The 54914-nt window shown below is 69.5% G+C and carries 61 protein-coding genes and 1 tRNA gene (2 of these 62 only partly in view); 34 read left to right on the forward strand and 28 right to left on the reverse strand.

The features are described from left to right. A protein-coding gene (locus tag IE207_RS16315; protein ID WP_190184926.1) for a VOC family protein crosses the window boundary here: on the reverse strand, positions 1-866 show its 5' portion. It extends 286 nt beyond the left edge of the window; 866 of the gene's 1152 nt are visible here — the first part of the coding sequence; its start codon is at positions 864-866; its stop codon lies beyond the left edge, outside the window. A 135-nt stretch (positions 867-1001) separates the two neighbouring features. Between IE207_RS16315 and IE207_RS16320 the strand changes: the two genes are divergently transcribed. From IE207_RS16320 to IE207_RS16330, 3 genes are read left to right on the forward strand one after another with little or no spacing between them, the layout of a single operon-like run. Next, positions 1002-1637 carry a TetR/AcrR family transcriptional regulator gene (locus IE207_RS16320; RefSeq protein ID WP_190184927.1) on the forward strand — a complete coding sequence of 212 codons (636 nt, stop codon included), beginning with the start codon at positions 1002-1004 and terminating at the stop codon, positions 1635-1637. Between the two features lie 29 nt (positions 1638-1666). Continuing rightward, positions 1667-1918 carry a hypothetical protein gene (locus IE207_RS16325; protein WP_190184928.1) on the forward strand — a complete coding sequence of 84 codons (252 nt, stop codon included), beginning with the start codon at positions 1667-1669 and terminating at the stop codon, positions 1916-1918. Positions 1919-1942: 24 nt separating this feature from the next. Beyond that, complete coding sequence (locus tag IE207_RS16330; RefSeq protein WP_190185122.1) at positions 1943-2419, forward strand: tyrosine-type recombinase/integrase; 477 nt, start codon at positions 1943-1945, stop codon at positions 2417-2419. Positions 2420-2942: 523 nt separating this feature from the next. Here the strand turns inward: IE207_RS16330 and IE207_RS16335 are convergent. Beyond that, a complete protein-coding gene (locus IE207_RS16335; RefSeq protein WP_190184929.1) occupies positions 2943-3695 on the reverse strand; it encodes a DUF5677 domain-containing protein in 753 nt (250 codons plus the stop codon). Positions 3696-4291: 596 nt separating this feature from the next. Between IE207_RS16335 and IE207_RS16340 the strand changes: the two genes are divergently transcribed. From IE207_RS16340 to IE207_RS16370, 7 genes are all read left to right on the forward strand, one after another. Further along, entirely contained in the window at positions 4292-5215 is a 924-nt protein-coding gene (locus IE207_RS16340) for a hypothetical protein (protein ID WP_190184930.1), read from the forward strand. 48 nt (positions 5216-5263) lie between these two features. Then, positions 5264-6262: a single-stranded DNA-binding protein gene (locus IE207_RS16345; protein ID WP_190184931.1), complete on the forward strand. Its 999-nt coding sequence runs from the start codon at positions 5264-5266 to the stop codon at positions 6260-6262. Positions 6263-6522: 260 nt separating this feature from the next. Then, positions 6523-7197 (forward strand): hypothetical protein, encoded by a 675-nt coding sequence (locus IE207_RS16350; RefSeq protein ID WP_190184932.1) that lies wholly within the window; start codon positions 6523-6525, stop codon positions 7195-7197. A 70-nt stretch (positions 7198-7267) separates the two neighbouring features. Then, entirely contained in the window at positions 7268-9898 is a 2631-nt protein-coding gene (locus IE207_RS16355) for a translation initiation factor IF-2 N-terminal domain-containing protein (protein ID WP_190184933.1), read from the forward strand. 135 nt (positions 9899-10033) lie between these two features. Further along, positions 10034-10765, forward strand: a complete 732-nt coding sequence (locus IE207_RS16360) for a replication-relaxation family protein (RefSeq protein ID WP_190184934.1) — start codon at positions 10034-10036, stop codon at positions 10763-10765. Next, on the forward strand, positions 10762-12258 hold the full coding sequence (locus IE207_RS16365; RefSeq protein WP_190184935.1) for a type IV secretory system conjugative DNA transfer family protein: 1497 nt from the start codon (positions 10762-10764) through the stop codon (positions 12256-12258). The genes IE207_RS16360 and IE207_RS16365 overlap by 4 nt, the downstream gene beginning before the upstream one ends. A gap of 57 nt (positions 12259-12315) precedes the next feature. After that, positions 12316-12621 (forward strand): hypothetical protein, encoded by a 306-nt coding sequence (locus IE207_RS16370; protein WP_190184936.1) that lies wholly within the window; start codon positions 12316-12318, stop codon positions 12619-12621. Positions 12622-13148: 527 nt separating this feature from the next. Here the strand turns inward: IE207_RS16370 and IE207_RS16375 are convergent. Continuing rightward, positions 13149-13385, reverse strand: coding sequence for a DUF7848 domain-containing protein (locus IE207_RS16375; protein ID WP_190184937.1), 237 nt, complete (start codon positions 13383-13385; stop codon positions 13149-13151). A 235-nt stretch (positions 13386-13620) separates the two neighbouring features. Beyond that, positions 13621-13827 carry a hypothetical protein gene (locus IE207_RS16380; protein WP_190184938.1) on the reverse strand — a complete coding sequence of 69 codons (207 nt, stop codon included), beginning with the start codon at positions 13825-13827 and terminating at the stop codon, positions 13621-13623. A gap of 182 nt (positions 13828-14009) precedes the next feature. Between IE207_RS16380 and IE207_RS16385 the strand changes: the two genes are divergently transcribed. From IE207_RS16385 to IE207_RS16415, 7 genes are all read left to right on the forward strand, one after another. Next, positions 14010-14210 carry a hypothetical protein gene (locus tag IE207_RS16385; RefSeq protein ID WP_190184939.1) on the forward strand — a complete coding sequence of 67 codons (201 nt, stop codon included), beginning with the start codon at positions 14010-14012 and terminating at the stop codon, positions 14208-14210. Between the two features lie 3 nt (positions 14211-14213). Next, positions 14214-14750, forward strand: coding sequence for a DUF6879 family protein (locus IE207_RS16390; RefSeq protein ID WP_190184940.1), 537 nt, complete (start codon positions 14214-14216; stop codon positions 14748-14750). Then, positions 14747-15586, forward strand: a complete 840-nt coding sequence (locus IE207_RS16395) for a helix-turn-helix domain-containing protein (protein ID WP_190184941.1) — start codon at positions 14747-14749, stop codon at positions 15584-15586. Before IE207_RS16390 ends, IE207_RS16395 begins: the two co-directional genes overlap by 4 nt. Before the next feature lie 105 nt (positions 15587-15691). Beyond that, positions 15692-16444, forward strand: coding sequence for a ParA family protein (locus IE207_RS16400; RefSeq protein ID WP_190184942.1), 753 nt, complete (start codon positions 15692-15694; stop codon positions 16442-16444). After that, entirely contained in the window at positions 16441-16746 is a 306-nt protein-coding gene (locus IE207_RS16405; protein WP_190184943.1) for a hypothetical protein, read from the forward strand. Before IE207_RS16400 ends, IE207_RS16405 begins: the two co-directional genes overlap by 4 nt. A gap of 1200 nt (positions 16747-17946) precedes the next feature. Next, positions 17947-18144: a helix-turn-helix domain-containing protein gene (locus tag IE207_RS16410; RefSeq protein WP_190184944.1), complete on the forward strand. Its 198-nt coding sequence runs from the start codon at positions 17947-17949 to the stop codon at positions 18142-18144. Positions 18145-18198: 54 nt separating this feature from the next. Next, positions 18199-19401 carry a tyrosine-type recombinase/integrase gene (locus IE207_RS16415; protein ID WP_190184945.1) on the forward strand — a complete coding sequence of 401 codons (1203 nt, stop codon included), beginning with the start codon at positions 18199-18201 and terminating at the stop codon, positions 19399-19401. 120 nt (positions 19402-19521) lie between these two features. On the opposite strand, the gene IE207_RS16420 is transcribed toward IE207_RS16415, so the two are convergent. Beyond that, positions 19522-19595, reverse strand: a tRNA-Pro gene (locus tag IE207_RS16420). A gap of 122 nt (positions 19596-19717) precedes the next feature. Here IE207_RS16420 and IE207_RS16425 point away from each other — a divergent pair. Further along, positions 19718-20299 carry a DUF309 domain-containing protein gene (locus tag IE207_RS16425; protein WP_190184946.1) on the forward strand — a complete coding sequence of 194 codons (582 nt, stop codon included), beginning with the start codon at positions 19718-19720 and terminating at the stop codon, positions 20297-20299. 21 nt (positions 20300-20320) lie between these two features. On the opposite strand, the gene IE207_RS16430 is transcribed toward IE207_RS16425, so the two are convergent. Genes IE207_RS16430 through IE207_RS16445 form a run of 4 tightly spaced genes read right to left on the reverse strand, consistent with a single transcriptional unit; the run spans position 20321 to position 23653 of the window. Further along, entirely contained in the window at positions 20321-20710 is a 390-nt protein-coding gene (locus IE207_RS16430) for a VOC family protein (protein ID WP_190184947.1), read from the reverse strand. A gap of 5 nt (positions 20711-20715) precedes the next feature. Then, on the reverse strand, positions 20716-21399 hold the full coding sequence (locus IE207_RS16435) for a LutC/YkgG family protein (RefSeq protein WP_190184948.1): 684 nt from the start codon (positions 21397-21399) through the stop codon (positions 20716-20718). Continuing rightward, on the reverse strand, positions 21396-22880 hold the full coding sequence (locus IE207_RS16440) for a lactate utilization protein B (protein ID WP_190184949.1): 1485 nt from the start codon (positions 22878-22880) through the stop codon (positions 21396-21398). Before IE207_RS16440 ends, IE207_RS16435 begins: the two co-directional genes overlap by 4 nt. After that, entirely contained in the window at positions 22877-23653 is a 777-nt protein-coding gene (locus IE207_RS16445) for a (Fe-S)-binding protein (protein WP_190184950.1), read from the reverse strand. Before IE207_RS16445 ends, IE207_RS16440 begins: the two co-directional genes overlap by 4 nt. A gap of 18 nt (positions 23654-23671) precedes the next feature. Between IE207_RS16445 and cobF the strand changes: the two genes are divergently transcribed. Further along, on the forward strand, positions 23672-24424 hold the full coding sequence (gene cobF, locus IE207_RS16450) for a precorrin-6A synthase (deacetylating) (RefSeq protein ID WP_190184951.1): 753 nt from the start codon (positions 23672-23674) through the stop codon (positions 24422-24424). A 3-nt stretch (positions 24425-24427) separates the two neighbouring features. Here the strand turns inward: cobF and IE207_RS16455 are convergent, their stop codons facing one another. From IE207_RS16455 to IE207_RS16470, 4 genes are all read right to left on the reverse strand, one after another. After that, entirely contained in the window at positions 24428-25609 is a 1182-nt protein-coding gene (locus IE207_RS16455; RefSeq protein WP_190184952.1) for an aminotransferase class V-fold PLP-dependent enzyme, read from the reverse strand. A gap of 145 nt (positions 25610-25754) precedes the next feature. Beyond that, on the reverse strand, positions 25755-27434 hold the full coding sequence (locus IE207_RS16460) for a glycoside hydrolase family 71 protein (RefSeq protein ID WP_190184953.1): 1680 nt from the start codon (positions 27432-27434) through the stop codon (positions 25755-25757). A gap of 229 nt (positions 27435-27663) precedes the next feature. Beyond that, a complete protein-coding gene (locus IE207_RS16465) occupies positions 27664-29886 on the reverse strand; it encodes an NADP-dependent isocitrate dehydrogenase (RefSeq protein ID WP_190184954.1) in 2223 nt (740 codons plus the stop codon). A 188-nt stretch (positions 29887-30074) separates the two neighbouring features. Next, positions 30075-30431 carry a DUF805 domain-containing protein gene (locus IE207_RS16470; RefSeq protein ID WP_190184955.1) on the reverse strand — a complete coding sequence of 119 codons (357 nt, stop codon included), beginning with the start codon at positions 30429-30431 and terminating at the stop codon, positions 30075-30077. Between the two features lie 252 nt (positions 30432-30683). Here IE207_RS16470 and IE207_RS16475 point away from each other — a divergent pair, with 252 nt between their 5' ends. Then, positions 30684-31748, forward strand: coding sequence for an NAD-dependent epimerase/dehydratase family protein (locus tag IE207_RS16475; RefSeq protein WP_190184956.1), 1065 nt, complete (start codon positions 30684-30686; stop codon positions 31746-31748). Positions 31749-32075: 327 nt separating this feature from the next. On the opposite strand, the gene IE207_RS16480 is transcribed toward IE207_RS16475, so the two are convergent. Beyond that, positions 32076-33185 (reverse strand): sensor histidine kinase, encoded by a 1110-nt coding sequence (locus tag IE207_RS16480; protein ID WP_190184957.1) that lies wholly within the window; start codon positions 33183-33185, stop codon positions 32076-32078. Continuing rightward, positions 33182-33952: a response regulator transcription factor gene (locus IE207_RS16485; RefSeq protein ID WP_190184958.1), complete on the reverse strand. Its 771-nt coding sequence runs from the start codon at positions 33950-33952 to the stop codon at positions 33182-33184. The genes IE207_RS16480 and IE207_RS16485 overlap by 4 nt, the downstream gene beginning before the upstream one ends. Before the next feature lie 130 nt (positions 33953-34082). On the opposite strand from IE207_RS16485, the gene IE207_RS16490 reads away from it, so the two are divergent. The 4 genes from IE207_RS16490 (at position 34083) to IE207_RS16505 (ending at position 37137) form a co-directional block, all read left to right on the forward strand. Continuing rightward, on the forward strand, positions 34083-34775 hold the full coding sequence (locus IE207_RS16490; RefSeq protein WP_190185123.1) for a glycosyltransferase family 2 protein: 693 nt from the start codon (positions 34083-34085) through the stop codon (positions 34773-34775). Then, positions 34772-35389 (forward strand): TIGR04282 family arsenosugar biosynthesis glycosyltransferase, encoded by a 618-nt coding sequence (locus IE207_RS16495; RefSeq protein WP_190184959.1) that lies wholly within the window; start codon positions 34772-34774, stop codon positions 35387-35389. Before IE207_RS16490 ends, IE207_RS16495 begins: the two co-directional genes overlap by 4 nt. After that, positions 35386-36066, forward strand: a complete 681-nt coding sequence (locus IE207_RS16500) for a class I SAM-dependent methyltransferase (RefSeq protein ID WP_190184960.1) — start codon at positions 35386-35388, stop codon at positions 36064-36066. The genes IE207_RS16495 and IE207_RS16500 overlap by 4 nt, the downstream gene beginning before the upstream one ends. A gap of 183 nt (positions 36067-36249) precedes the next feature. Continuing rightward, complete coding sequence (locus IE207_RS16505; RefSeq protein WP_190184961.1) at positions 36250-37137, forward strand: ribosome-inactivating family protein; 888 nt, start codon at positions 36250-36252, stop codon at positions 37135-37137. A gap of 18 nt (positions 37138-37155) precedes the next feature. On the opposite strand, the gene IE207_RS16510 is transcribed toward IE207_RS16505, so the two are convergent. The 3 genes from IE207_RS16510 to IE207_RS16520 are packed head-to-tail and all read right to left on the reverse strand — an operon-like array spanning position 37156 to position 39232. Continuing rightward, on the reverse strand, positions 37156-37641 hold the full coding sequence (locus tag IE207_RS16510; protein ID WP_190184962.1) for a GNAT family N-acetyltransferase: 486 nt from the start codon (positions 37639-37641) through the stop codon (positions 37156-37158). A gap of 17 nt (positions 37642-37658) precedes the next feature. Next, positions 37659-38066 (reverse strand): hypothetical protein, encoded by a 408-nt coding sequence (locus IE207_RS16515; RefSeq protein WP_190184963.1) that lies wholly within the window; start codon positions 38064-38066, stop codon positions 37659-37661. Further along, a complete protein-coding gene (locus IE207_RS16520; RefSeq protein WP_190184964.1) occupies positions 38063-39232 on the reverse strand; it encodes a molybdopterin-dependent oxidoreductase in 1170 nt (389 codons plus the stop codon). The genes IE207_RS16515 and IE207_RS16520 overlap by 4 nt, the downstream gene beginning before the upstream one ends. Positions 39233-39345: 113 nt before the next feature. On the opposite strand from IE207_RS16520, the gene IE207_RS16525 reads away from it, so the two are divergent. Then, positions 39346-40773 carry a glycosyltransferase 87 family protein gene (locus tag IE207_RS16525; RefSeq protein WP_190184965.1) on the forward strand — a complete coding sequence of 476 codons (1428 nt, stop codon included), beginning with the start codon at positions 39346-39348 and terminating at the stop codon, positions 40771-40773. On the opposite strand, the gene IE207_RS16530 is transcribed toward IE207_RS16525, so the two are convergent. Further along, the gene (locus tag IE207_RS16530; RefSeq protein ID WP_190184966.1) at positions 40746-41591 is read right to left on the reverse strand and encodes a chitosanase; all 846 of its coding nucleotides are present in this window, start codon (positions 41589-41591) and stop codon (positions 40746-40748) included. The genes IE207_RS16525 and IE207_RS16530 overlap by 28 nt on opposite strands. Before the next feature lie 289 nt (positions 41592-41880). On the opposite strand from IE207_RS16530, the gene sigK reads away from it, so the two are divergent. Both sigK and IE207_RS16540 read left to right on the forward strand, forming a co-directional pair. Then, on the forward strand, positions 41881-42405 hold the full coding sequence (gene sigK, locus IE207_RS16535; protein ID WP_229873786.1) for an ECF RNA polymerase sigma factor SigK: 525 nt from the start codon (positions 41881-41883) through the stop codon (positions 42403-42405). Next, a complete protein-coding gene (locus IE207_RS16540; protein WP_190184968.1) occupies positions 42402-43133 on the forward strand; it encodes an anti-sigma factor in 732 nt (243 codons plus the stop codon). The genes sigK and IE207_RS16540 overlap by 4 nt, the downstream gene beginning before the upstream one ends. A 42-nt stretch (positions 43134-43175) precedes the next feature. On the opposite strand, the gene corA is transcribed toward IE207_RS16540, so the two are convergent. The 3 genes from corA to IE207_RS16555 all read right to left on the reverse strand — a co-directional run bounded on the left by corA (position 43176) and on the right by IE207_RS16555 (position 45776). Next, a complete protein-coding gene (corA, locus tag IE207_RS16545) occupies positions 43176-44258 on the reverse strand; it encodes a magnesium/cobalt transporter CorA (protein ID WP_190184969.1) in 1083 nt (360 codons plus the stop codon). A gap of 178 nt (positions 44259-44436) precedes the next feature. Further along, entirely contained in the window at positions 44437-44829 is a 393-nt protein-coding gene (locus IE207_RS16550) for a TOBE domain-containing protein (protein ID WP_190184970.1), read from the reverse strand. Positions 44830-44846: 17 nt separating this feature from the next. Continuing rightward, positions 44847-45776: a LysR family transcriptional regulator ArgP gene (locus IE207_RS16555; protein ID WP_190184971.1), complete on the reverse strand. Its 930-nt coding sequence runs from the start codon at positions 45774-45776 to the stop codon at positions 44847-44849. 69 nt (positions 45777-45845) lie between these two features. Here IE207_RS16555 and IE207_RS16560 point away from each other — a divergent pair, with 69 nt between their 5' ends. The 5 genes from IE207_RS16560 to IE207_RS16580 all read left to right on the forward strand — a co-directional run bounded on the left by IE207_RS16560 (position 45846) and on the right by IE207_RS16580 (position 49509). Then, on the forward strand, positions 45846-46469 hold the full coding sequence (locus IE207_RS16560; RefSeq protein ID WP_190184972.1) for a LysE/ArgO family amino acid transporter: 624 nt from the start codon (positions 45846-45848) through the stop codon (positions 46467-46469). Positions 46470-46525: 56 nt separating this feature from the next. Beyond that, positions 46526-47632 (forward strand): NUDIX hydrolase, encoded by a 1107-nt coding sequence (locus IE207_RS16565; RefSeq protein WP_190184973.1) that lies wholly within the window; start codon positions 46526-46528, stop codon positions 47630-47632. A gap of 79 nt (positions 47633-47711) precedes the next feature. Continuing rightward, complete coding sequence (locus tag IE207_RS16570) at positions 47712-48383, forward strand: DUF6445 family protein (RefSeq protein ID WP_190184974.1); 672 nt, start codon at positions 47712-47714, stop codon at positions 48381-48383. A gap of 76 nt (positions 48384-48459) precedes the next feature. Further along, positions 48460-48825, forward strand: coding sequence for a DUF6153 family protein (locus tag IE207_RS16575; RefSeq protein ID WP_229873773.1), 366 nt, complete (start codon positions 48460-48462; stop codon positions 48823-48825). A gap of 87 nt (positions 48826-48912) precedes the next feature. Continuing rightward, positions 48913-49509, forward strand: a complete 597-nt coding sequence (locus IE207_RS16580; protein WP_190184976.1) for a DUF305 domain-containing protein — start codon at positions 48913-48915, stop codon at positions 49507-49509. Positions 49510-49578: 69 nt separating this feature from the next. On the opposite strand, the gene IE207_RS16585 is transcribed toward IE207_RS16580, so the two are convergent. After that, a complete protein-coding gene (locus IE207_RS16585; protein ID WP_190184977.1) occupies positions 49579-50316 on the reverse strand; it encodes a restriction endonuclease in 738 nt (245 codons plus the stop codon). 512 nt (positions 50317-50828) lie between these two features. Here IE207_RS16585 and IE207_RS16590 point away from each other — a divergent pair. Next, positions 50829-51590 carry a DUF1206 domain-containing protein gene (locus IE207_RS16590; protein ID WP_190185124.1) on the forward strand — a complete coding sequence of 254 codons (762 nt, stop codon included), beginning with the start codon at positions 50829-50831 and terminating at the stop codon, positions 51588-51590. An 86-nt stretch (positions 51591-51676) separates the two neighbouring features. Here the strand turns inward: IE207_RS16590 and IE207_RS16595 are convergent, their stop codons facing one another. Genes IE207_RS16595 through IE207_RS16605 form a run of 3 tightly spaced genes read right to left on the reverse strand, consistent with a single transcriptional unit; the run spans position 51677 to position 53594 of the window. Beyond that, the gene (locus tag IE207_RS16595) at positions 51677-52405 is read right to left on the reverse strand and encodes a DUF3618 domain-containing protein (RefSeq protein ID WP_190184978.1); all 729 of its coding nucleotides are present in this window, start codon (positions 52403-52405) and stop codon (positions 51677-51679) included. Further along, positions 52381-52845, reverse strand: coding sequence for a phage holin family protein (locus tag IE207_RS16600; RefSeq protein ID WP_229873774.1), 465 nt, complete (start codon positions 52843-52845; stop codon positions 52381-52383). The genes IE207_RS16595 and IE207_RS16600 overlap by 25 nt, the downstream gene beginning before the upstream one ends. Before the next feature lie 2 nt (positions 52846-52847). Beyond that, complete coding sequence (locus tag IE207_RS16605; RefSeq protein ID WP_190184979.1) at positions 52848-53594, reverse strand: hypothetical protein; 747 nt, start codon at positions 53592-53594, stop codon at positions 52848-52850. Between the two features lie 182 nt (positions 53595-53776). Here IE207_RS16605 and IE207_RS16610 point away from each other — a divergent pair, with 182 nt between their 5' ends. Beyond that, on the forward strand, positions 53777-53998 hold the full coding sequence (locus IE207_RS16610) for a hypothetical protein (RefSeq protein WP_190184980.1): 222 nt from the start codon (positions 53777-53779) through the stop codon (positions 53996-53998). Positions 53999-54121: 123 nt separating this feature from the next. Here IE207_RS16610 and IE207_RS16615 read toward each other — a convergent pair whose 3' ends face one another. Together IE207_RS16615 and IE207_RS16620 are read right to left on the reverse strand one after the other, a co-directional pair. Then, complete coding sequence (locus tag IE207_RS16615; protein WP_190184981.1) at positions 54122-54286, reverse strand: hydrophobic protein; 165 nt, start codon at positions 54284-54286, stop codon at positions 54122-54124. A gap of 112 nt (positions 54287-54398) precedes the next feature. Then, a protein-coding gene (locus tag IE207_RS16620; RefSeq protein ID WP_190184982.1) for a PP2C family protein-serine/threonine phosphatase crosses the window boundary here: on the reverse strand, positions 54399-54914 show its 3' end. It continues 660 nt past the right edge of the window; only the last 516 of its 1176 coding nucleotides appear in the window; its start codon lies beyond the right edge, outside the window; it ends in the stop codon at positions 54399-54401.

Here is a 54914-nt window from a genome sequence, read left to right on the forward strand (position 1 = left end):
ATGCCCCAGCTGCGCTGGTAGCCGCGCTCGGCCAGGTACTCGCCGCCTGCGGCGATCGCGTCGAGGTCGGTCACCTGGTAGGCGGAGTGGACGTAGCCGTTGCCCGGGCCCAGGTGCATGGCCAGCGTGTGGTGGTCAACGGCCCGGCTGCCCTGGTCACAGCGGATGAACGCCATCGTCGGGCCACGGCCGCGCTGGCCGTCCAGGAACAGGAAGTCGGACACGATCATCCCGAGGGTGTCCAGGTACCAGTCGAGGGCGCGCCCGAACACCCGTGTCTCCAGGACCACATGGCCCAGACGCTGGATGCGGGAGGGTTCACGCGGCGGGCGCTGGGTGACGTTCGTGCGGCGGTGATCGGTGCCGAAGTTGAGCAGCAACGGCTGCTGCTCGGGCAGCGCCGGCAGTTCCTGCCCGCAGTGCACGACCCGGACCGGGAAGCCGGAGGGGTCGAGCAAGTCGACCACCTTGCCGCCGCCGGGCACGTCCGCGTCCCGTACGGACGTGCCCGTGGCGCGGGCCAGACGGTCCAGGTCGGCCCGCTCGGCGGCGCGGAACGCCGGGCCGATGAAACGGGAGGTCCGGCCGCGCCGGATCACCATGCACGGCGAGCCGGCGAAGGTGCCCCGCAGCCACAGCTCGCCCTCGCTCCGGGCGGCGACACCGAAGCCGAAGTCCCGGGCGAAGACCTCGGCCCGGTCCGGGTCGGGCTTCTCGAACTCCAGCCAGGCCAGGTCGGCCACCTTGATCACCGGGTTGCGGGACCGCCCGGGATGTTCGCCGCGCAGGGCGCCGTGCGCGCTGTGGAGGTCCTGATGGGCCGTCCTGACGTCCGGGACGCCGACTGCGTTGGGGGTTTCGGACATGGTGCCCTCCAAGCAACATTGCCTTGATGAGGAAATCATCAAGTGTGACGGTTCTGTCGTCAAGGTGTTCATGGCAGGAAATGATGAATTCATCAGGATTGCGATGGTCATCGCCTCGGCGGTTAGAATCAGGGCATGCCGACGTCAGCCCCGCCCAGCAACCGATTCGAGCGGCGACGCGCCGAAACCCGCGGAGCTCTCGTCCGCGCGGCCCGCCAGATACTCGCCGAGACCGGGGACACCAGCGTCAGCATCCAGGTGATCGCCGAGCGCGCCGACGTCGGCTTCGGCTCGTTCTACAACCACTTCGACTCGAAGACGGAGCTGTTCGAGGCCGCGGTGCAGGACGCGCTGGAGGAGTTCGGCCAGACCTTCGACGAGCGCCTGGCCGGGATCGACGACCCCGCGGAGCTCGTCGCGACGGGCTTCCGGCTCAGCGCCCGCATGGCCGAGTCGCACCCGGAGCTGATGCAGGTGCTGCGCCGCCGGGGCCTGGGCCACATCCACTCGGACAACGGTCTGTCCCGACGGGCCCGCCGGGACGTCGAGGTCGGCATGGCCGCCGGCCGCTTCACCGCCGTCGACCCGGCGGTGGCCCTGTCCGCACTGGGCGGAACCCTGCTGTCCCTGGTGGAGCTGAGATTCTCCCGGCCCGACGTGGACGGCGACGACGCCGCGGTGAACCTCGCCGAGATGGTCCTGCGCATGCTGGGCGTCCCGCCGGACGACGCCCACGAGGTCGCCCGCCGCCCCCTCCCCGACCTCGTCTGACCGACCCCGGCGTCCACTCCCCCTACGCGGTGGACGACGAGCTCGGACGGAAGGTGACCGAGCGGCCGGTGAAGCGGGCGTCGATCCCGCTCTCCGCGGTGGTGACCGGCGTAGGTGCAGCCGTCTACGTGCGCTGCGCGCTCTCGGCCATCGACAACAACCACCCCGTCGTCACCGCACCGAAGACCCGGTCGAGCCGCGGCTGGGGCGCGATCTCGCCGCGCGTCACCACCGCTCTCCGGAACCAGGAAGACAACTGCGCGCACCGGAAGTGGTCCTGACGACCCGATCGCCGGACTCGTGTTCTGCCGCCCGACGGGCGGCCGCTCGGACCGCACCAGGTCCTCGACCGGCTCCACCAGCTGTCCGAGGAAGCGGGCGTGCCCAGGATCACCGTCCACGACCTGCGCCAGCTGGCGGCCACGATCACCATCACCGCCGGCGTACCGCTCACCGTGGTCTCCAAGACGCTGCGGCACTCCACCCTGTCGACCACCGCGAACATCTACAGCCACCTCACCCGGCAGGCAGCCCGCGAAGCCGTCGACACCATCGACGGCACCCTCACCGGAGCCGAGAAGGCCGGGCTCGGGACGAGCCGCCCGGCATGGCTGCGACCACCACGCGACCACATCCGCCGGCTCGGTGAAGTTGTCCGCCGGCTCCGCTCCCCCGCAGCGTCGGCCTCCTGCGCCACGGCCTCCCGGCCGCAGACTGGACGTGCGACCACATTGCGACCACCACGGCCCCGGACATACCAAAGGCCGCCCTCTCATGGATGAGAGAACGGCCTCCGACCTGCATAAAGCATGGTCGGGACGACAGGATTTGAACCTGCGACCCCTTGACCCCCAGTGGCTGACGCCCAGTCCTGCTCGTCCGTCCAGTCCACAGGACGCAACAAATGTCCAGGTCAGAGCGCTGCCTCCCGGGGCGCGAGCCAGGGTGTGTGACAAATCGGTGACACGTCGAGGGCTTCCGTTCAGGCATGCCCCCTGAGTCACCTGAGCTTCCAGGAAGCCAGCGTGGGCGCCGAGCCGCTTGCTTGATCGTCCGCGGCGTTGCGCCTGTCTCAACGATCTACACGCCCGCTGAGGATGTATGCCCCGGATGACCAAACGAGCCACCCGGGGCAGCGCGGCCCCAGTCGTACTGCGTCCCCGCATAGCGAGGGCACCAGGACCTATCCCGCACGCTCCATTCTGGTGCGGCCGATCGCGAGCTTAGTGTCGATCACGCCCTGGGACCATCGATCTTGCTCGCGGACCCAGGGCGGCTCTGGTGCTGGCCGGCGAGCCTTCCGACTCAGGGTGTGCGGAGGTCTTCCGCTCCCTGCCACTGCGGCAGGGTGGTCATGAACCCGTACTCCTCGGCGATCTTCTCAAGCTCCGCCGTCCATGGCTTGTCCGTCAGGACCTCGTTGAAGGCGAGCATCGCCGCGTGGAAGATCCAAAGGCAGTACGGCTGGCAGGCCACGATCTCGTCATGCATCGGCGCCTGGCTCACGTGGAAGGCTTCGTCGTCGTCCTTGAAGAACATCTGGGCACCCGTAAGGGTTGGGTGCGCGAAGCGTGACTCCACTTGGTAGAACGTCCGCTCTCTGGCGAGGCCGTAGCCCTGCATGAGGCGCTCAATCTTGGCAAGGCGCTCGTTGGGATCCGGCGAGACGGACTCCTTGACGGCCTTCACCGTTTCCGCCAAGACCGCATACCCCTCCTGATACCGATCCTTCGTGCCATCCGCGCGCAGCGTGTTGGCGAGCTGGATCTGGTCGTTCCTCAGCTTCCGGTTGTAGATGTCACCTATGCGGTCGCCCTGGTCGACGCACCACCGCAGCGTGATGGTGTGCTCAAGTGCACTACGCCGGTTCGGCGAAGCAGCGCCGCACGCACCGGCTTGGTGGAGGGTAAGGACCGCGCGGATCTGGTGCGCCACCGTGAAGAAGAGGCCCCAGCCGATCACGCTGGCACGGTTGGTCGGATCGATGTGGGTGTACAAGTCACCCGTGATCAAGTCTTCCAGACGGATCAAGCCGTCACGGGGATCCGGTTCAGTCACCGGACCATCATCGAGGGACTGCTTCCGTCTGTCACTGCACTTTTGGTAGCGAAGCGACGTTGCTGCGCAGCAGCCGCCAAGCTGTACGTCACTCCTCCTGGAGCACACAGCTGGCGAGAGCTCGGCGATGGATAGGAGCGGAGCCGCTACACCCTGGCCTCGCTTCGGATGGAGGAGTAAGAGATGCAGCCTTCTGAGAGTTGCGAGATGGTGATTATAGGTATTCGACCGCTGCACGAGATCGCATTGCGGTCTCCTACTCAAGATCTTGTCGAGGTTGATAGTAGACCGCCAAGCGCTTTCTCAGTCTGCGCCTCTGGAGCCACGACATGTCTTTACCGCTGACCAACTCTCCATGCCAATGAGCCAACTTACCATCGCGGAGCTTGTAGTCGAATAGCTCTACAGGCATAGGAGGCAGGGGCGCAACTTCATCCGGCTTGCTCCTTTTCCATCTACCCCATCCCACCTCTTTTTCCATACGGTATATTTATGCGCCCTTTTTAGAAAAATGTCAAGGACGGCATGTGCGGCTGCGACAACGCCGGGGACCAAGCCACCAAAGTGCAGGATAGGCTAACTGATTGGAGCCTTCGATGGGGAAGTGGTGGATTTATGCCGCTCTCTTTTTGGGGGCCGCCACCTGTTTCTTCCTAGAGTACGTCGTGAAGGTGCATGGCGGTCCCTTCCTTCACGAGCTCCTGCGTGTTGTCGGTGACGCCCTTATCGTTGCCTTCATCCTGGGTATCGCAGGCGATTTTTACCTTAAGTACAAATTTGGCGAAGAGGTGATGAAGAAGGCTGTGAGGGACGTCATGGCCGAGATGCTTGGGTTCTTGAGAGGAGGGCAGCCGGTAGAACTGAGAAAGGCGGTGTCCCGATTTGCTGGCCAAAGCATTTACGTACGCTCGACCCGCATTCGGGTCAATTTCTCTTGGGCTCACAAGGACCGCGTGATGAGGCTTGATGTCTCAGTGAAGGTCAAAGGTACCTGCATCGATGACAACGGGTACCTACCCAGAGGACCGCTCTGGTCAGTAGCCTCGATCCGTGGCTACGAGACAACTTACCTGCATTATTCGCTCCATTGCCCTGTGGCCGACATCAACGTTAGCGAAGACAACCCGGCAGAACTTGTGCCGTTTACCACGCTTTCGCCTCACAGGCTCAGCCTGAATCAGCAAGATCTACTCACCCATCGCGTTCCCCACGGGGCATACATCCCTCCTGGCGAAACCTTCGACCACGGGCGGAGCATTCGAACCTTTTTGCGGGCAACCGGTTTCGTTCCGCTCATGCATTCTGATTTCGCAATCCTGTTCAGATTGGAGCTGACAGGCGAGGCGCTGCCCGGTCTCGAAGTTTCTGTGTTTCATCCAATGAGTGAGGTAGGAGAACAAGAATGGCACTACGTCGGAGAGGACCCGGTGCCAGTTAGAGAGTGGCACAACGTAACGCCAGGCCAAGCGACCATTGTTAGCTGGCGCCCTAGGGATAATTCTGCGGCTGGAGTTTCGTAATCCAGCTTACATCTTTTGCCCCTCCTCCTCTCTATAATCCGTTCTCACATGACAGAACGAGAACAACAGCAATACACGTTCAACAAGACAGTCGTTGCGAAGGCACTAGGAACCCACGCCCAGGACGTCACTGATCCGGCCTATGGCGATGGTCACCATTTCCAGGTACGAAGCAACGACACTTTCTTAAGCCTTGATACCTTCCCGGAGAGTGGCGTTTCCCGCATCACGACCAAGGGCGCTCGCATCGAGCTGTTTGGTGGCGCTGTCCCAACAGTCGGAGAGGACGAGGGCATCGTCTTTCTTAATAGGGACTCAGAGCACGAACACTCGACTGTGGCTCTGCACCCTGACGGCGCTTTGACCCTGGGCTACCAGGTCGATACCGGCCCGGCAAAGGTTTCCGGTCTCCCGCAAGACAGTGAGGACACCGAGCAGATCAATGCCGAGCACCAGGCCGCCCAAGAGCCTGAGGAGCCGGCCGGCGAGGACGTGGTGCCCGCAGTTGTGACCGTTGCGTCAAAGCCACCAGAGAAACCGCTCAACGACGCGGCTCGTGAGCTTGGGGCCTTCCCCGACGTTCGCCCGATGATCCAGCAAGTCAGCGTTCCTGCGGAGCCCGAGCCGACGCCCCAGGTATCAGTCAGCACCGACAAGCCTGAGGGTGAGCACCCGCTTGATCGTGCCGCCCGCCTTCGAGACCAGGACCAGCAGACCAAGCAGGAGACGGCGGAGGCCGGCACGGAGCGGGTCAAGCTCGTCGGAAGGATCGGGCGAACGCCCACCGTCCGGGAGACCGCGGGCGGCAAGCTCGTGGCCAAGTTCCCCCTGGCGATTCATCTTGAGGACGGCACGACCAAATGGCAGGACGTGTTGGCCTTCGGCGACCGCGCTCAAGCACTCCAGAAGCGAGCCGAGGCCGGTGAGCTGCTCAAGGGGAACGAGGTCGAGGTGGTTGGTTACCCCCACATTCGCGAGTACAAGGGACGGGACGGCACACCCAAGACGGCGCAGGAGATCTACTCAGTTGCGGTTAAACGCCGCTGAGGACGCTCTCTTGGGGGCCTGGTGCGAAGAATTCTCAGTGACCCTGAGTATTCTCCCATAACAACACCAGGTCTCCTTGCGCCCTTTTTTGCGTCTTGACACCATGGTATCCAATATGAGAAAAACAGCTATATATGCCAGAAGGAGGAGAAGGACAGCAACCAAGATCGGAGGAGATAAACAACAGGGAGTCCAAGACGGAAGGGACAAGCGTTTATCAGCAAGCACTGATTCGTGCTCAAGAATTGCATAATTCCTGGTTGACCGGCAAGGAACAAGAGCCTGCCGAGTCTGATTCCTTGCGCATTGGTCGGGCCCGCCTTAGGGCAAAAGAGCAGAATGCCAACTCATGGTTCAAACAGCAGCTGGCCGAGCAGTTCAGAGGGGTGCACCGGGAGCAAGTTGAACAACCACCGATACGACTTCCGATCGAGGCAATTAAGGCTCAAACTGTGGACGAGAACTTGCTTGCCTATGTGGCTTCAGAGTTTGCCTATCGCGACTACTCGAACAAGACCGGCACGCCTCAGGAGAGAGCCCAGAGGGAAACCGCAGCTGGGTCTCCTGCAAGTCCAGAAGGTGAAGTCTATGACGATTTGATCGGGCACCCATTTCCACAGGTAGCACAAGCTACTGAGCGCCCAGATGGGCATGAGTACGAGGAGGCATTTAAAGACCTTGATGCTGCTCGCGCCGCTTTTCTCCTGCTCTCTGTGTCTAAGTATCGCTTCACCCAACACGACCTTTACACCCACCTTGGAGATATCCGTGTCCTTCCAGCAAAGATTGAAGTTACCCCGCGTCAGGCGAAACTCGTTGAACTCCTGGCCAATCGAGCTGGCCTGCCGTATGACGCTTCTCAAACCTCTATTACCACCGGACTGGATTTCGCACCCTCTGCGGTTGCGGGCCGATCGCGGCCACCTGCTCGTTAAGGTGGCGTAGCCTGGGACTAGAGCTTGTGGCTCGACGAACTGACAGCACGCGGCGAGGAGGTGTTCTCGCATGGGCTCTGACGTCTTGCTCGGCCACACCGAGGAGAGGAAACCAGTTTTCCTGCGTTACGGCCACCGCACCAAGCACGTAGCCGTCTTGGGTAAATCTGGCTATGGGAAGACGACGTTGCTTGAGCATCTCGTTCTAGAAGACATGCGAAGCGGCACCTCAGCAGTTGTCATCGATGCCCATGGCGATTTGACGGATCGTCTCATCTCTCTTGCGCCGGCAAAGGCGGGCAACAGCCTTATTCTGGTGGAGCCAAACAGCGAGCGCCCTTTCGGCCTAAACCTCTATGAGTGCCCGCCTGATGCCAAAGACGAGGTTGTAGCCAGGACTGTCGGCCAAGCGGTTGAGATCTTCCACAAGGTGATGGGCGTGCAGGGTGGCGGCTTGCTTCCTGTTATTGACCCAGGGCTGCGCAACACGGCACGCCTGCTTATCGCCAATGGCCTGACGATGGCCGAACTGCCACGCCTCTACGCCGACTCAGCGTTTCGACAAGCTGCCCTTCATAAGGTCACCAACCCATACGTCCGCCAATATTGGCAGGATTATGAGGCAGCTACGCCCCAGCGGCAGCAGGACAAGCGAGATCCCATCCTCAACAAAGTCGGCCGCTTCCTTGAAGACGAATTGCTCTACCCAATGGTTAGCCAGCCCGAGACGACTATCCCGTTCAAGCAGGTGATGAATGAAGGCGGCACCCTAATCCTCAATCTCGCGAGGCTCGATCGCGAGTCCATCTCCTTCGTCGGCATGGTGTTCCTGTCAATCCTTAGCAATCTCATACACCAGCGAGATCAGATACCCAAGTCCCAGCGCAGGCGTGTGCACCTTTACCTCGATGAGTACGGAAGGTTTGCCACACCAACGACGCGGCGCATGCTTCAGGAAGTACGTACGTACGAACTGGGTATCACCATTGCGCACCAGGATCTTTCACAGACGCCCGATGAAGAAGCCCTAAAGGTCGAGAGCCTTATCGTTTTCCAGCTCTCGCCCGAGGATGCGCAAGCTGTCGCGCCGATCTTCGCTAAGCCTCCTCCTTCTTCCGCAATGAGGCAAGGAATCTCTCAGCACCCGCTTGAATCGCTCGATCAGCGCCCCCATCCAGACCCCGAGGTTCGTCGCGCAGTCCGCAATCTTGTTGGTGGACTCCATCGCTTGAAAGAAGATTTCTGGGCAGTCATGCCCCGCGGTCCTGTTGTTGGTAGCCTCCCCCGTCATACACCGAGCGTTACTGCATTCTTTGAGGATCAGGCCAGTGGTCGAGAGAGAACCGCCAGCTACGCTTACGTCGACCTAGACGGAGGCGAAATTAGCACGGCTCTCGAAGGGCTCAATCGTCTACTCGTTCAAGTCATGGAAGAGGGGACGCCTTCCCAATCCCACTCCAAATCACTCGTTGATATTGTTGCAAGCCTTGCCAGGGGCGCCTGTGGCTTGAGCTACTTTCGCTATGCTCTTGATGGCACGCCGGAGAGGCCATGCTACGACGACCACGTTAAGCTCCTCCACCTGCTTAGCGCTTACATCCAAGGCTGCCTCGGAGATGTGCAAAAGGGGGATTCGCCTCAACGCTCAGCAGAAGGTCGGTTCCCTCCCCTTGAGCGTGCCATGGCGGCTTATGACCCTGGCTGGGCTGGCAAAGCTGAGCCTGATTCTTATGCACAGCTGCTTTCCTATGTCGTGTCTACCATGACGCTCTACGCCGTCCTTGCTCGCGACCCCATCTTGATACCGTTTGGCAGCAACGAGGGACAGCGTAGTTACGCGGATATGCAAGCCGAGGCTGAAATGGAGATTCGCAATCTTCCTCCTCACGTGGCCTACTGCAAGATCACTGATTCAGCTGGGAAGCCATGCGGGTACAAAATAGAAGCGTCAGCGCCCGCAAGCATCGAGGAGCAGGCCGAGCAGCATTACTTTGACAATCAGCTCAGGAAAGCGCTGAGGATCAGTTCCAAGATCAGAGGCGCTGAACCGCTTGATATCCACCAGTTCAGCGGTCACTCGCATGATATAGGAACATATTTCAGGACTGATGAGTTCCGGAAAGATATGTCACGTTCTATGCAAGAGTGGCGGTACGGAACGACGAGGAAAAAGCGCTCACCAATTACGTCACGCCCGCTGGAAATAGAGGGTGTGCGCAGCCGGAGCCGTGAGCACTTTGGTACTGCTCGGGCTCAGGTTGAGGAGGAGAGCAGGCGGAGGCGGGAGTACTTCGTTGAAGGCCACGCCGGGCGCAAGGCGGATCACAAGAACTCTGGCTCACTTCCGGTTGATCGCGCTCAGAAACCGGCGCGTGCCAAGCTGCGCGGCGAGCAGCGCCAGGAACAGATTCCCGAGACGAACCGCTCAGTTCTTCCCCCTATCGGCCGGAGGTCCCCAATGCGTTCCGGCGAGGCGGGTGCACCCCGGACGGGTCGGAGCATTGCATCAGCACTTGACCGGCTCTCCTCAAGCGGCGAGATGCGTGTTTACGAGCTCGCCAACGAACTAGGGGTCGAGAGTGCGGTCGTTATGGAGAAACTTGACCACCTCAATCTTTTCGTCCGCTCGCCAAACTCAATCCTCAAGAAATCTACCGTGCAGGCGTTGATCGATGCCTTCCGGGAACATCCGGAGTCGTAAGGAGAACCGGTTCTCTTACGCGAGTCTTACGGCGTTCCAGTTCGAGTTCTCACGCTCGTTTGGCAAAGTGGCTCAATGAACGAAGCACCTCACACTCCCAGCGTCACGCCAACCGGCCCGCTTCGCCTTGGTGCCGTGGACGAGGAGATTCTTCGGGCCGTCAACCGCTTCCAGTACATGACGGCCGCCCAGGTTGGACGGCTCCTCTATCCCAACCAGCACGACGACAATCGCTACGTGCAGCGTCGCCTTCGTCGGTTGGCCCAGGCTGATTACTTGCTCAGATTGCGTGAGCTGCCCACACCACGGATCGGCTCAGCGCCTCTCGTCGCCGCTGAGCTGCTGTGCCGGCGCTTCCAGGTATCCATGCCCAGGCTCATCACTGAGCGAGCGCTCAAGCGGATGAACATTCGCGTCCAGCCGCACGGCCAGGACGGCCGCAACGTCGCCGTCATCCCCGATGCGTGGTTTGAGCTTCAGACCTCGGATGACCCTGTGGTGGCCATCGCTCTGGAGCTAGACCGTGGGACCGAGTACCAGCGCTCCTGGCGTCGCAAGGTCGCCTCCCTCACTGCCTGGGCAGATGGTCCGTACCGCTCCTCGTTTGAGGCCGACAACCTCACCGTGGCCGTTGCCGCCCCCACCCACGCCAGACGCGACCAGCTCAGGACCTGGACCGCTCTGGAGCTTGAGGCCATCTCCGGGCTGCACCTGGCGGAGATCTTCCTGTTCACCGATGCCTCGCCCGTTGTAACCGAGCCCTTCGATTTCTTCTTCTCCCCGCTTTGGTACCCCGCCGGCCAGAGCACGCCCGTTGCCCTGCTCGATCTGCCGGAGGAAGCCCAGGCCGACCACGGCCTGTCGTGATCTTCCTCCGCAACCGCCAGGGGCCGCGCATCCCCCTTGGCACGTACCGAAGTTGGCTCATCCCCCGGACGCTCTACCTGCCGCTGAACGACGCTCGCGTCCACATGCATGTCCTCGGGAAGACCGGCTCGGGTAAGAGCTACTTTCTTGCCTCGCTCTTCCGGTCCCTCTACCTCGCGGGACAGCCGGTCACTCTCATTGACCCGCATGGCGACCTCGCCCAACTCGTCTTGGCCCACCTCGTCCAGGCCGGGCAGCTTGCTACCCCCAAGCAGCGCTCACGTCTCATCTACTTGGACGTCCCGGCCGCCGCGGTCGAGGACCGGTTCCTGCCGTTCAACTACCTCGCCCAGCCCTACGACGACCACGCGATGGCCGAGCACGTAGCCGAGGCAGCCCGGAGGGCCTGGCCCGAGCTGGCCCATGGTGCCCCCACCTTTGAGAACATCCTCAAGCACTCGGTCGTGGCGCTTTGCCAGGCAGGGCTTCCCTTAACTCGTCTCTCCGATCTCCTCACGGACAAGTCCTTCCGCGACGGGGTGCTAACCCGAGTACGTGACCCCCAGGTTCTCCGCTTCTTCCGGCTTCGCATGGACCAGTGGGGACGAGACGCGCCCCTGATGAAGGAGTCAACCCTCAACCGGGCGGATCTTCTAACCCTCTCCCCGATTCTCCGCTATGCCCTGGGGCATGAGCGAAACGTCTTGGACTTCCGGTCGCTGATCGACTCGGGCACCTCGTTGATCGTCAACCTCGCGGTTGCCTCCCCCGACGCCCGCCGGCTCTTTGGCTGCCTGCTCACCGTGGGCATGGAGACCGCGGCCCTCAGCCGTGCCAACGTCCGGGCAGCAGGCTCGGGACGTACCCCGCACTTTCTAATCCTGGACGAGTTCTCACAGTTCATGGCCCAAAGCGAGGAGAGCCTCACCCGTATGCTCTCGGAGACTCGCAAATACAACCTGTTCTGCGTTATGGCGCACCAGAACTGGAGCCAGGCGTCAGACCGGCTCAAGGGAGCACTTCAGAACGTGGGTCTTGAGGTCGTCCTCAAGGCAGGCCGTCCGGATGCCGAGCACTCCGCCCGCCTCTTCGGCACGGTTGATCCGGACGCCATCAAGCACGTCGTCACCGACCAGGCCGCCGAGGACAGAACGCACCCCTCCTACTACCCCCTGGCCGAGCAGTGGGAGCGACAGGTCCAATCCATCCAACAGCTACGCGTCGGCGAGGCATTCGTCAGACTGCCGGACGACCGTGTGCAGAAGGTCAGCACCCCTCGCCTCCCCGATCTCACCGAGCTGCCGCGCGAGCTGGACGAGGTCGAGCGGTACTACCTTGACCGCTACTTCGAGCCGCCCGGTGTCGAGCCCGTTCTCGCACCAACCACACAGGCCGAGTCACACACAACCGTCGTCAGACGACGTAAGCCACCAAGACGCACCGTCGGGACGACGCTCTACAGCTTTCCGTCGAGGCTAAAGACCGCGAAATAGGGACCATTTTTGCCCATTGATTCCGCCGTGCTCATTTTGATATAAATAAGACAGTCTATGTTTACCGAAGAACAGTTAAATCAACTACGAGAACTACTATCTCCCATCGAGCGCCGACTAGGCGGCTTGGAAGAGCGGATGGGCGGTTTAGACAAGCGCATGGGTGACCTTGAAGAGCGATCCACTAGTATTGAAGTCCAGCTCAAGGCGCACGTCGAGCAGTCAAAGAATCAGCACGACGAGCTGACCGCCCTATTCCTGGACGTCACCGAGGTCAACGACAAGGCTTACAAGAAGACGCTCGCGAACCACGACGAGCGCATCACTCGCATTGAGACACACCTCAACAACCCCCAACCCTGACCACCTTTCCCTTTTCCTTCCTTAATTGGCGGCACTTTCGGCATGGCTAGCGGGTCAAGGCTCCGCAGGACCGACGAAGTCGGCTTGGCCTTGAGGCGGTGGACAGGCCGGAACATCATCTGCCAGAAGGAAGAAAAGGTCTCATAGCTCTAAGGTCGAACGAGAGGCCATGTCGCAGAAGAAATGATTGGCGGCGGGGTTTTGAGGCTCGGGGAGTCAATACCGCTAACTGTTCGTCCCGTAGTGTCTCGCCCAGCCTCAGCGAGGTGTTCATGAGATGAACTTTGATAGATCCCAGCGGTAGGGAGGAGTCAGTCCCATAACTGGCCCTGAGGTTTTACCCACCTCCCCCGCGTCGGGGCCCTTAAGCAGGCAGACCTGATCGGGCTCTTGAGGCAGCTGCGGTGCTGCCCGATTTCACAAGTGTGCGGTCTGCCTGCTCCCAACACGATGCAGGCCACCGGCCAAATCCTCAGGGCAGCCGGCTGGCGTTGCGCGAGGGCCCGCAGTCCCCCGAGGTGTGGGTTTCAGTTCGTGAGCGTCATGCGCCAGAAGCGGGTGACCGTCTCGCGATAGCCCTGGTGGGAAGGGTTGCGCCCGACGTGGTGGAACGCCCAGTCACGGGCGGTCTCGAAGTCCTCATTGGCGCTTGAGGCCGCAAGGCACGTGGTGCACTGGAGTTCATGCACCCTCTTCGGAGCTTCCGGGGCGGTCTCGGGGCCCATCGTCCAGTTAGCGAAGCGGATGACGCTGCGTGGAGTCATCGCGGTCTCCTTCCCTGAGCGTTGACCACGGTTACCTTTGCGCGCAACTCGTCAAGAACTTCAGCCGGCCGTAGAGCACTTGGCGGCACGTCCCACTCAGTACCCCCGCCGGGCGGGCGCAGCTGGACGTACGACCCGACGTTGCCCATGACAACGCCTACTCGGTCAGTCCGTGTGTCCACCAGGAGCAAGCCGACCTCAGCCTCTGGGGCCTCTGATTCCGGCTCGCTGGCCCTCATGCGGTTCCGCGGCGCACGACCTCGGCCAGCTTCACCGCGACGTCCGCACGGATACGTCCGAGTTCCACCAGGTTGAGGTACGGGCTCGCAAAGTCGCTGTCCAGTGAGGGCAACACGATCCCCGCGCCGGCCAGCGCGTCTCGCAGTTCCGTTGCCGCTTCTTCAGCAGCGCCGGGCTTCAGCTTTGCCTGCTTGGTCGTCATGCCCCGAGACGGTAGAAGCCCTGGGGCGGCCGGGTTAACGGCGCTTCGATTTGCTTCTTGATCAACTTCCCCCGCTTCGAGACGCTTCTCATTTGTGGGTCTCTTGCACCCTTCTGCTTCCGGTGTTCGGGCGACTACGGTTCGGAGCGGCTCGACTGCAACGATCACTGGGAGGGGTTGTCATGAAGCTCAAGTTCATCGGCACGACGTCAGATGACGGCAAGTGTCCGACGCTCTACGAGACCGAGGACGGTCGGATCGTCGTCCAGGGGTACAAGCTCACCGACGGGGAGGCGCTTGAGCAGCTTCGAGACGTGTTGCCCGGCGAGACGTTCGTGGTGGTACCGCGGGAGCTTCTGACCCGCTTCGCGCCCAAGGAGTGAGCCGTGCCGCACTTGATCGACAGTGACGAGATCGACCGTCTTTTCCGGGAGGGGTTTGAGCACACCGCCTGGCGCCTGGAGAGCCGGCGTGCCTACCAGGTCGACTACGAGGGCGAGACGTATCAACGTTTCCTCCGGGGAGAAGAACCGGCTCGCGACCCCGATCGCCCATGGCTCGTGAACATGCGTAGGCAAACCGGTGCAGGCAAGCGAGTCGAGCGGGTTCGCCTCATTGACGATCCGCCAACGACCTACCAGCGGTACGGACTTACCGGTGTCCCGGCAGCCCTGGAGGCAGGCGAGGATGTCCGCTATCTACACCGCGCGCGGTCGGAGGAAGCGGCGTTGCCTGCCGAGGATTTCTGGCTCTTTGACAGCCGGTACGTTGCCCTCTTTCACTACGAGGGCGACGAGCCCGTCGGCCTGGAGCTGATCGAAGATCCGGCTCGTGTGTTGCGCTACTGCCAAGTCCGCGACGCCGCCTGGCACTACGCCATCCCCTACCGGGAGTTCGCCCTTCAAGTACCTTCCGCTATGTGAGCACGGATTTTCAACGAGCCAGAGAGGCCCTCGGTGCGCGCCTGCGCGAACTGCGCACCGAGGCACATCTCACCCATCGGGAGCTGGCAACCCGCCTTGGGTGGGCCCCCTCCAAGATGTCAAAACTTGAGACCGGCAAGCAGACGGCATCGATCGCCGATCTCACCGCCTGGGCTGAGGCAACCGGGTTCCCTGAGGTACTACCCGAGCTGAAGAACAGCCTCCGCCGACTGGAGACGCACTACCGCTCATGGCGACGCCAGCTGGCCGGCGGCCACAAGGCCGTCCAGGACGCTGCCCTCGCTGAGGAACAGCGCGCTCAGGTCATCCGGGTATACGAGACCTCGGTCATCCCGGGCATCTTCCAGACTGCGGAGTATGCCCGCCACCTCTTCACCCACTCAGCGAGGCTGCGTCGTTCCCCCCGGGACGTTGAGGACGCCGTACGGGCTCGTCTCCGTCGCCAAGAGGTTCTGTACCAACGCGGGCAGAAGTACCGCGTCATCATCTGGGAAGCCGTTCTCTACGCCGTGATCGGGAGCCCCGAGGTCATGCTCGGCCAGCTCGACCGCCTCGCCGGGATCATCGGCCTGGATACCGTCACCCTCGGGGTTCTCCCCTTCTCAGCCTCCCTGGACTTCACACCCAAGCACGGGTTCTGGATCCATGACGAGCGCAACGTCATCGTTGAGACCCTCAGCGCCGAGATGGAGCTTAAGGAGCCCGAAGACGTTGCGCTGTATCTGCGCCTCTGGGAGTACTACGACCAGGCCGCCGTCTACGGCCACACCGCACATCGAGCCATTGCCCGGGCTCGCCATGCGCTGGGAAGTTAGTCCCGTTTATTCCTTATTGACACGAGATATTGCATTTCGCTATTCTAAATAAAAGAAATACTGCCGGAATGAACCCTTTGGGTTTCCGGTAGATTTAACTTGCTTATGGTTATCGCAGTTGCCTCGCAGAAGGGAGGCGTCGGAAAAACATCATCCACAATCTCACTTGCCGCCGGCCTCGCCCGTAAGGGCAAGCGTGTCCTGCTTATAGACATCGACTCGCAGGCCAACAGCAGCAAAGTTCTCTTGCCGAACTACCCCCAGATACAGACGCACCAGACCGTTTTTGCGACCATCCTTGAGCGTAGTCCCCTCCCGACACATCAGACGAGTGTGCCGAATCTTGAGATCGTCCCCTCGCATATCCTCCTGTCAAACACGGACGTGGAGCTAACAACTGCCATCGATCACCGAGAGGAACGGCTCAAGAAGGAGCTTGACGCCGTCAGGGGCAGGTACGACTACATCTTTATCGATTGCCCTCCCACCCTCTCGTGGCTCACGATCAATGCATTCACGGCTGCGGACCGCGTCATTGTGGTTGTCTCACCCGGCTACTTCGAACTTGACTCGATCGTTCAGATCAGCAAGACCATCAAAGACGTGCGCGGGTACTTTAACCCTTCCCTTGAGCTCGCCGGCCTTCTCTTCACGATGAGCGATCCAACCGTGAACAGTAAGACCTCACTGCAAATCCTGCGGCAGACCTACACGAGCTCGGTGCTCAACACTGTCATCCCCCGGAACACCGATCTGCGCGATGCGCACTTTCAGAAGCAGGACGTCTTTGCGTTTAACGCGAAGTCGCCCGCGGCGCTCGCCTACACCAAACTTATCAATGAGTTGTTTCACATATGAACAAGAAACTGTACACCAACATCATCACAAATGAACTGGAGGGATCAGCGTTCTTCCCCGATAGGAAGAACAACCCCGTACCCCCCGTACGGGTAGTACCCCTGGTACGCCCTGTACTACCCGTACCCCCTCAAGGCAAGCGCATTATGAAACAGCGCCATCCTTTCGATATCTATCAGGATCAATACGAGTCGCTGCAATCCTTGGCGCTTGAGGAGAGGAAGCAGGGCGGCGTGGGCAGTATGTCCGCCATGGTTCGTGAAGCAATTGACAAACTCCTCGCCGAAAGGCGCTCTTCCTAACCTTTTCTTCAGCTCCGTGCATGCTTCATACCCGTACCCCCCGTACGGGTAGTACCCCTGGTACGGGTCGGCCCGTACGGTTCGTACGGCCCGTACGGAACTAGGCAAGCACGATGTGAATTTGATTAGCTCATAACTGAAGCAGACACAGCAGCCGCCGTCTCCCCCGCTTAGCGGGGTTTGCGAATAAAGACGGACTAGCTGACCGTGACTGACGTGACCGAGTGACCGAAGCAAACACGATCGATCTATAAAGTAGGGGATCGATCTAGGGCCCTGGTTCATTATCAGCAAGCCTGAGTTACCTCATCACAAATCGCTGGCGTTTCAAAGAAAACCGACGCGCCAGCGTCGATAGGCAAGCGAAGGGAAACGAGGGATCCGAGGGAACGGGGAATAGGGGAGCCACCAAGGGGGACCTTAGGGGGAGGGTTCGTCATGCTCAAAAACGGCCTCGTGCCTGACTCTGTGAACACAAACCTTGATCGTAAATAGTGATCGAGTAGGTTTCGTACCCGGTTTGAGAGGACGGGTGTCGTACCGTCTCAGGCCGGTACTACGGCCGGTACACCTGGAGCCGGTCAGTGGAAGCGTCCTGCGGACGGTTGTAGCTGGAAGGAATGGCCCGCTGACCAGCGGGTTCGGGGGTGGTCAGCAGACGGGGGGAGTCAGCCTCGCCTCGGGGTTGTCCCGAGCTCCCTGCGGTCGGTGGCGAGGCTGACTCCCCCCGTCCTCTCCACCTGCGCGCAAGGAAACAACACAACCCTTCGGGGCGCACAGGTTCCGAGTCCACCCCCCAAGGGGGGCCACAGTGGCCGCCCGACGGCATTCCTTCCAGACCTTCCTTCCGTCAGGCGGCTATAGGCCGCTCACGCGGTAGAACAGATCCGTACCGGATCAAAGCAGTGGCGGCGACGCCGCAAAAGAGCTTGGGCTCCTCGCCAGCGAGCAGGGGGAACCGGTGGCCTGCGGGCCTGCCGGGCCGGCTTACGGTTGCGTTGACACCTCGGCAACCTGCTTCATGCTCCGTCGATGAATGGGACGGTGGAACGGCTCACAAACCCTTGAGAGTTGGTGGCCGATTCGTCCCGGATTCCCTTGGGATTTACCCTTGGGCGGGATAAACTGGTAGTACCGCAGGCTAGCTTCTTGCAGCCAAGCGTCCTGGGCCCCAGCAAGTTCGCTGAGGAGGGGATCGCGATGCATCCCACTCTTGATGAGATCCACTCTTGGGCAGCCACGGTTGATGTTCACAAGGCTGCCCAGGCTGTTGGTATCTCCAAGTCGCACCTGTATGAGTTGATCAAGCGGGGAGAGGCGCCGTTTCGGGTTGTCTCGTTTGGTAGCCGCTATCGCGTCATTACCGCGTCTCTCATCCGCTATTTGGAGGCGGCTTGAGGAGGAGGGGAAGAGTCGAGGGTGCGGGGGGTTTCGTTGTAGGCAAGGTGCACAATGAGCGATCCGATCACCAAGGTAATACTCAAGAACGGTTCGACGCGATACCGCTTCGTCACCGATGGTCCCCGCCGGCCTAACGGCGCGCGGCGACAGATCCGAAAGACCTTCGACACGAAGAAGCAGGCGCGCGACGAGCTCGCCCGAATTCGCCATCAGTCCACTACTGGAACGTTCGTGGTACCAAGCAAGGTCACGGTTGGCGAGCTTCTCGACCTGTGGCTGACGAGCGCCATTCGCGGCGTTGAAGAAGCGACCGCCTCCAACTACGACAATGCCGTGAGGCCCGCCCGGCTCTTTCTCGGAGAAAAGCGGCTCCAGCTGCTGACCGAAGAAGACATCGAGGCATTTGTTGACTGGATGCTCACCCGCGGTCGGCAGCGTGGCGGAAAGCCGGGGACGGGCCTTGGCCTGAGATCCGTGCGGCTTACCCTTGGCCGGCTGCGCTCAGCGCTCAACCTTGCGGTTCGTCGTGGGTGGGTAGCCCGGAATGTCGCCGAGCATGTTCGCGTCTCACGCGATGCGGTGCGAAAAGCAGCGCAGGCTGACGCTAAGCGCCGCCCCTGGGACGAGACCGAGGTCAAGGCGTTTATTGAGGCGACCAAGAGTGACCGCCTCTTTGGTGTCATGCTCCTAACCCTTATCGCGGAGCGTCCCGCCGAGGTGTGCGGCACGCGTTGGGAGGAAGACGTTGACCTCACCGGGGCCGGGACTATTGCGGTCGGTAATACTCGCACCATCGTCTACGACCGCAGCCTGCCGAAAGGGTCGCGCAACAAGGTCGTTGAGAAGGACCCTAAGACCCGAAATGGTCGGCGTGTTCTGCCGCTGCCTAAGCCGCTGCAAGCGGCGCTTGTGACCTTTAGCGTCCGTCAGGCCGAGGAAAAACTTGCCGCAGGGGAAGCCTACGAAGCAAGCGGCTATGTGGTCGTTGACGAGCTGGGCCGACCCTTTAAGACGGACAAGTTGCGCCGCGAGGCCCACCGGTTGATGGCCCAAGCCGGCGTTCGGAAGGTGCGTCTCTACGACGCCCGCCACGCCGTTCTTTCCTGGATGGCCAACAACGGTGTGCCCGATACCGTCGTCTCCGCCTGGGCGGGGCACGCTGACCTGTCCTTCACCAAGCGGGTCTATGTCCATCCCGACCCGCAGAGCCTCAAGGCCGGTTCGGACAAGCTCGGGGAACTGCTCGCCAGCTAAGGCATGATCCACCAGGTCTTGTGACGAAATGTGACACGACAACCCCAGAGAACGCACAGAAGCCCTGCCTCACCGAAGTGAGACAGGGCTCTGAACTGCGACTACGAGGCGAACCTCTAGTCGGGACGACAGGATTTGAACCTGCGACCCCTTGACCCCCAGTCAAGTGCGCTACCAAGCTGCGCCACGTCCCGTTGTGCCTCGGCACTGTGCCCCCCACCTGGGGTTTCCCCCTCCGCGGCGGGCACATGCAGAACATTACCGCACGCCGGGGGGTGTACGTGCACGGGTGATCGGCGGGGGGCACGATGGGCGGGTGAACGTACGGGATCGCGATGACGAGGGGCGGGCGCGCAGCGCGCGGCCGCGGGACGGGCTGGGGCGGCCGTTGCCGTACGGGGCGCCTGGGGTGGAGCGGCAGCCCGAGGGGGTGGTGCGGGCGCCGGCCGAGACGGTGGCGCAGGCGCAGCTGCTGCTGGACGCCGGGATGCCCTTCCACGCGCACGAGGTGTTCGAGGACGCCTGGAAGTCCGGGCCGTCGGAGCAGGCGCCGCTGTGGCGGGGGCTCGCGCAGCTGGCGGTGGGGCTGACGCATGCCGCCCGCGGGAACGCGGTGGGCGGGGCGCGGCTCCTGCGGCGCGGAGCCGATGCACTGGCCGAGCTGGAGGCCGAGGCGGAGGGGGGAGCCGCCCGGGCCGGGGCCGAGGCCGGGGGTGCGGCGGGCCCCGCCGGACCGACGGGTGCGGGCGGGGCTGGTGCAGGGCACGCCCCGTACGGAATCGACGTGCCCGGTCTGGTCCGGTGGGCCCGGGAGCTGGCCGGGCGGGTGGAGGCCGGGCAGGCTGTCGACGCGGCGGCCGAGGCCCCGCACCTCGCCGCCCGGCCGGGCTCCGCTTGAGTCGCCGCGTCGGACGCGCCCCTACGCCGGCTGGAGCAGGTCCCAGCGGTTGCCGTAGAGGTCCTGGAAGACGGCGACGGAACCGTACGTCTCGTGGCGCGGCTCCTCCAGGAAGCGGACGCCCTCGGCGGTCATCCGGGCGTGGTCGCCCGCGAAGTCGTCGGTGTAGAGGAAGAAGCCGACGCGGCCGCCCGTCTGGTCGCCGACCCGGGAGCGCTGCGCTTCGTCCTTGGCCCGGGCCAGCAGCAGCGCCGATTCGGTGGCGCCGGGCGGACGGACCACGACCCAGCGCGAGCCGTCGGGCCGGGCGGTGTCCTCGGCGAGAGTGAAGCCGAGGGCGCGGGTGTAGAAGTCGATGGCCTCGTCGTAGTCGTGGACCACGAGGGCGGTGAGGGCGATGTGTGCGGACATGTCCCTCATTGTGCGGGTGGGTTGATCAGGACCACCTCCAGGGTACGGGGGCCGTGGACGCCCTCCACCCGGTCGAGCTCGATGTCGCTGGTGGCGGAGGGGCCGGAGATCCAGGTCAGCGGGCGGGTGGGGTCGAGGCGTTCGAGCGCCTGCGGGACGGAGTCCACCAGCTGGTCAGGGACGCGGACCACGCAGATGTGGTGGTCCGGGATCAGGGTGATCCGGCGCCGCCCCTGGTCGGGGCCGCCGTCCAGGACGATCGTGCCGGTCTCGGCGACGGCGAGCGCGCAGCCCGTGACCACGCTGTCCACGGCGTCGAGCGCGTACGGGGTGGAGCCGGCCCGGTCCTCGACACGGACCGCCTGCGCCGCGTCGAGCCAGGACGGGGGCAGGCCGGGCGGCACGAGCACGGTCCGGGCGCCCCGTTCGGCGAGCAGCGCGGCCAGGAGCGGCGCGAGGCCGTCCTCGTCGGTGCGGTGGACCTTCGCGCGGTACTCGGCGAGGTTGGCGGCGAGCAGGTCAGCTGATTCGGCGGGTGTGCGGTCGCCGTGGACGCGGAGGTAGTCGCGGGGGATCCCGCCCTCGCCGGCGCCCGGCTCCCCCGGCGCCCGTCCGATCCCGCCCTCGCCGGCGCCCTGCTCCCCGAGGGCTCGCCTGATCCGGCCCAGTACCCGGTCCCTGCCGCTCATGCGCGTCCTCCCCGCTCCCTGGCCCACCAGTCGCGGAACGGTTCCCGCGGCGGCCGGGGCAGCTCGCGGCTGTCGGTCCAGGCGCGCCCCGGTCCCGGCAGCCGGCGGGGCCGCAGCCGCCGGGCACGGGACAGCAGCCGCTCCCCCGCGCGCAGCGCGCCGGGGCGTTCCAGCAGCAGCCGGGCGGCGCGCAGCGCGGCCCGTTCGGCGGTGTGGCCGCGCGCGGGCCGGATGCGTACGCGGATGCCCTCGCGGGTCGCCGGGCCGCCCTGGGCCACGCGTTCGCGCAGGTGCAGGAGGACTTCGGGGATGTCGATGGCGACGGGGCACACCTCGTAGCAGGCGCCGCACAGCGTGGAGGCGTAGGGCAGCGAGGCGTCGATCTCCTCGTCGGTGCCCCGCAGTTGGGGGCTGAGGATCGCGCCGATGGGGCCGGGGTAGACGGAGCCGTAGGCATGGCCGCCGGCGCGCTCGTAGACGGGGCAGACGTTCAGGCAGGCGGAGCAGCGGATGCAGCGCAGGGCTTGGCGGCCCACCTCGTCGGCGAGGGTGTCGGTGCGGCCGTTGTCGAGGAGGACGAGGTGGAAGGCTGCGGGCCCGTCGCCGTCCGCCCCTTTCGACGGGCCCAGCCCGGTCCACATCGTGGTGTACGGGTTCATCCGTTCGGCGGTGGAGGAGCGCGGCAGCGTCTGGAGGAAGATCTCCAGGTCCCGGAAGGTCGGCACCACTTTTTCGATGCCCACGACGGAGATGAGGGTCTCGGGCAGGGTCAGGCACATCCGTCCGTTGCCCTCGGACTCGAAGACGACCATCGTGCCCGTCTCGGCGACCATGAAGTTGGCCCCCGAGACGGCGACTTTGGCGTGCAGGAACTTCTCGCGCAGGTGCAGTCGGGCCGCTTCGGCCAGTTCTCGCGGGTCGTCGCCCAGCCCGTCGGGGGCCGGCCGCCCCCAGCGGCCCATCTCGGTGCGGAAGACCTCGCGGATCTCGGCGCGGTTGAGGTGGATGGCCGGGACGAGGATGTGTGAGGGCCGGTCGTGGCCCATTTGCACGATGAGTTCGGCCAGGTCGGTCTCGTACGCGGCGATCCCCGCCGCTTCCAGCGCCTCGTTGAGGCCGATCTCCTGGGTGGCCATCGACTTGACCTTGACGACTTCCCGCTCGCCGGTGGCCAGCACCAGCGCGGTCACGATCCGGTTGGCCTCGGCCGCGTCCGCCGCCCAGTGCACGGTGCCGCCGGCGGCGGTGACCGCGGCCTCCAGTCGCAGCAGGTAGTGGTCGAGGTGGCGCAGGGTGTGGTCCTTGACGGCCTTGCCCGCCGCGCGCAGCCGGTCCCAGTCGGCCAGTTCGGAGACGGCGCGGGCCCGTTTGTCGCGGATGGTGTGCGTGGCGCGGCGGAGGTTGGCGCGCAGCACGTCGTCCCGTACGGCTTCCCGGGCGGCGGCGGGGAAGGCGGGCATGCCGAGGTGGGTGGCCGTCATCGCGGGTGCTTCCCCTCCGTCGTGGTGGCCGCCTCGTCCGTCGACGCCAGGATCTCGGCGATGTGCAGGGTCCTCAGGGGGGCGCCGGCCCGGCGGAGCGTTCCGTCGAGGTGGGCGAGGCAGGAGTTGTCCGCGCCGCAGAGCACCTCGGCGCCGGTGGCGCGGGCGGCACGGACCTTGTCGGCGCCCATCGCGGCGGACACGTCGGGGTTCTTGACGGCGAAGGTGCCGCCGAACCCGCAGCACTCCTCGGCGCCGGGCAGTTCGATCAGGTCCAGGCCCCGGACGGCGGCCAGGAGCCGCCGGGGGCGGTCGCCGAGCCCGAGGGCGCGCAGGCCGTGGCAGGAGGGGTGGTAGGTGACGGTGTGGGGGAAGTACGCGCCGACGTCGGTCACTCCGAGGACGTCGACCAGGAATTCGGTCAGCTCGTACACGCGCGGTACGAGGCCGGCCGCGAGGTCCGCCAGCTCGTTTCCGCGTCCCTCGGCCGCCGCCCGGGCGCCGATGCGGGGGTAGTGCTCGCGGATCATGGCGACGCAGGAGCCCGAGGGGGCGACCACGTACGGGTAGCCGGCGAAGGCCCGCGCCGTGCGGCGCAGCAGCGGCTCGCTTTCGTACCGGTAGCCGGTGTTGTACTGGGGCTGACCGCAGCAGCTCTGCGCGGCCGGGAAGTCCACGTCCACGCCGAGCCGCTCCAGCAGGCGCACGACGGCGACCCCGGTGCGCGGGTACAGGGCGTCGTTGACGCAGGTGACGAACAGGGCGGCACGCATGACGGGCACAATAGCGGCGTGAAGAAGTTCTCAGTGATCGGCATAGGCGCGGGCGACCCGGACCACCTGACCCTCCAGGCGGTCAAGGCGATCGGTGCCACGGACGCGTTCCTCATCCTGGAGAAGGGCGAGGAGAAGGCGGACCTCACGGGGCTGCGGCGGGCGATGCTCGAAGCACACGCCCGTCCGGGCCACCGGCTCGTGGAGGGGCGGGACCCGGACCGCGACCGGACGCCGGCGGACTACGCCCCGACGGTGGACGGCTGGCGCAGCGCGCGGGCCGCCATCTTCGAGCGGTTCATCGCCGAGGACCTCGCGGACGGGGAGACGGGCGCGTTCCTGGTCTGGGGCGACCCGTCGCTGTACGACTCCACCCTCGCGATCCTGGACGAGGTGCTGGAGCGGGGACGGGTCGCCTTCGAACACGAGGTGGTTCCGGGCATCAGCAGCATCTCCTCACTGCTGGCCCGGCACCGCACCAACTTGAACCGGGTCGGGCGGCCGGTCCAGATCACCACCGGCCGGCGGCTGGCCGAGGGCTGGCCGCAGGACGTGGACGACGTGGTGGTGATGCTGGACGCGCGGCACGCCTTCACCGCCCACCTGGACCAGGACCTCTTCATCTACTGGGGCGCCTACGTCGGCACGCCGGACGAGATCCTGGTGTCGGGGAAGCTGGCGGAGGTCGCGGGCCGGATCGAGGAGCTGCGGACCGAGGCCCGGGCCCGCAAGGGATGGATCATGGACACCTACCTGCTGCGGCGCGGCTGAGGCTCACCGCCCGAGGTGGGCGGGGAACTCGGCGGCGAGGCGTTCGTACTCCTCGGGGCGGGTGTAGAGCTGCCCGCAGACCCGGATGCCGCCGCCGCCGGGCCACGGCCAGATCAGCACCCTGATGCGCAGCTCCCGCGCGATCCGCTCGCGCAGCTCCCGGGCGCTTTCCGGGGTTTCGGCGATGCCGGGCGGCAGCCGCAGGGCGCGCATGCCGAGTCCCGCCGCGTACGGGAGCGGGGTGAGCCCGGGGAGTTCGGCGAGCAGGGCCGCGCCGTAGGCGGCGAGGGTGCTGTTGTGGGCCCGTACCTTGGCGGCGTCGAGCCGGTCCAGGAGGTCCAGTCCCTCGGGGGCGGCGAGCCATCCGGTGTAGTCGGCGGTCGCCCGGTTCTCGACGGAGCGGGGGAAGCCGTCGCCGTCCTCCCAGGAGGGCACCAGTGCCCTGATGCGGCCCCGGTGGCGGGGGGCGACGGCGAGGAGGGCGCTGCCGGAGGGGGCGTAGCCCCACTTGTGCAGGTTGCCGAACCAGAAGTCGGCGCCGCCCGCGAGGGGGTCGGCGAGCATGCCGGGGGCGTGGGCGCCGTCGACGACGGTGGTGACGCCCCGGGCGGCCAGGTCGGCGAGGAGCTCCGGGGTCGCGATGAGGCGGGCGGTGGGCGAGCTGATCTGGTCGAGCAGCGCCACCTTGGTGCGGGGTGTCAGGCCGGCCAGGACGGCTTCGCGGACGGCGTCCTCGTCGGGCAGGTCCGGGTCCAGCGCGACGGTGGTGACGGGGGCCCGGCGGGCGGCGGCCGCGACCACCGTTCCGTAGCCGTGGTCGGTGACCAGGATCTCGTCGCCGTCGGCGAGTTCGATGGCGTTCAGCGCGAGGTTGGCGCCTTCGGTGGCGTTGGAGATGAACGCGAGCCCGTCGGGGTCGGCCCCCAGGTGCGCGGCGACCCTGCCGCGGGCGGCGGCGATCCGGTCGGCCACGTCGACGAAGAAGGCGTCGGGGTCTGTGTGCACCTCCTCCAGCAGCGTCGCCTGGACCTCCTGGACGGCGAGGGGCACGGCGCCGAACGAGCCGTGGTTGAGGTGGGCGATCGCCGGGTCGAGGCGGAAGAGCTGCGGCCCGCCCGGGAACGCCGAGGGGCGGGTCGGTGCGGCGGTCGGCGCGCTCTTCGGGTCGGTGGTCGGCTGGGTCACGTTGCTCCTCCGGGACGGCGGCGGGCGGTGGCGGGCGGTGGGGACGGCGGCGGGTGGCGGGCGGTGGGGCGGTCCTGCGGAGCATGCGGGCGTCTGCGAGCGGTCCGCCAGGGCCAATTCCGCCAGTGTGGCCGGGCCCCCGGTCCTACTCCCGTCCGCTGGTCGCCGCGTAGTACTGGAGGTCCTGCACGTCCACCGTCCGGTCCACCGGGTAGGGCAGTTCCACCTCCGCCACCGCGCGGCCGTCCCGGACCACGCGGGCCGAACTCGTGCCCGGTTTCAGGGGCAGCAGCTCGCAGTGGAGGCCCGCGGGCGACTCGTACGCGCCCTGGACGGAGCCCACGGTCGTACGGACCGCCGCGGGCTCCGTGAGGAAGCTGAGCACCTCCACCGTGTCGCGCGGGGCGGCGCTGCCCTTGCGGGGCGCCATCACCAGCGACTGCCCGCCGGTGGGGCCGGCGGAGGCGAACTGGGTGCGCGCCGTGAGGTAGAGGGTGTCCCGCACGATCCGGGGCGGGCTGCCGGTCTTGAACCGGGTCAGGTAGTAGGAGGTCAGGTCCAGGTACGCGTACCCGTTGTGGAGGGAGGGCGCGAACTGGGTGCCCTCCGAGTAGTCGTTCCAGGTGGTCAGCTGCACCCAGTCGGCGCCGTCGTCGATGGCGTGCGTCCACGTCGAGCGGAGGGTGGCGGTATTGCCCGCCTCGTCGTAGACGCCCTGGTTGGGGCGGCTGTCCTGGACGGATACGGGCTGCATCCAGATCTTGCCCGCCTGGTGGGCCCGGTGCACCTCGGCGGTGGTGCCCTCCTGGCCGACGTAGCTGCGGGTGCCCCATTCGGAGAAACCGTGGCTGATCGGGGCGAACGCCGCGTGGTTCGCGTCGAAGTCGAGGAAGAGCGGGACGAGGGCGGTGCGGACGCCGTGGCGGGATTGCAGGGAGTCCATGACCCGCGACCACCAACCGGCGCTCTTGGCCTCCGCCTTGAAGGGCGACACCACGAGGCGCCCGTCACCGAGCCGGTGCGCGGCGGGGTGGGCGGCCAGGGCGGCGAGGGCGTCGGCGAGCACCGCCGGGTCGTCGGACGGCAGGGCGGTCATGTCGGGCATCAGCATGATCTTGAAGGCGGGGTCCACCGAGTGGGCCGCGGTCATCAGCAGCTCGGCCCGGTCCCAGTTGCTCCCGGACAGCGACAACAGGTCGAGGGTGAACCCGTCGACGCCCGCGTCGCGGGCGGTGCGCACCTCCTGCCGGAGGTTGGCGTACTCCCAGTCGCCGGACTTGGGCGGCACGGGCAGCGGGCGGTCGCGCAGCAGGCCGCCGTAGCGCTGGTGCTTTCCGTTCTCGCCCGCGGGGTTGAGGTAGTTGCGGGTGTAGTAGTCGGCCTCGGCGCTCGCGTTGTCGAGGGAGAGCGGGTACGGCGTGAAGTAGTGCGCGAACACCAGCTTCTTGCCCGCGGCACCGGAGCGCAGCGCGGCCGGCGCCGGCAGGTCGAAGGGCAGCGCCCCGGTCGGGCGGGGCGCGCCGGTGTCGACCTCGGCGCGCGGCATCGCCTTCTGCGGGGCTGCGCTGCTCGGGGCGCTGCTGTGGCTCGGAGTGGGGGCGGCGGCGGGGCCGCCGGGCGAGGGGCCGCCCGTGGCGGGCGCGGAACGTTCCTGGAGGGCCTCGGCGGTGAAGGGGTCCCAGGCGATACCGGTCGCGGCGCAGACGCCGACGAGCAGGAAGAGCGAGAGCAGGAGCACCAGGAGGGGTCTGCGCCCCCGGAAGCGGGGCCGGCGCCGGTGCGAGGAGGGCCGCGCCGTCCGCTGTGCCCGCCGGTCCGCGTTCATCCGCCGCCCCTCCCGGAATATGCCCCGTGCGCGGGGCTGCACAGCAGTAGAGCCGATTCCCGGCGCCCGGACAACCGTTCGCGGACGACCGGCCCGCCGCGCGTACGTCGCGGGGACCAGGGCCCCTACGCCGACCGCAGGGCCGCGCCTGCGGCGCGGGCCCGGACACGGGACCGCCCCGGCCGGGCACTGGGCCGGCCGGGGCGGAACGCGCGGAACGCGGGGGTGATCAGCCCAGGGTCGCGATCGCCTGGTTGAACGTGGCGGACGGGCGCATCACCGCGGCGGCCTTGGCCGGGTCGGGCTGGTAGTAGCCGCCGATCTCGGCCGGGGAGCCCTGGACGGCGATGAGCTCGCCGACGATCTTCTCCTCGGACTCGGCCAGCGTCTTGGCGAGCGGGTCGAAAGCCGCGGCCAGCTTCGGGTCGGCGGTCTGGCGCGACAGCTCCTGCGCCCAGTACAGGGCGAGGTAGAAGTGGCTGCCGCGGTTGTCGATGCCGCCCAGCTTGCGGCTCGGCGACTTGTCCTCGTTGAGGAAGGTGCCGGTCGCGCGGTCCAGGGTGTCGGCCAGCACCTGGGCGCGGGCGTTGCCGGTGGTGGTCGCCAGGTGCTCGAAGGAGACGGCCAGCGCCAGGAACTCGCCGAGCGAGTCCCAGCGCAGGTAGTTCTCCTTGACGAGCTGCTGCACGTGCTTGGGGGCGGAGCCGCCGGCGCCCGTCTCGAACAGGCCGCCGCCGTTCATCAGCGGGACGACCGACAGCATCTTGGCGCTGGTGCCCAGCTCCAGGATCGGGAAGAGGTCGGTCAGGTAGTCGCGCAGCACGTTGCCGGTCACCGAGATGGTGTCCTCGCCGCGGCGGATCCGCTCCAGGGAGTAGGCCGTGGCCTCGACCGGGGGGAGGATCTTGATGGTGAGACCGTCGGTGTCGTGCTCGGCGAGGTACGTCTTCACCTTGGCGATCAGCTGCGCGTCGTGCGCGCGGCTCTCGTCCAGCCAGAAGACGGCCGGGACGCCGGTGGCGCGGGCGCGGGTGACGGCGAGCTTGACCCAGTCCTGGATCGGCGCGTCCTTGGTCTGGCAGGCGCGGAAGATGTCGCCGGCGGCGACCTCCTGCTCCAGGACCACGTTGCCTTCGGCGTCGACGACGCGGACGGTGCCGGCGTCGGCGATCTCGAAGGTCTTGTCGTGGCTGCCGTACTCCTCGGCCTTCTGCGCCATGAGACCGACGTTCGGGACCGAGCCCATGGTGGAGGGGTCGAAGGCGCCGTGCGCGCGGCAGTCGTCGATGACGGCCTGGTAGACGCCGGCGTAGCTGCTGTCCGGCAGGACGGCGAGGGTGTCGGCCTCCTGGCCGTCCGGGCCCCACATGTGGCCGGAGGTGCGGATCATGGCCGGCATGGAGGCGTCGACGATGACGTCGGACGGGACGTGCAGGTTGGTGATGCCCTTGTCGGAGTCGACCATGGCGAGGGCCGGGCCGTGGGCCAGCTCGGCCTCGAAGGAGGCCTTGATCTCGTCGCCGAGGTCCGCGATGCCGTCGAGGCCCTTGAGGATCGCGCCGAGGCCGTCGTTCGGGGACAGGCCGGCGGCGGCGAGGGCGTCGCCGTAGCGGGCGAAGGTCTTCGGGAAGAAGGCACGGACCACGTGGCCGAAGACGATCGGGTCGGAGACCTTCATCATCGTGGCCTTGAGGTGGACGGAGAACAGGACGTCCTCGGCCTTGGCACGCTCGATCTGGTCGTTCAGGAAGGTGCGCAGCGCGTCGACGTGCATCACGGACGCGTCGACGACCTCACCGGCGAGGACCGGTACGGACTCGCGGAGCACGGTGGTCTTGCCGTCCGCGGAGACGTGCTCGATGCGGAGCGTGCCGGCCTCGGCCATGACGGCGGACTTCTCGGTGGAGCGGAAGTCGTTCTCGCCCATGGTGGCGACGTTGGTCTTGGACTCGGGGCTCCAGGCGCCCATGCGGTGCGGGTGGGCCTTGGCGTAGTTCTTGACCGAGGCGGGGGCGCGGCGGTCGGAGTTGCCCTCGCGCAGGACCGGGTTGACGGCGCTGCCCTTGACCTTGTCGTAGCGGGCGCGGATCTCGCGCTCCTCGTCGGTCTTCGGGTCGTCCGGGTAGTCCGGGAGCGCGTAGCCCTGGCCCTGGAGCTCGGCGACCGCGGCCTTGAGCTGCGGGATGGAGGCCGAGATGTTGGGCAGCTTGATGATGTTCGCCTCGGGCGTCTTCGCCAGATCGCCGAGCTCGGCGAGGGCATCGGCGATCCGCTGCCCCTCAGCCAGGTACTCGGGGAAGCCGGCGATGATCCGACCGGCCAGGGAGATGTCACGGGTCTCGACATTCACACCGGCCGTCGACGCGTACGCCTGGACCACAGGCAGGAACGAATACGTCGCGAGGGCCGGGGCCTCGTCAGTGTGCGTGTAGATGATGGTCGAGTCAGTCACCGGATGCTCCGCTCCACAGTCTGCGTCTCTCGTCTGCAACATTGCTCGACATCAAGATATCTCGTGATCGGGCCGGTCCGGACAGCCCCCCGGCCGCAAGGTCGCGAGAGACATGTCACCAGGCGCGCGAAAGCGCCGCCTCCGGTCGGTTCGTGACCGGAGGCGGCGCCGGGAGGGGACGGTGCGGATCAGGCGGCGACGACCTGCTTGGGGTCCTCCCCGTACTGGTTCGCGCCCCGGTTCCCTTCGGTGGCCATGAGGATGATCATCCAGATCCCCCCGATGAAGGGGATCAGGCTGATGAGGTACCACCAGCCCGACTTGCCGGTGTCGTGCAGCCGGCGGACGGAGACGCCCAGGCTGGGCAGGAAGACGGCGAGGGTGTAGATCCAGGTGATGACGGGGTAGCTGTCGAGCGCGAAGTCGATGACCATCAGGACGACGACGACCGGGATGTTCCACAGGACGAACATCCAGTACTCCTGCCGGCGGGCCCGGCCGTCGAAGTCGGCGTAGCGCTTGAGTACGTCCGTGTAGTAGTGCACGGGTCCCCCCAGGGAACGGATTCGGCCACTCCTCCCGCAGGAGCGGCCACAGGCCGGACTTATGCCCTCCTTATGGCGCTCTCAAGCCATTCGAGAGCCGGAAGCTACCCGGATTCCCTTACGGTGACGGGGAGTTGACGCTTCCGTGACCAAAGGCTGCGGTCCGCCGGACGGCGCGGTGGAAGTGACGGAACCCTTACGGCGGCGCGCGGCGGGGGCCGGCGGCGCGGCGGACTCCGTAGCGTCCGGTGCATGCGCGTACTCGTCACCGGAGGAGCCGGGTTCATCGGCTCGCACGTCGTCACCGCCCTGCGTCGGCGCGGGCACCACCCCGTGGTCCTGGATTCCCTGCTGCCGGCCGCCCATCCCGTCCCGCAGGAGGTGCCGGGCCCCGATTTCGTACGGGCCGACGTGCGGGACCGCGATGCCGTGCTGACGGCGCTGCGCGGGGTGGACGCCGTCTGCCACCAGGCCGCGATGGTCGGGCTCGGCAAGGACTTCGCCGACGCGCCCGCCTACGTGGGGGCCAACGACCTCGGCACGGCGGTCCTGCTCGCGGCGATGGCCGAAAGCGGCGTCCCCCGACTCGTGCTCGCGGGCTCGATGGTCGTCTACGGGGAGGGCCGCTACGAGTGCCCCCGCCACGGGGTCGTCCGGCCCGGGCCGCGCCGGGCCTCGGACCTGGCCGAGGGCCGGTTCGAGCCGCGCTGCCCCTCCTGCGGGGCGGAGCTCGCCCCGGGGCTGGTGGCCGAGGACGCCCCGGCCGACCCGCGGAACGTCTACGCGACCACGAAGCTGGCGCAGGAGCACCTGGCCGCCGCGTGGGCGCGGTGCGTGGACGGCCGGGCGGTGTCGCTGCGCTACCACAACGTGTACGGGCCGGGGATGCCGCGCGACACCCCGTACGCGGGGGTGGCCTCGTTCTTCCGGTCGGCGCTGGCCAGGGGCGAGGCGCCGCGCGTCTTCGAGGACGGGGCCCAGCGGCGCGACTTCGTCCACGTCGGGGACGTCGCGGCGGCCAACGTGGCGGCCCTGGAGGCGCTGGACTCCCCGGGCGCCCTCCCGCCCGGCGCCTGCACCGCGTACAACACGGGCAGCGGCGAGCCGCACACGGTCGGGGAGATGGCCTCGGCCCTCGCGGCCGCGCACGGCGGCCCGGCCCCGGTCGTGACGGGCGAGTTCCGCCTCGGCGACGTCCGGCACATCACGGCCGACTCCCGCCGCCTGCGCACGGACCTGGGCTGGCGCCCCGAGGTCTCCTTCGCGCAGGGCATGACGGAATTCGCCCACGCGACCCAGCGGGCGAGCCTGGTCTGACCCTCCCGCCCCCCACGGCACGTTCGCCCGACGGCGCGTGGCGGGCAGTGCGGCGCCGTGCGCGGCCGGGAGCCCGGGCGGTCCGAGGTCCGTCCGCACACCCGGTCCGGACGGCGCGGGTGCAGGGCCCCGAGCAAACGCGGAGGGCGGATGCCGGCCGGGGCGGGGCCGTGCCGTGAAGGATCAGGCGCCCCGTGCGGCCGGTGCGGCCGGTCCGAAATGCGTCCGCACACCGGGTCCGGACGGCGCGGGTGCAGGGTCCCGAACGAGCGTGGACGGCGGGTGCCGGGCAGGGCCGGGCGGCGCGGGGCGGGGGGTGCCGAGGGGTCAGGCCGTGAGGGGCAGGGTGACCTCGAAGCGGCAGCCGCCGGGGACGTTGTGGACCGTGGCGTGGCCGGCGTGGGCCTCGACGATGCCGCGGACGATGGCGAGGCCGAGACCGGCCCCCGCCGGGGGCGTACGGGCGGTCGTGCCGCGCCAGCCGGTGTCGAAGACCCGGGGCAGGTCCTCGGCCGCGATGCCCCCGCACCCGTCCGTGACGGACAGGACGACCGCCCCGTCCTGCCGCTGGGCGGCGATGGCGACGGTCCCGTCGGCCGGGGTGTGCCGGATCGCGTTGATCAGCAGGTTCGCCAGGACCCGGGTCATCTCCTTGCCGTCCACCTCCACCGGCACCCGCTCGACGGTGCCCCCGACCAGCCGTACCCCGTGCTCGCGCGCGAGCGGGTCCGCTCCCGACAGCGCGTCCCCGACCAGGTCGTACACCGACATCCGGCTCGGGGTCAGGCAGAGCGCGCCCGCGTGGATCCGGGACAGCTCGAACAGGTCCCCGACCATCGAGTTCAGCCGCTCCACCTCGGTGCGGATCTGCCGGTGGTAGCGGGCCGGGTCGGCGGCCATGCCGTCCTCCAGCGCCTCGGACATGGCCCGCAGCCCCGCCAGCGGGGTCCGCAGGTCGTGCGAGATCCAGGCCACCAGCTCGCGCCGCGAGGCCTCCAGCGCGCGCTCCCGCTCCCGGGACGCGGCCAGCTTCGCGCTGGTCGCCGCCAGCTCGCGGGACAGCGCGTCCAGCTCGGCGGTGGTCTGCCCGGGCGGGGCCGCGAAGCTGCCGCCGTCACCGAAGTCGCGTGCCGCGCGGGACAGTTCCCTGCTGCGGGCGACCACCCACCGCCCCAGCAGGAGCGCGGTCGCCAGGGAGACCACCGCCGCCATCGCCGCGACCAGGGTCACCACACCGAGGTCGTGCCGGGACAGGAACATGGCCTGGGCTACGGCGAGGGTGCCGGCCAGCATCGCGGTGACGGTGACGGCCGCGACGACCGTGAGCGAGACGGCGACCGAGCGGCGGCGCACCAGCCGCAGGACGCCCGCGCCGAGCACCCCGGCGCAGGCGGCACCGCCGAGGGCGAACAGTGCGATGAGCAGGGCGTCGGTCACGCCGTCTCCCCCGTCCCGGCGGAGCCCGGGTCGGCGGCGCCCGTGGGCTCCGGCGGTTCGGTGGCGCCCATGGGGTCGAAGCGGTAGCCGACTCCCCAGACGGTCTGGATCAGCCGCGGCCGGCCCGGGTCGGCCTCCACCTTCGCGCGCAGCCTCCGTACGTGCACGGTCACCGTCGACAGGTCCCCGAAGTCCCAGCCCCACACCTCGCGCATCAGCTCCTCCCTGCCGTGCGCCCGGCCGGGGTGCCGAAGGAAGTGCGCGAGCAGGTCGAACTCCCTCAGCGTCAAGGTGAGTTCCCGCCCGTCCTTGGTGGCGCGGTGGGTCGCGGGGTCGAGCGCTATCCCGGCGCCCGCGAGCACCCGCGGCGCGCCGACGGGCCCGGCGGCCCGGCTGCGCCGCAGGACGGACGTCACCCGCAGCACCAGCTCGCGCGGGCTGAACGGCTTGGTGACGTAGTCGTCCGCGCCCACCTCCAGGCCCGCGATCCGGTCGTCCTCGTCACCCCGGGCCGTCAGCATGATCACCGGTACGGGGCCGCTCTCGCGCAGCCTCCGGCACACCTCCAGCCCGTCCAGCCCCGGCAGCATCAGGTCAAGGACCACCAGGTCGGGCCGGAGCCGCCCGGCCCGGTCCAGGGCGGACGGTCCGTCACCGGCTTCCTCGACGGTGAAACCGGCGCGCCGCAGGTACTGGGCGACGACCTCGGAGACGGTCGGATCGTCGTCCACGACGAGGACCCGGGCGGGGGGCGCTTCCATGCTCATGCCGCCCAGCCTCCCATCCGGCGCCCCCGTTCGGGGACGCGCGCCGGTCCGGCCGGAGGAGACGTCCGCGTTCCGTAAGGAGTGGCAGGCCCGATCCGGGCCTGCGGCTTCCTACGGTGGACCCGTGACCATGACCGCGACCGTAGACGTCGTACTCCCCTGTCTGAACGAGGCCGAGGCCCTGCCCTGGGTGCTGGACCGCATCCCCGCCGGCTGGCGGGCCCTGGTCGTGGACAACGGCTCCACCGACGGCTCCGCCCAGATCGCCCGCGGGCTCGGCGCCACCGTGGTGCGCGAGGAGCGGCGCGGGTTCGGCGCCGCCTGCCACGCCGGGCTGCTCGCCGCCGAGGCGGACGTCGTCTGCTTCTGCGACTGCGACGCCTCCCTGGACCCGGGGCTGCTGACCGGGTTCGTGGCGGCGGTGGCGGCCGGCGAGGCCGATCTGGTGCTGGGCCGGCGCCGTCCGCAGGGCCGGGGTGCCTGGCCCGCGCACGCCCGGGCCGGGAACCTGGCGCTCGCGCGGATGCTGCGCCGCCGGACCGGGCTGGAGCTGCGCGACCTGGGCCCCATGCGGGCCGCGCGGCGCACCGGCCTGCTGGGGCTGGACCTGACCGACCGGCGCTCCGGGTACCCGCTGCAGATGGTGGTGCGGGCGGCGGACGCGGGGTGGCGGGTGCGGGAGGTGGACGTGCCGTACCTGCCGCGGTCCGGGAAGTCGAAGGTGACCGGCACCTGGCGGGGCACCTGGCAGGCCGTACGGGACATGAGCCGGGTGCTGGCGGAGCCCGCCGCCGGCCGTCCGGTGGCCGGGGGTGCCCGGTGAGCACGCTGATGGTGATCGCGAAGGAGCCGCTGCCGGGCCGGGTCAAGACCCGGCTGACGCCGCCGTTCAGCGCCGCCGAGGCGGCCGGGCTTGCGGAGGCCGCGCTGGCCGACACCCTGGACGCGGTGGCCCGGACCCCCGCCGAGCGGAGGGTGCTCGTACTGGAGGGGCGGCCCGGTCCGTGGCTGCCGCCCGGGTTCGAGGTGGTGCCGCAGGCGTCCGGTGGCCTGGACGAGCGGCTCGCCGCCGCCTTCGCCGGGTGCGCCGGGCCCGCGCTGCTGATCGGGATGGACACCCCGCAGGTCACGCCGGAGCTGCTGGCGGTCGACTGGTCGCAGCGCGACGCATGGTTCGGTCCGGCCGCGGACGGGGGGTTCTGGGCGCTCGGTCTGGCCGTGCCGGATCCGGCGTTGCTGCGGGGCGTGCCGATGTCCGTGTCCGTGACGGGCGCCGTCCAATACGAGCGGCTGCGTGCGGCCGGCCTGCGGATCGGGCGGCTGCCGGTGCTGCGGGACGTGGACACCGCCGAGGACGCCCGGCTGGTGGCGGCCGACGCCCCGGCGGGCGCGTTCGCGGTGGAGCTGGCTCGGCTCACCCAGGCGGCCCGCCGATGAGCGCGCGAGGGGCGGTAGCGGCCACGGCCTGGTCGGCGGACCCGTACACCGTCGCGCTGCGCAGCGGTCGCGGACCGTTGTTCCTGCGGCGCGGGGACGGCTGGTTGTTGCCGCTGGACGTGGAGCGCTGGTGCGAGGAGCCCGACGGGGCGGACCGGACGGTGCTGGACCGCTGCCGGGGAGCGGTCCTGGACATCGGCTGCGGTCCTGGCCGGCTGGTGTCGGCGCTGGCCGCCCGGGGGCACCGCGCGCTGGGGATCGACGTCAGCCCGGAGGCGGTGGCCCGTACGGCCCGCTCGGGCGGCACCGCACTGCACCGGTCGGTCTTCGACTCCCTCCCCGGGGAGGGGCGTTGGGACACGGCGCTGCTGATCGACGGGAACATCGGTATCGGCGGTGACCCGGCGGCGTTGCTGCGGCGGATGGCCGAGGTGCTGGCGCAGACGGGCGCGCTGGTCGTCGAGTGCGCGGAGGTGGATGTGGACGAACGCTGCGAGGTCCGCGTCGCGGACGGCCGGGGCGGCCTCGGCTCCCCGTTTGCCTGGGCCCGCGTCGGCCCCACGGCGCTGACCGCCCACGCGAAGGCCTCCGGCTGGACGCCGTCCGAGCGCTGGTCGGCGCGGGACCGGGTCTTCCTGGAACTCACCCGCGATCGCCCACCGCGCCGGATCCGGTGACCTGAGTCGGAGATCCGGTGGCGGTGGGCCCGGTCCGGATGCGGACCCGTGTGCGCCGCGACGGCATGCGCGCACGGGCAAGAGCGCATGCGCTGCGGGGCAAAGGGCGGGGCGGATGTCCGCGGATGCTGTTCGGACCACATCGTCCGGGCGTCGCCGCTCGCCTACCCACTTCGAGGGACCGTGCTCAAGAGGACTCGCTGCGCACTGCTGTCGATCACCGCCGCCACCGCGCTCATCGCGCCACTGGCCGGCGCCGCCTCCGCGACGACCGCGCCGGCCGCGCAGCCGGCGGGGGTGAGCCGGGCGCAGCTCCAGAACTGGCCCGTCATCGACTGGGACATCACCGACATCACCGCCGGCCGGGGTGAGCACGCCAATCGCTACTGGAACCTGATCGACGCCATCCACCGCAACAGCTACGGCGATTCGACCAACGCCGACAGCGGACTCGTCCAGCAGACCACCCGGAACACCAACCGCTTGATCCAGGTCCGCGTGCGGAACCAGGGGAGCGATCTCGTCTCCGTCTACCTGTGGGCGGACAATCTCTACGTCGCGGGGTTCTACTCGCCCGGCGCCAACCAGCACTGGGCCTTCCAGGACGGGCGCCAGCAGCAGTTCCAGCAGGACCTGGGCGTGTCCGTGCGTTTCATGCCGCGCAACGGCAGCTACCTCAGTCTGGGCGGCGGAAGCACGCGCGAGAACATGTACCTCGGTTCCACCAACATCTTCAACGCGCTCCGGGACCTGCACAACGTCTCGCAATGGGACGAGACCCGCGTCGACCGGGGCATGCTGATGGCCATCACGATCCTCTCGGAAGCCGCCCGGTTCGGACCGATCTTCAACCGCGTCTACGGGAACATCAACGGTTTCACCAACTGGCAGCTGAGCCGGGACTACGCCGAGATGGAGAACCAGTGGGGCGCGCTCTCCAGGGCCGCGCACAGCTGGCGCCAGGGCCGGCCGGCTTCGGTGCGACTGATCGGGAACAACGTCACGAGCTTCGACAGGCTGAGGACGGTCGTCGGTTTCGTGGAGCTCCACGGCTCGGAAGCGCTGCTGTAGCTCATCCGCCGACGGTGGTCAGGCCGGGAGCCGGTGGGTGTAGCGGGTGCCCGGCCGGCCGTCGACGAAGGTTTCACCGACGGCCACGAAACCGTTGCGGGTGAGGACGGTCATGGAGGCGGGGTTGTCGAGGGTGGTGACGGCGGTGAGTTCGCGCAGTCCGTACGGGGCCACGGCCAGTCGGCGGACCCCGGCGACCGCCGCCGTCGCCAGGCCGCGGCCGGCCGCGTCCTCGCCGATCCGGTAGCCGAGTTCGGCGCTGCCCTCCCGGACGTCCACGAGGTTGATCCGTCCGGCCAGTTCGCCTTCGGCGTCGAACACCAGGTGGAAGTGGCAGACACCCGCCTCCTGTTCGGCGAGCAGCGCCCGGTGCCGGGCCGGGAAGCCGGCGAAATACGCGTCGCCCCGGTCGGGCACCGAGCGCGCGAAGTACGCCCGGTTCTCCCGCTCGAAGGCCAGCAGGGCGTCCGCGTGATCGGCCCTGAGCCGCTCCAGCCTCACCATGACCCCAGCGTATGCGCTTACGCGTCCCGTCGGCGGCGGCCGCGCGAGCGCACCGCGCGGACCGCCGCGAGGAGCCCGGCCGCCACCGCCACCGCCCCCAGGACCAGCAGCAGGTTCCTCCCGTACGGGAGCGGCAGCGCCGACGGGTTGGCGGCGCCACCCGGCCGCAGGAGCAGCGGCAGCGTGACCAGCAGCACCGCGCCGCCGGTCAGCAGCGTCCCGCGCAGCAGCCCCCGCGCGGGCAGCGCCGCCGTCAGCAGGCCGGCACCCAGCACCAGCGGGGCGATGACCGCGTCGTGCAGGACGAGCGCCCCGCCCAGCCAGACGAGTACGTCGAGGGGGTCGGGCAGTACGGCGACCAGCCGGGCCCCGACGGCGGCCAGCAGCAGCCCGAGGGCGCCCAGGGTGTACCGGTAGACCGTCACAGCACCTCCAGGCGGGTGACCCACTTGGTCTGGAGCACGCCCGGCCGGTTGGGGGCGATGATCCGCGCCGGGTACCCGTGGTCCGGGGAGAGCACCTGCCCGCCGAGTTCCAGCGCCAGCAGGGTCAGCGGGTCCTCGGTGTGCTCCCGGCCCATCTCCGTCACCCGGTACGCGCCGGACGTCTCCATCGAGGTGACCCGCAGCCCGGCGCCGGGTGGGGCGCCGGCCCGGGCGAGGAGGTCCCTGATCCGGACCCCGCTCCAGCGGGCGTCCACGCTCCATCCCTCCACGCAGGCCATGGGCAGCCGGGCGGAGGCCCCTGGCAGCGCCCGCAGTTGATCGAGTGTCAGGCGGTACGGGTCCGGGCCGATCACCTCGAGCCGCCAGTGCGACAGTGCCCCGGCGGTGATTCCGGCGGCCGCGGCCGTCCGGTTCACCGGCAGTCCCATCGGCCCCGCGTCGGGGTGCCTGGGCGCGAGCAGGTCGAGCCGTTTGAGCGGGGTGAAGGCCTGCCCGGCCGTGGTGAGGGTGACGGTACCGACGGCGGCGCCGACGCCGAGGAGCAGCGCGCGCCGGTCCGGGCCGTCCTGCGCCGGGAGTGCGAGCGTCCCGGCTGAACGCCGGCCCCAATGCGCCCTGATCTCAGGGGCTTTGACGGCGATGTGCAGGAGAATCGAACCGGCGGCGACCCAGGCCAGCGCGAAGTGCGTCTGGACGAACCCGAAGGGCCACGGGTACCACTGCACGATGTTGAGCAGGCCGGTGAACACCTCCAGGACCGCGGACGCCACCAGGGCGGCGACCGACAGCCGTTCCAGTGCGTGCCGCACGCCGCGCACCGGCGGCCAGACGAACAGGGCCGGGTACACCGTCCACAGCTTGACCGGCAGCAGCACGAGCGCCGCGAGCCCGGTCGCGATGTGCAGGCCCTGGCTGAGCCGGTAGCCCCAGACCGGCCGGGAAGGCAGGGCGTCCGCGGCCCAGGGCGGCGGGTGCTGGAGGTAGTGGCTGAGCAGTCCGGTGACGAAGCAGACGGCGAAAGCCGCGCCGAGCCACCGCCCGACGGCGGTGGCGGTTCGGGCGTCGTGCAACCGGCCGGAGAAGGAAGGCGGCCGGACGGAAGCGAGCAGGGGCCGCCACCGGCTGCGCGGGGTGTGGGAAGTCATGCCGTCCATCACACCGCCGCCGGGCCCCGCGCGGGCCGTTGGACACCTTACGGAACGCGGACGTCGGGCAGGTCACGCGCCGGTCCGGGGGTCCACGCTGGGAGGCTGGCGCAATGAACGAGCCCCGTCGCCGCCCGCCCGACCACCCCCGCCCCCGCCTCTGGACCGCCGTCACCGCCTTGCTGCTCGCGGCCCTGACCGCCGTCCTCGTGCCGGCCGTCCGCGACGCGGGGTACTTCGCCGACCCGGCGGGGCTCATCCCCTGGTACGCCGCCGCCTGGGCGCTGTTCGCCGCGGCGGTGTGGTCGCTGCGCCGGGTCCCGCAGCGGCGCGTCGTGCCGCTGGTGCTGGCGGGCGCGCTGGCCGTGGCGGCGGTGGGGCTGACCGGGCCGCCGCTGACCAGCACCGATTCCTTCCGGTACGCCTGGGACGGCCGGGTCCAGGCCGCCGGGATCTCCCCGTACGACCACGCCCCCGCGGATCCCGCCCTGCGGGGGCTGCGCGACGGCTGGCTGTTCCCGCGCGGCCGCGCGGCCTGCGCCGGGCCGGACAGGGCCGCCGTCGAGCCGGGAGTGTGCACCCGCATCAACCGGCCGGCCGTGCACACGATCTACCCGCCGGTGGCGGAGGGGTACTTCGCCCTCGTGCACGTCCTGTCGCCGCCCGGGGTGCGCCACAAGGCGCTCCAGGCCGGCGGCGCGCTGACGGCGCTCGGCGTCACGGGGGCGCTGCTGCTCGTCCGGCGGCGCGCGGGCGCGGATCCCCGGGCGGCGGCGTACTGGGCGTGGTGTCCGGCGGTCGCGGTGGAGGCGGTGAACGACGCCCACGTCGACGGCCTGGCGGTGCTGCTGTCGGTGGCCGCGCTGGGGGTGGTGGTGCGCCGACGGGCGGCGGGCGGGGCGCTGTTCGGGCTGGCGGTCGCCGCGAAGCTGCTGCCGGCCGTACTGCTGCCGGGAGCGCTGGCGGGCGTACGGCGGTGGCGGGACGCGGCGGCGGTGCTGCTCCCGGCGGCCGCGGTGGTGGGGCTGGTGTACCTGCCGTACGCCCTCGTGTCCCGCTCGTCCGTCTTCGGGTACCTCGGCGGCTACGCCGAGGAGGAGGGGTACCAGGACCCGGCCGCGGGAGGCCGGTACGCGCTGCTGCGGCTGGTGCTCCCGGCGTCGTGGGCGGTGCCGGCCGTGGCGGTGGGGATGGTGGCGGTGGTGGCGTACGTCTGGTGGCGCGGTGATCCGCTGCGGCCCTGGAGCGGGGCCCTGACGGTGACGGGTACCGCGTTCCTGCTGATGACGCCGGGGTACTCCTGGTACGCGTTGCTGCTGGTCTCGCTGGTGGCGCTGGACGGCCGCGCCGAGTGGCTGGGGGTCGCGGTGGCGGGCGCCGTGGCGTACGTGGCCCCGCGCCTGCTGGGCGGTGTGACGGTGCAGGTGCTGTACGGGCTGGCGGCCGGGGCGGTGCTGGCGGGGTGGGCGGCCCGGGCGGGGAGGGGTGTCCGGTCCGGGCCGCCGCGCGTGGCTCAGCCGATGTGGAAGGAGTCCCCGTAGACCTTCCAGTCGAGCGGGGTGTTGAGGTTGAGGTTGCCCTTCTTGAGGAAGACCCGCTGGGCGGTGTCGACGCGGCTGGTGTCGCTGTGCGCCTCCTCCTGCTTCATCGCCCAGACCCGGGCGTCGAGGAAGGCGTTCAGCCAGGTGGTCTCGTTGCCGCCCTGGGCCGGGGGCTTGGCCTTGCTCAGGGCGCGCTTGCGGATGTTGCGGAAGCTGGTGGAGTCGGTGCCGTCGCCGTGCATGACGATGGCGTCGTAGTACATGAACTGGCCGAGGGTGCCGACCCCGTCGGACTTGCCCTGCTTGACGGCGGGGTCGAAGTAGACCCGGTCGCGCTCGTGGTCCTGGGCCTTCTTGAACTCGCTGTCCTGGGCGGCCTTCGCCCAGTCCTTGGTGAAGTTCGGGTCCAGGCCCTGGTGCGAGTCGGTCCCGTCGACCTTGCGCAGTGCCGGGAGGTACTTGGCGAGTACGTTGCCGGGCTTGACCTGCGTGTAGTACTCGACGAGGTCGAGCATGTCGCCGGTGCCGGAGCAGAAGCCGATGATGCCGGCGGTGTAGCCGCGGCCGTCGCCTATGTCTTCGATGTACTTGTACTGGGCCTTCCAGTCCAGCGACGAGTTCTCCGCGCTGGAGACGATCTGCATGGCGATGTCCTTCTTCGCCGGGTCGTCGAGTCCGGTCGCCTTGGCGGCCGTTGCCGCGGCGGCCGGGGCGGCCGGGGCCGCGGTGGCGTGCGCGGCGACGGGGACGGCGAGCAGGGCGGCGCCCAGGAGGGCTCCGACGGCGACGGTCTTGCTCTTGCGGTGGGGGGCGAACACAAGGCCTCCATACGGGGGTTGAGGCGTCCGATTCCGTTAGGAAACTTTCCTACCAGATAACGGGGGCCGCGAAAACCCCCGTTGTCATTTCCGGAGCAATCCAATCCGCGGCCGGCTCCGGCTCCGAATGCTTGGCGACGACCCGAGTACCGAGCCCACCGCGGAGGACGACCGCCATGACCTGTACGCGAAACGGCCGCCCCGGCCGGCGAAGGAGGCCGGCGTGCGGCAGCAACCGGTGACCTTCGGCACGCCCCGGGAACCCTCCGGCCCCGACCTCCCCGCCCTGATGGGCCTGATCGCCCGTGGCGACCAGGACGCCTTCGCGGAGCTCTACGAGGTGATCGCCGGCCCCGTGCACGGGATCGTCGTCAGGGTCCTGCGCGACCGCGCGCAGTCCGAGGAGGTCACCCAGGAGGTGCTGATCGAGGTCTGGCGCCAGGCTCCGCGCTACCGTCCCGACAAGGGCAGCGTCATGACCTGGGTGATGACCATCGCCCACCGCCGGGCGGTGGACCGGGTCCGCTCGGCGCAGGCGGCGACGGCCCGCGAGCAGGACAACGCCGCGCGGGAGCACACGCGCGCCTACGACGAGGTGAGCGAGCGGGTGGAGATCCGGCTGGAGAGCGAGCAGGTACGGCGCTGCGTGCGCGGGCTGACCGAACTCCAGCGGCAGGCCGTCCATCTGGCGTACTACGGCGGACTCACCTACCGCGAGGTCGCCGAGACCCTGAGCACGCCGCTCCCCACGGTCAAGACACGGCTGCGCGACGGGCTCATCCGGTTGCGGGACTGCATGGGGGTCACCGCATGAGCGGCGGCGCCGACCAGTTGCACGCGCTGTCCGGCGCCTACGCCCTGGACGCACTGGACCCCGCGGAACGGGAGGCGTTCGTGCGCCACCTGCCCTCCTGCCCGCTGTGTACGCAGGAGGTACGGGAGTTCACCGCCACGGCGGCCCGGCTGGGCTCGGCGGTCGCCCTGGCGCCGCCGCCCGCGATGCGCGCCGAGGTGCTGGCCCGCATCGACACCGTGCGCCAGCAGCCCCCGGCCCGGCGGGGCATCGTGGCCCTGCGCAGACGGGCGCTCCCGCTGGCCCTCGCGGCGTGCCTGGCCACGACGCTGGCGCTGGGCGGCGCGGCGCTGTGGCAACGGGAGCAGGCCCTTGAGGCGGCCCGCGCCGTGCACGACCTGCGGGAGCTGACCGGGGTGCTCACCGCCCCCGACGCCCGTACGGTGACCGGCCGGTCGGCGTCCGGCGCGAGGGCGGCCGTGGTGGTCAGCGCGGCGCGGGACCGGGCGGCGTTCCTGGGCTCCGGGCTGCCGTCCGCCCCGGCGGGCCAGACGTACCAGCTGTGGTTCGCGGACGGCGGGGTGATGCGCCCGGCCGGTCTCGTCGCGGGCGACGGCAGCACCCTCATGAGCGGCCCCGTGGGCCGGGCCACGGCGGTCGGCCTCACCCTGGAGCCGGCGGGCGGCTCGGCCCGGCCGACGTCGCAGCCGCTGGTGCTGCTGGGCCTGGCCGCCGCCCCGGGCCGCTGACCGGCGCCCCGCGCGCGCCTTCCCGGGCGGCCGGGGCGCGGCTCAGAGCCAGCCGTTGCGCCGGAAGCCGCGGTGGATGACGTAGCAGGCGAGCGCCATGACGACGAGGACGGCCGGATAGCCGTACGTCCAGTGCAGCTCGGGCATGTGGTCGAAGTTCATGCCGTAGACGCCGCAGACCATGGTCGGTACGGCGACGATCGCCGCCCAGGCCGTGATCTTGCGCATGTCCTCGTTCTGGGCGACGGTCACCTGCGCGAGGTGGGCCTGGAGGATCGAGTCGAGGAGGGAGTCGTAGGAGTTGATCTGCTCGGTGGCGCGGGTGAGGTGGTCGGCCACGTCGCGGAAGTAGGCGCGGACGTCGGGCGGGATGACCGGTATCGGCTGGGTGGCGAGGAGCTGGAGCGGCCGGCCCAGCGGCGCCACCGCCCGGCGCAGTTCGAGCAGTTCGCGCTTGAGCTGGTAGATCCGGCCGGCGTCGCCGCGGGCGCCGTTCTCGCTGAACACGGCCGTCTCGACGGCGTCCATGTCGCTCTGTACGGCGTCCGTGACGGCCACGTAGTCGTCCACGACGTGGTCGGCCATCGCGTGCAGGACGGCGGCCGGACCCTTGGCGAGTTGCTCCGGTGCGGCTTCGAGTGCCTCGCGGACGGGCCCGAGGGTGCCCTGCCCGCCGTGCCGGATGGTGATGACGAAGTCCTCGCCGGTGAACGCCATCAGCTCACCGGTCTCGACGACCTCGCTGGTCGCGGTCAGTTCCTCGTGCTCGACGTAGCGGACCGTCTTGAACACGGCGAAGAGGGTGTCGTCGTAGCGCTCCACCTTGGGTCGCTGGTGTGCGTTGACGGCGTCCTCGACCGCGAGGGGGTGCAGCCCGAACAGGGCGGCCAGCCCGGCCAGTTCCTCTACGGACGGCTCGTGCAGGCCGATCCAGACGAAGGCGTCGCCGGCCTTGCGGACCCAGCGCAGCGCCTCCTCGGCGTCGGCACAGCCGTCCTGGCGGACTCCGTCGCGGTAGACCACGCAGTTGACGACCGCGCTGCCGAGCGGGGAACGGGCCGGGTGGCTGAGGTCGACGGCCCGGCGGTAGCCGCGGCGCACGACCTGGCGCAGGCTGCTGAACATGGACAACGGGTACTTCCCTTCGGCGGATCAGCGGCCAGTCTGCCACCGCCGCCCCACACGCCCCACGGCGCACCTCGGGGCCGCAGTCCGGGCCGTCGGGCGCGCTGCCGGGCCGCCCTCGCGTCAGCCGGTCCCGGCCGCATAGCCGGTCCGGGCCGGATAGCCGGTCCGGGCCACGTCAGGCGCGGTCGATGAAGACGCTGGTCGACTTGACGCGGGCGACGGCCCGCGCGCCGACCTCGAGGCCGAGCTCCTCCACCGCTTCCCGCGTCAGCAGGGACACCACGCGGTGCGGCCCGGCCTGGATCTCGACCTGCGCGTCCACGATGCCGAGCTTCACGGCGGTGACGATCCCCGGGAAGGCGTTGCGCGCCGAGGTGTACGGGACCTCGTCGCCCTCGGCCCCCTCCCGCGCCAGCTCCACGCAGAAGGCCGCCAGGTCGGGCCCGTCGACCATCCGCCGGAGCCCGTCCCGCCGGGTCGGGAACCGTTCGGCGTCGGCCCATCGGCGTGCCGTGTCGACGCTCACACCGAGCAGCCGGGCCGCCTGGCCGATCGTGTAGGAGTCCATGGGGCCACCCTATGGGGTCAGGTGATGCGCCCGTCCGCAGGCAGGAGCGCCTCGGCCGCCGCCCGGGCGATCACCGTCGCGACGGCCGCGAGCGCGGGCGAGTCCAGCTTCCACTGCTGCCAGTACAGCGGCACGTCCAGCGGCCGTCGCGGTGCCAGCAGGACCAGCTCCCCCGCCGCCAGCAGGGGCTCGGCCTGCGGCTGCGGCACCATCCCCCAGCCGAGCCCGGCCGCCACCGCGTCTCGGAACCCCTCCGAGGTCGGCACGTGGTGCCGGACCGCGCCGGCCGGGGCCTCCTGCGCGCCCGCGAGCGACCGCAGGAATCTGTCCTGCAGTTCGTCCCGGCGGTCGAACACGATCGCCGGCGCCCCGCGCAGCCGGTCGGCCAGGGAGCGGGGCCCGGCCAGGTGGCGGGCCACGAAAGCGGGGCTCGCCACCGGCAGGTACCGCGCAAGGCCCAGCGCCCGAACCGTGCAGCCCGCAACCGGGTCGGGCGAGGAGGTCACCGCCGCCATCACCTGCCCCTCCCGCAGCAGGGCCGTCGTGTGCCCTTCGTCCTCGCGGTGCAGCTCGAAGCAGACCGGCGGGTCCTGCGGCACCCGCGTCAGGGCCGGCAGGAACCAGGTGGCCAGCGAGTCGGCGTTGACCGCCACCGGCAGCCGCACCGGACCCCGCCCGTCGGCCATGCCCATGCCCAGCTCGGACCGGGCGTCGCGCTCCAGCCGGGCCAGCTGGCGCGCGAAGCGCACCACCACCTGCCCGGACTCCGTGGCCCGTACGGGCTTGGTCCGCATCAGCAGTACCCGGCCCGTGCGCTGCTCCAGCGCCTTGACGCGCTGGCTGACGGCGGAGGGCGTCACGTGCAAGGCGGCCGCCGCCGCGTCGAAGGTGCCCTCGTCCACGACCGCGAGCAGCGTCCGTACCTGTTCCAGAGGAAGCTCGTCCATCACGAGCGCTAATGCTACGTAAAAATCTTTAGCTGTACTGCATAGGCGGCGCGCCCTACGGTCGGACACATGACACACGGCATCACCACAGCGGCCCTGGCGGGCTTCGGCACCGGCCTTTCCCTCATCGTCGCCATCGGCGCACAGAACGCCTTCGTGCTGCGCCAGGGCGCGCGCCGGCACGCCGTCCTCCCGGTCGTGGCCATCTGCGCCGTGTCCGACCTGGTCCTCATCGTCCTCGGCGTCGCGGGCGTCGGCGCCTTCGTCAACGCCTGGCCCGCCGCGCTCACCGTCGTCGGCTTCGCCGGCGGCGCCTTCCTGATCTGCTACGGGGTCCTCGCGGCCCGCCGGGTGCTGCGGCCCGTCCCGGGCGCCGCCCTCAGCACGGAAGGCGCCGCGGCCGGTTCCGCCCGCCGGGCCGTGCTGACCTGCCTGGCCATGACCTGGCTGAACCCGCACGTGTACCTGGACACCGTCCTGCTGCTGGGTTCCCTCGCCGCCGACCGCGGCGACCTGCGGTGGGCCTTCGGCATCGGCGCCGCGCTGGCCAGCCTGACGTGGTTCACCACCCTGGGCTACGGCGCCCGCCTGCTGAGCGGGTTCCTGGCCCGTCCCGCGGCCTGGCGGGCCCTGGACGGGCTCGTCGCGGCCACGATGGTGACGATGGGCGGCATGCTGCTGGCCCGCGCCTGACCGCCACGCGGGGGGCAGGGCGACCACAATGGTCCTCCCCCGACCGAGGAGACCGAGTGCCGGACCGCGATCGCCCCTCCCCCGATGGCGGGGCGCAGGCGTACCACGCCGCCGCCCGGCCCGCCCCGCCCGCCCCGCTCGTCGTCGCGACCGGGATCGTCATGGACACCCGCGGGCGGGTCCTCGTACTGACCACCGCCCATGGACCCACGCTGCCCGGCGGCGCCGTGACGGACGCGGAGACACCGGAAGAGGGCCTGGCGCGCCTGATGCGCGAGGAACTCGGCCTGACCGTGCCGACCGGCCGGCTGCTCGCCGTCGACTCCTGCCCGCCCGGCGCACCGGGGCGGTCCCTCGTCGTGCACGTCCACCTCGTCGGGCCGCTCGCTCCCGGCCCGGCCGCCTCGGCCGCCTCCGTCTCCTCCGTCTCCGTGGTCTCCGCGGTCTCCGGGGTCGCCTCCACGGACGGCGGGATCACCGGGGCGCACTGGCTGACGCCCGAGGAAGCCGGCGAACGCCTCCCGGACCCTGCCGCCCAGCGGCTGCGCGCCGGCCTGGCCGCCCTCCACGCCGGTTCCTTCGCGCACTTGGTGGACGGGGTCGCCCAACCCGGATCACCCGCCGGCATCGACCCCGCCCGCCGGGCCGAACTGGAGCACGCGGGCGCCTTCGACGCCGCCGGTCACCGCGCGGCGCGCCCGAAAGCCGTCACCGCGGCGAGCGTTCTGTTCACCGACCGGGACGGCGGGATCCTGCTGGTGAGCCCGGCCTACGGCAAGCCGGGCCGCTGGATCCTCCCCGGCGGCGGGGTCGACAGCGACCTCGGGGAGACCCCGAGGGCCGCCGCCGCCCGCGAGGTGCGGGAGGAGACCGGCCTGTCCCGCTCCCCCGGGCGGCTGCTCGCCGTCAACTGGGCACACCGGGAAGGGCGTCCGGCGCGGATCCGGTTCCTCTACGACGGCGGCGTGCTCGGCCCGGCCGAACTCGGCGCGATCCGCCTGCCGTCGAGCGAGCTGCTGGGCTGGCGCACCGCGTCCCCGGGCGAGTTGCGTGCCCTGGTCAAGCCCCTTCTGCGCCGCCAGATCGAGGCGTGCCTGACGGCCCTGGCGGAGGGCACCGGCCCCCTGGAACTGCACGCGGGGCGCCCGTACGAAGGAACATGAGAGGCCATGAAGAACCCTTGACCGAACGTTGACCCCTACCCTGGTGAGCCCCGTCGGAGCGCCAACTACGTTCCGGTCCATGTCTCTACGACCCCCACCCCTCCCCGTCCTCCCGTACCGCAAGCCGACCCGCGGCCGCGACTACTGGATACTCGACGACGTCCTGCCGGACCCGGACGCCGTCCGGCAGCGCTGCCTGGCCAGGGACGACTGGACGGAGGGCTACCCCCACAAGCCGGAAACCTGGCCGGGGCTGCGCACGATGCCCGCGCTGGAGCCGGCCGAACTGGCCCACGTAGAACGCCTGGTGCGCAAGGCGACCGGCGCTCCGAAGATCTGGGCGGAAAAACCCGCGGGGGGCGGCACGTTCAACCACAACTGCGTCCAGGTCGTCGGCGCGGGCGAGTGCGAGCCGCGCCCCCACACGGACTCCCGCACCCTGTGCCGTTACGCGGCCGTGCTCTACCTCAACCCGCTGGTCCCCAAGGACTACGGCACGAGCTTCTACCGCCAGCAGCTGGCGGGCGGCAGCCTCGGCGGCAACCAGGTGGCGGCGCCGCACAACAACCTCGTGGACGCCCTCGGCACCCGCTTCGTGTCCCCCGACTCCTTCGTCGAGGACGTCCGCGTCCCCCACAAGGCCAACCGCCTCCTGCTCTACTCGGCCAACCTGATCCACACGGCCACCGGATACTGCGGCACCACCCTGGAGGAGAAGCGCATGACGGCGGTCTTCTTCTGGATGGCCTGACCCCTCGCCCGGAGCCGCGGCGGTATCGTCGGGCGCGGAGGTCGGGAGTGTGAACGCGAGCCGGAATGGGCGGGCGGTGGGTGCCTGGGCGCATCTGCTGCTCGTCGTCGTGCTCGCGCTCGGGGTCTTCGTGATGCACACGGTCGGCCACCCCGACAGCCCGTCCGCCCATCCCCCCGCCCACGCGCCGACCGCGATGGTGCACGCCGCTCCGGACGGCGCGGCCCGGACGGCGCCTCACGCCCCGGGCATGAAGACGGACATGCCCTCCCTCTGCGTGGCCGTGCTGGGCGCCGTGGTGCTCCTCGTGCTGCTGGGCGTTGCCCTGCGCCGCAGTACGGGGCGGCCGGCGCGGCCGGGCGCGGGTGCGATGCCCCGTCCGGTCCCCCGCCCGCCGCCACGGGCACCCGACCTCGCCCTCCTGTCGGTCCTGCGCATATAGGCCGAACGCCGCCGCGGGCTGCTCCACGCTGCCCGCGGGACCCCGTTCGTCCACCATCCGCAAGATCAGACACCACGAGGTTCCACCATGAACGGCACCACCCTCCGCCGTATCTCCCTGTCCGTCACCGCGACCGCCGCCGGGCTGCTCCTCGCCGCCTGCGGGGGTGGTGGCGCCGCCCCGACCACCTCCCGGCCGGCGTTCGGCGCGGCGGACGTCACGTTCGCGCAGCAAATGATCCCCCACCACCAGCAGGCCGTGGACATGGCCGCGCTGGCCGACGGCCGGGCCGCGGATCCCGAGGTCAAGACGCTCGCGGCAGCGATCCGCTCGGCGCAGGACCCCGAGATCCGCACCATGAAGTCCTGGCTCGCCGCCTGGGGGAAGCCGGAATCGGGCGGCGCCATGCCCGGCATGAACCACGGCTCGGGCGCGCACGAGGGATCCGGCATGTCCGGGATGATGTCCGACCAGGACATGCAGGACCTGGACGCCGCCAAGGGCAATGGCTTCGACAAGAAGTTCGCCCGCCTGATGATCGCCCACCACAACGGGGCAATCGAGATGGCCCGCGCCGAACAGAAGGACGGCCGGAACCCCACGGCGAAGAGGCTGGCCGACGAGGTCGTCAAGAACCAGTCGGCGGAGGTCGAGCAGCTGAACAAGATCCTCGCCCGCCTCTGACCCTCCCCCCGTCCGGCCACCTCCCCAGAGGCGGCCGGACGGCCCCACGCCCGAGCGGGTGGGGCCGAACTAGCTCCAGGGGGCCGGGCCGGTCGAGGCGGACCAGGCGTGGAGGGCCTGGCGGTCGAAGCAGAGGATGCCGCACTGTTCGGCGTACTCGGCGGCGGGGGTCGTGAAGTCGCTCGTGGTCACGACCGCGGCCACCTCCGCCTCGTGGACGGCGTAGCAGGTGCCGCCGAAGCGCTGCAGGTCCTGAGACCCGACCTTGTTGGTGGCGCAGTAGCGCTTGCACTGGATGACGACGCGCCGCCCGTCGGGCGCGGTGGCGACGATGTCGGCGCCCAGGTCCCCCGCGCCCCCGACGACCCGCACGTCCCGGCAGCCGTCGCGTTCGCACAACTCGGCGACCGCCCCCTCGAACGCGTCTGCGTCGAGCGCGTCGTAGTCCACCCATTCGGCAGCCGCCGCGGGCGCGACCGGCACCGGCTCCGGCTCCGCCGCCGCGATCTCCGCCGTCGCGCATTCCAGCGCCCGCGCCGCGCGCCGCGCCGTGCGGCGCAGGCGGACCCGGCGCCCCGCGCGGGCGCAGCTCCACGCCGCCGGGGCGCAGGCCGCTACCGCGAGGGCGGCCGCGACCGGGTGCGCGGCGGCGGCCCCGGCCAGGATCCGCACGGCGAAGGCGGCGCCGCACAGCAGCAGGGCGACGGCGGCGAACCACAACGCGGTTGCGCGCAGACTGAAGCGCGGTCTGCGCCCGGCCGCCGCCACCCCCATCGGCCCGGGTATCTGCTCGGTCGGAATGGTCATCGGCGCATCGCCCCCCTGTCTGTGCAAGATCGTTGCTGGCGTCTGCCCCGGGCGAGCGGCGTTGAAGCGGCTGAAGCGGCCGGTCGAAGAATCTGGATGGACGGTGTTTACGTCCCCGGATCGGGGCCATACGCCTTGATGTCGGTGGGCCGGCGCTTCGAGCGGTGTGGCGGCCTATCGGGATCGGCGCCCGCACACGGCACCCCCTCCCCCCGGGTCCGTGTGCGGGCCCCCATACCCCGGCAGCACCGGCAGCACCGAATACCGGCAGCGCCCGTACCGGCACGATCCGCGGCCGTACCTCCCCGCCCGACGGGCCGGTGCGGCCGTTTCCGCTGCCCGCACGAACCCGAAGACGCACGCATGAACCGACCGTACGGGGAAGGTTGAGGGATGTGGCAGACAGAGTGGAACGTCGGGAGCCCCGCGGAGCGAGGTCCGGGCCGGTGAGCGCCACGGTGGCGGACGAAGGGGTGCGCGCCGTCTCCCGTGGCGGCACCGCACGCGAATTCATGGCGCGCAGCGGACTGGTGACCCGGGGCGTGCTCTACGTACTGACCGGGCTGCTGGCCGTGCGCGTCGGCCTCGGCACGAGCGGCGGGCGGGAAGCGGACCGGCAGGGTGCCTTGCAGGAGCTGGCCGGGAAGCCGCTGGGCCCCTTCCTCGTCTGGGCCGTCGGCATCGGCCTGGTCTGCATGATGCTGTGGCGGCTGTCCGAGGCGGTCTTCGGCGCCGCCGGTCCCAAGGGCGACGCGGCCACGAAGCGGTTGGCCTCGGCGGCACGCGCCGTGTTCTACGCCGTCGGCGCCTACTCCGTCCTGTCCTTCGCGGCCGGCTCGGGCGGCACCCGGTCCAGCGACGAGCAGTCGCAGGACGTGACCGCGAAGGTCCTCGGATGGCCCGGCGGCCAGTGGCTGGTCGGTGCGGTCGGCGCGGCCCTGGTCATCGGTGGTGTCGTCATCGCCGTCCGGGCGGTTCAGCGCAAGTTCCGCAAGCACATGAACCTGGGCGGCCTCTCCCCGCAGGGGCGCCGGGCCGTCGAGGTGCTCGGCGTGGCCGGCGGCGTGGCACGCGGTACGGTCTTCGCCGCGGCGGGCGGTTTCGCCGTGCACGCCGCCGTGCGCTACGACCCAGCGAAGGCGAAGGGCCTGGACGACACCTTGCGCACGCTGACGCAGACCCCGGCCGGGCCGTGGCTGCTGGTGGCCGTGGCCATCGGGCTGATGCTCTTCGGGGTGTTCTCCTGGGCGATGGCCCGGTGGCGGGAGGTCTGACCGCGAGGGATCCGCTGCTGCGTCCGTGTCCCCCGGCCGGTCCGGCCGGGGGACACGGACGTTCGGGGCGCCGGTTCCCGGGCGGCTCAGGTCATGTATCCCGGGCTTCCTTCCGCGCCGCGGCCCTCATCGGGTGCCGCGCCACCGGGCGAGCCGCCGGCGTCGCCGCCCGTCGCGGCCTTGGCCTGGTCGGCGGTCTCCCGGCCGGTCCGGCGCAGCCCCTCGGCCGTCTCGGCTCCCGCGTCCTTGACTTGCTCCTGGGTGGTGGAAACGGCTTCCTGCGCGGCGGACTTGACGGACTCCACCGCCTCGGCGGCGGGTCCGCGGAGCTCGTCCCCGACGTCCTGTGCCGCCTCCATCACCGTCTGCTTGACCGGCTCCAGCAGCTCCTGACCGTGCTCCCGCAGCTGACGGCCGGCCCGCTCCTCCGCCTCGGTGGCCGGCAGCAGGCCTCCTGCCAGCAGACCGGCCCCGAAGGCGATGAGGCCTGCGGCCAGCGGACTGCCCTGCGTCTGCCGCTTGGCCCGCTCGGGTGCCTGCTGGAGGGTCTCCGCCATGTCGCCCACGGCCTCGCGGGCGGTGTCCGCCATGTTCTCCGCCGCCTGGCCGGTGCCTTCGGCGAGGCCCTGTGCGCTCTCGTGCGCCGTGCCCATCACGCGCTCCTTCGCACCGGTCAGCCCCCGACGCATCGAGCTGACCCGCCGCTGCGCCATCCGGCGCGGGGTCATCTTGTCGGCGAGCAGATCGACGTTGCGCGCCAGGTGGGCACGCCTGTACTCCACATCGGTTCTCAACTGATCGGGTGTCGTGCCCATCGGACGTCCTCCTTCACCGCTTCCACGGTCTGTTCCGGCTTGAGGTTGACGGTGCGCAGCTGGGCGCGTCCGTTGACGAAGAGGACGGCGCCGGCCACAGCCCAGACGGCCGTGACGATCAGCGCCGCCCAGGCGATGTCCATCACGTGGGCCAGGGCGAAGACGATCGTCAGGCTGCCCAGCAGCAGGGCCAGGTGTCCGGCGTAGCCCGCGCCGCCCAGCATCCCGGCGGCCTTGCCCGCCTTCGTCGACTCCTGCTTGATCTCGGCTTTCGCCAGTTCGATCTCGTCGCGGACCAAGTGCGCCAGGTCGGCGCCGATCTCGCCGATCAGGTCACCGATCGACGGTTCGGTCTGCGGCTCGGCGGCCCGCGGGCCCGCCGCGGTCCACCGGGGCGCCGCCGACGGGGCCGGCGGTCGTTCGTGGGCTGTGATGGCCACGGTCAGCCCCCTTCCGTCGGGACGGCGCCGCCGGTTCCCGGCCCGGAGCCCGGCGGGTGCGCCGGCGGAGCGGGTGCGCCCTGCGGGGCCGGGGTCACGTGCGGGGGCTGCGACTGTCCGTAGGTGTCGAGCGGATCCGCGTAGGCCCCTCGGCCCGCGCCCGGCGGCGGGCCCGTGCCCTCGGTACCGGGCGGGCCGGCGGCGGGCCGACCGCGTTCCGCAGCCGGGGCGGCGGTGCCGGAGGGCGCCGGGGCACTGAGCCCGTGGGCCACGCGCGCAGCGGCGAAGCCCGCCAGTGCGGCGCCGGCGAGGAACACGCCGGGGCGGCGCCGGGCGAAGTCCTGGAGGTCGTCGACCAGGCCCTCCGGGCCCCGCCGTTCCATGCGGTCCGCGACCTGCCGGCCGCCTTCCGCCACCCGGCCGACCAGCCCGGCCGCCGGTGAACCGGCCGTGCCGCTCTCGCTCATCTCGCGCAGCTCGTCCGAGAGCCGTCGCACGTTCTGGGCGAGCCGGCGGGTCTGGGACCCTGCCTGGTCCTGGAGTTGGCCCTTGAACTCGCCGATGAGGTCCCTGGCCTGGCTGGTGGCCTCGCCGACGACGTTCGCCGTCTGCTCCTTGGCGGTCTGGGCCACGTCGGTCGCCTTGTCGCCGACCATCGCGGCGCTGTCCCCCAGCGCGTCCTGGGCCGTTCGCGCCACCGCCGCCGACGTGCTCTGCGGTCGGCGGCCTGTGTCCTGGATGTCAGTCAAGGCTCCTCCTCGTAAGTCCAAGCAATCGATCGGTTCCTCTCTCCGGCGCGTACCCGCCCGGCCACAACAAACCCCAAAAACGGCAAAATGGACATATGGCATCACGGGTGGAATCCGCGCCGAAACGGGTAACAGAACCGTTCAGCAACCGCATACGAACGCGGAGGGGTGCGTGATCGGTGATGGCCGACTGCAAGATCCCCGACTACCGCACGGGCAGGCGCGGGCGCCACTGGACGCACGCCCTGCGCAGCGCACAGCGAGCCGGGGCCGTGATCGTCACGGATGACACCGGGGAGTCCGTGTCGTACTCCCACACCGACAGCGGCCCGGGCCGCCTGCGGCCGTGGGTCAGCGCGAGCGGCGTCCGGTACGACAGTTACGAGGTGCATCCGGAGTGGTAGTCCGCTCACCGGCGCCCGCAGCAGCGCGGAGGAGGAGCAGGGCGGAGGAGCAGCAGGGCGGACCGGACATGGAAGGGGCCCGCCCCTTGGGACGGGCCCTCGGTCCGGCAGCACGTTCACGCGCTACCAGCGGTACCAGCGGCCGCCACCGCCACCACGCGGCCGGGCCACGAAGCCGATCAGCCAGATCACCAGGACCGCCAGCGCGATCCACCAGAGGATCTTGACGGCGAACCCGGCGCCGAAAAGGATCAGCACGAGCAGAAGAACGAGAAGCAGCGGCACCATATTCATCACCCTCCGGCTGGCGCGGGCGGCCAGGGACTCGGCGTCTTCCCTCGGAGGCACCGTCCATGCACGCTCTTATGCGATTCTTATGATCGGTTCACCGGCTCGGGCCTCAGCCCGTGGACAGGGCGCCGCGGCCGTGCCAGTCGAGGCAGACCACCAGCGCGTCGTCGTCCGCGTCGGCGTCGCGGTAGTCCCCGAGCGCACGCAGCACGGCGGCCGGGACGTCAGCCGCGGGCAGCAGACCGGCGGAGGCGATCGCCCGGGCCAGCGCTTGCTCCTCGTACGGTTCGCCGCCGGGCGAGGAGGCGGCGTAGACCCCGTCGCTGACGAAGACCAGGCGGTCGCCCGGCAGGACGCGAAATTCCTGCACCGCGTACTCCGACTGGTCGAACATGCCGAGGGGGAACTGCGCCTCGAAGGGGATGCGCTCGACCGCCTTGTCCCGGTGGCGCCACAGCTGCGGGGAGCCGGCGTCGACGACCTGGACCCTGCCCGTCGCCAGTTCGAAGGAGAGCAGGAGGGTGGAGACGTGCGCTTCGCCGCGGTGGGCGGCGTACAGGGCCTGGTCGGCCAGGGCGGCCTGGTCCGCGATGCCGACCCCGGCGCGCCGGGCGTTGCGCAGGGC

Origin of the sequence: Streptomyces cirratus (assembly GCF_014650775.1) — a bacterium.
Lineage (GTDB): Bacteria > Actinomycetota > Actinomycetes > Streptomycetales > Streptomycetaceae > Streptomyces > Streptomyces cirratus.

Coding starts and splice junctions, on each gene's coding strand:
- sigK (WP_229873786.1), top strand. CDS start 41,881: ATGGGCCTGATCGCCCGTGGCGACCAGGACGCCTTCGCGGAGCTCTAC.
- IE207_RS16385 (WP_190184939.1), top strand. CDS start 14,010: ATGAAGCTCAAGTTCATCGGCACGACGTCAGATGACGGCAAGTGTCCG.
- IE207_RS16375 (WP_190184937.1), bottom strand. CDS start 13,385: ATGACTCCACGCAGCGTCATCCGCTTCGCTAACTGGACGATGGGCCCC.
- IE207_RS16435 (WP_190184948.1), bottom strand. CDS start 21,399: ATGAGCGGCAGGGACCGGGTACTGGGCCGGATCAGGCGAGCCCTCGGG.
- IE207_RS16410 (WP_190184944.1), top strand. CDS start 17,947: ATGCATCCCACTCTTGATGAGATCCACTCTTGGGCAGCCACGGTTGAT.
- IE207_RS16555 (WP_190184971.1), bottom strand. CDS start 45,776: ATGGACGAGCTTCCTCTGGAACAGGTACGGACGCTGCTCGCGGTCGTG.
- IE207_RS16400 (WP_190184942.1), top strand. CDS start 15,692: ATGGTTATCGCAGTTGCCTCGCAGAAGGGAGGCGTCGGAAAAACATCA.
- corA (WP_190184969.1), bottom strand. CDS start 44,258: ATGTTCAGCAGCCTGCGCCAGGTCGTGCGCCGCGGCTACCGCCGGGCC.
- IE207_RS16580 (WP_190184976.1), top strand. CDS start 48,913: ATGAACGGCACCACCCTCCGCCGTATCTCCCTGTCCGTCACCGCGACC.
- IE207_RS16440 (WP_190184949.1), bottom strand. CDS start 22,880: ATGACGGCCACCCACCTCGGCATGCCCGCCTTCCCCGCCGCCGCCCGG.
- IE207_RS16585 (WP_190184977.1), bottom strand. CDS start 50,316: ATGACCATTCCGACCGAGCAGATACCCGGGCCGATGGGGGTGGCGGCG.
- IE207_RS16615 (WP_190184981.1), bottom strand. CDS start 54,286: ATGGTGCCGCTGCTTCTCGTTCTTCTGCTCGTGCTGATCCTTTTCGGC.
- IE207_RS16520 (WP_190184964.1), bottom strand. CDS start 39,232: ATGACTTCCCACACCCCGCGCAGCCGGTGGCGGCCCCTGCTCGCTTCC.
- IE207_RS16500 (WP_190184960.1), top strand. CDS start 35,386: ATGAGCGCGCGAGGGGCGGTAGCGGCCACGGCCTGGTCGGCGGACCCG.
- IE207_RS16540 (WP_190184968.1), top strand. CDS start 42,402: ATGAGCGGCGGCGCCGACCAGTTGCACGCGCTGTCCGGCGCCTACGCC.
- IE207_RS16610 (WP_190184980.1), top strand. CDS start 53,777: ATGGCCGACTGCAAGATCCCCGACTACCGCACGGGCAGGCGCGGGCGC.
- IE207_RS16570 (WP_190184974.1), top strand. CDS start 47,712: ATGTCTCTACGACCCCCACCCCTCCCCGTCCTCCCGTACCGCAAGCCG.
- IE207_RS16510 (WP_190184962.1), bottom strand. CDS start 37,641: ATGGTGAGGCTGGAGCGGCTCAGGGCCGATCACGCGGACGCCCTGCTG.
- IE207_RS16405 (WP_190184943.1), top strand. CDS start 16,441: ATGAACAAGAAACTGTACACCAACATCATCACAAATGAACTGGAGGGA.
- IE207_RS16345 (WP_190184931.1), top strand. CDS start 5,264: ATGACAGAACGAGAACAACAGCAATACACGTTCAACAAGACAGTCGTT.
- IE207_RS16590 (WP_190185124.1), top strand. CDS start 50,829: ATGGCGCGCAGCGGACTGGTGACCCGGGGCGTGCTCTACGTACTGACC.
- IE207_RS16320 (WP_190184927.1), top strand. CDS start 1,002: ATGCCGACGTCAGCCCCGCCCAGCAACCGATTCGAGCGGCGACGCGCC.
- IE207_RS16550 (WP_190184970.1), bottom strand. CDS start 44,829: ATGGACTCCTACACGATCGGCCAGGCGGCCCGGCTGCTCGGTGTGAGC.
- IE207_RS16380 (WP_190184938.1), bottom strand. CDS start 13,827: ATGACGACCAAGCAGGCAAAGCTGAAGCCCGGCGCTGCTGAAGAAGCG.
- IE207_RS16355 (WP_190184933.1), top strand. CDS start 7,268: ATGGGCTCTGACGTCTTGCTCGGCCACACCGAGGAGAGGAAACCAGTT.
- IE207_RS16560 (WP_190184972.1), top strand. CDS start 45,846: ATGACACACGGCATCACCACAGCGGCCCTGGCGGGCTTCGGCACCGGC.
- IE207_RS16595 (WP_190184978.1), bottom strand. CDS start 52,405: ATGGGCACGACACCCGATCAGTTGAGAACCGATGTGGAGTACAGGCGT.
- IE207_RS16490 (WP_190185123.1), top strand. CDS start 34,083: ATGACCGCGACCGTAGACGTCGTACTCCCCTGTCTGAACGAGGCCGAG.
- IE207_RS16460 (WP_190184953.1), bottom strand. CDS start 27,434: ATGAACGCGGACCGGCGGGCACAGCGGACGGCGCGGCCCTCCTCGCAC.
- IE207_RS16525 (WP_190184965.1), top strand. CDS start 39,346: ATGAACGAGCCCCGTCGCCGCCCGCCCGACCACCCCCGCCCCCGCCTC.
- IE207_RS16415 (WP_190184945.1), top strand. CDS start 18,199: ATGAGCGATCCGATCACCAAGGTAATACTCAAGAACGGTTCGACGCGA.
- IE207_RS16430 (WP_190184947.1), bottom strand. CDS start 20,710: ATGTCCGCACACATCGCCCTCACCGCCCTCGTGGTCCACGACTACGAC.
- IE207_RS16340 (WP_190184930.1), top strand. CDS start 4,292: ATGGGGAAGTGGTGGATTTATGCCGCTCTCTTTTTGGGGGCCGCCACC.
- IE207_RS16370 (WP_190184936.1), top strand. CDS start 12,316: ATGTTTACCGAAGAACAGTTAAATCAACTACGAGAACTACTATCTCCC.
- IE207_RS16485 (WP_190184958.1), bottom strand. CDS start 33,952: ATGAGCATGGAAGCGCCCCCCGCCCGGGTCCTCGTCGTGGACGACGAT.
- IE207_RS16475 (WP_190184956.1), top strand. CDS start 30,684: ATGCGCGTACTCGTCACCGGAGGAGCCGGGTTCATCGGCTCGCACGTC.
- IE207_RS16445 (WP_190184950.1), bottom strand. CDS start 23,653: ATGCGTGCCGCCCTGTTCGTCACCTGCGTCAACGACGCCCTGTACCCG.